This is a genomic window from Acidovorax sp. 94, from assembly GCF_003634645.1.
GTDB classification, from domain to species: Bacteria; Pseudomonadota; Gammaproteobacteria; order Burkholderiales; family Burkholderiaceae_C; genus Acidovorax; species Acidovorax facilis.
In genome coordinates, this window is sequence record NZ_RBJA01000001.1 from 1,685,155 (window position 1) to 1,742,825 (window position 57,671).

45 protein-coding genes and 1 tRNA gene (2 of these 46 only partly in view) are annotated in these 57,671 nt (G+C 64.2%); 10 read left to right on the forward strand and 36 right to left on the reverse strand.

All coding sequences use genetic code 11. From position 1 onward, the window contains the following. Positions 1-1,418: the 5' portion of an exodeoxyribonuclease I gene (sbcB, locus tag C8C94_RS07835; protein ID WP_121420336.1), read on the reverse strand. 31 nt of this gene lie to the left of the window's left edge; the window shows 1,418 of its 1,449 coding nt (coding positions 1-1,418); it begins with the start codon at positions 1,416-1,418; its stop codon lies beyond the left edge, outside the window. A gap of 212 nt (positions 1,419-1,630) precedes the next feature. Between sbcB and C8C94_RS07840 the strand changes: the two genes are divergently transcribed. Then, on the forward strand, positions 1,631-3,004 hold the full coding sequence (locus tag C8C94_RS07840; RefSeq protein ID WP_233573434.1) for a lytic murein transglycosylase: 1,374 nt from the start codon (positions 1,631-1,633) through the stop codon (positions 3,002-3,004). Positions 3,005-3,044: 40 nt separating this feature from the next. On the opposite strand, the gene C8C94_RS07845 is transcribed toward C8C94_RS07840, so the two are convergent. The 4 genes from C8C94_RS07845 to dnaE form a co-directional block, all read right to left on the reverse strand. Beyond that, positions 3,045-4,178 (reverse strand): hypothetical protein, encoded by a 1,134-nt coding sequence (locus C8C94_RS07845; protein ID WP_121420337.1) that lies wholly within the window; start codon positions 4,176-4,178, stop codon positions 3,045-3,047. 277 nt (positions 4,179-4,455) lie between these two features. Next, a complete protein-coding gene (gene clpA, locus C8C94_RS07850) occupies positions 4,456-6,804 on the reverse strand; it encodes an ATP-dependent Clp protease ATP-binding subunit ClpA (protein ID WP_055396695.1) in 2,349 nt (782 codons plus the stop codon). A 57-nt stretch (positions 6,805-6,861) separates the two neighbouring features. Continuing rightward, entirely contained in the window at positions 6,862-7,230 is a 369-nt protein-coding gene (gene clpS, locus C8C94_RS07855) for an ATP-dependent Clp protease adapter ClpS (protein ID WP_055396693.1), read from the reverse strand. A 107-nt stretch (positions 7,231-7,337) separates the two neighbouring features. Next, the gene (dnaE, locus tag C8C94_RS07860; RefSeq protein ID WP_121422766.1) at positions 7,338-10,871 is read right to left on the reverse strand and encodes a DNA polymerase III subunit alpha; all 3,534 of its coding nucleotides are present in this window, start codon (positions 10,869-10,871) and stop codon (positions 7,338-7,340) included. A gap of 184 nt (positions 10,872-11,055) precedes the next feature. Here dnaE and C8C94_RS07865 point away from each other — a divergent pair, with 184 nt between their 5' ends. Further along, positions 11,056-11,853: an outer membrane protein assembly factor BamD gene (locus tag C8C94_RS07865; RefSeq protein ID WP_055396690.1), complete on the forward strand. Its 798-nt coding sequence runs from the start codon at positions 11,056-11,058 to the stop codon at positions 11,851-11,853. Here C8C94_RS07865 and C8C94_RS07870 read toward each other — a convergent pair. Continuing rightward, entirely contained in the window at positions 11,816-13,864 is a 2,049-nt protein-coding gene (locus C8C94_RS07870; protein ID WP_121420338.1) for an ATP-dependent DNA helicase, read from the reverse strand. The two genes, C8C94_RS07865 and C8C94_RS07870, sit on opposite strands and share 38 nt — an antisense overlap. Continuing rightward, complete coding sequence (locus C8C94_RS07875; protein WP_055396751.1) at positions 13,864-14,067, reverse strand: YdcH family protein; 204 nt, start codon at positions 14,065-14,067, stop codon at positions 13,864-13,866. Before C8C94_RS07875 ends, C8C94_RS07870 begins: the two co-directional genes overlap by 1 nt. A gap of 106 nt (positions 14,068-14,173) precedes the next feature. Here C8C94_RS07875 and C8C94_RS07880 point away from each other — a divergent pair, with 106 nt between their 5' ends. Further along, positions 14,174-14,980, forward strand: coding sequence for a PP2C family serine/threonine-protein phosphatase (locus tag C8C94_RS07880; protein ID WP_121420339.1), 807 nt, complete (start codon positions 14,174-14,176; stop codon positions 14,978-14,980). 180 nt (positions 14,981-15,160) lie between these two features. Here C8C94_RS07880 and C8C94_RS07885 read toward each other — a convergent pair whose 3' ends face one another. From C8C94_RS07885 to C8C94_RS07905, 5 genes are all read right to left on the reverse strand, one after another. After that, on the reverse strand, positions 15,161-15,859 hold the full coding sequence (locus C8C94_RS07885) for a hypothetical protein (protein WP_121420340.1): 699 nt from the start codon (positions 15,857-15,859) through the stop codon (positions 15,161-15,163). Beyond that, on the reverse strand, positions 15,856-16,953 hold the full coding sequence (gene zapE, locus C8C94_RS07890) for a cell division protein ZapE (protein ID WP_121420341.1): 1,098 nt from the start codon (positions 16,951-16,953) through the stop codon (positions 15,856-15,858). Before zapE ends, C8C94_RS07885 begins: the two co-directional genes overlap by 4 nt. 81 nt (positions 16,954-17,034) lie before the next feature. Then, entirely contained in the window at positions 17,035-18,462 is a 1,428-nt protein-coding gene (gene lpdA / locus C8C94_RS07895; RefSeq protein WP_121420342.1) for a dihydrolipoyl dehydrogenase, read from the reverse strand. Positions 18,463-18,551: 89 nt separating this feature from the next. Then, positions 18,552-19,826: a 2-oxoglutarate dehydrogenase complex dihydrolipoyllysine-residue succinyltransferase gene (odhB, locus tag C8C94_RS07900; RefSeq protein WP_121420343.1), complete on the reverse strand. Its 1,275-nt coding sequence runs from the start codon at positions 19,824-19,826 to the stop codon at positions 18,552-18,554. A gap of 51 nt (positions 19,827-19,877) precedes the next feature. Next, a complete protein-coding gene (locus C8C94_RS07905) occupies positions 19,878-22,757 on the reverse strand; it encodes a 2-oxoglutarate dehydrogenase E1 component (RefSeq protein WP_055396677.1) in 2,880 nt (959 codons plus the stop codon). A gap of 243 nt (positions 22,758-23,000) precedes the next feature. On the opposite strand from C8C94_RS07905, the gene C8C94_RS07910 reads away from it, so the two are divergent. After that, positions 23,001-24,059, forward strand: a complete 1,059-nt coding sequence (locus C8C94_RS07910) for an AI-2E family transporter (protein ID WP_121422767.1) — start codon at positions 23,001-23,003, stop codon at positions 24,057-24,059. A gap of 129 nt (positions 24,060-24,188) precedes the next feature. Here the strand turns inward: C8C94_RS07910 and C8C94_RS07915 are convergent. The 5 genes from C8C94_RS07915 to tolB form a co-directional block, all read right to left on the reverse strand. Beyond that, positions 24,189-24,264: transfer RNA gene (locus C8C94_RS07915), tRNA-Lys, on the reverse strand. A gap of 44 nt (positions 24,265-24,308) precedes the next feature. Then, positions 24,309-25,130 carry a ThiF family adenylyltransferase gene (locus C8C94_RS07920; RefSeq protein WP_121420344.1) on the reverse strand — a complete coding sequence of 274 codons (822 nt, stop codon included), beginning with the start codon at positions 25,128-25,130 and terminating at the stop codon, positions 24,309-24,311. Then, on the reverse strand, positions 25,130-25,921 hold the full coding sequence (gene ybgF, locus C8C94_RS07925; RefSeq protein ID WP_121420345.1) for a tol-pal system protein YbgF: 792 nt from the start codon (positions 25,919-25,921) through the stop codon (positions 25,130-25,132). The genes C8C94_RS07920 and ybgF overlap by 1 nt, the downstream gene beginning before the upstream one ends. Beyond that, positions 25,921-26,460, reverse strand: a complete 540-nt coding sequence (gene pal, locus C8C94_RS07930) for a peptidoglycan-associated lipoprotein Pal (RefSeq protein ID WP_055393955.1) — start codon at positions 26,458-26,460, stop codon at positions 25,921-25,923. The genes ybgF and pal overlap by 1 nt, the downstream gene beginning before the upstream one ends. 44 nt (positions 26,461-26,504) lie before the next feature. Then, on the reverse strand, positions 26,505-27,824 hold the full coding sequence (tolB, locus tag C8C94_RS07935; RefSeq protein ID WP_055393957.1) for a Tol-Pal system beta propeller repeat protein TolB: 1,320 nt from the start codon (positions 27,822-27,824) through the stop codon (positions 26,505-26,507). 187 nt (positions 27,825-28,011) lie between these two features. Here tolB and msbA point away from each other — a divergent pair, with 187 nt between their 5' ends. After that, entirely contained in the window at positions 28,012-29,817 is a 1,806-nt protein-coding gene (gene msbA, locus C8C94_RS07940; protein ID WP_121420346.1) for a lipid A export permease/ATP-binding protein MsbA, read from the forward strand. A 54-nt stretch (positions 29,818-29,871) separates the two neighbouring features. Here the strand turns inward: msbA and C8C94_RS07945 are convergent, their stop codons facing one another. The 6 genes from C8C94_RS07945 to mltG all read right to left on the reverse strand — a co-directional run bounded on the left by C8C94_RS07945 (position 29,872) and on the right by mltG (position 34,572). Beyond that, on the reverse strand, positions 29,872-30,546 hold the full coding sequence (locus C8C94_RS07945) for an ankyrin repeat domain-containing protein (RefSeq protein WP_055393961.1): 675 nt from the start codon (positions 30,544-30,546) through the stop codon (positions 29,872-29,874). Beyond that, entirely contained in the window at positions 30,543-31,349 is an 807-nt protein-coding gene (locus C8C94_RS07950) for a TatD family hydrolase (RefSeq protein WP_121420347.1), read from the reverse strand. The genes C8C94_RS07945 and C8C94_RS07950 overlap by 4 nt, the downstream gene beginning before the upstream one ends. 154 nt (positions 31,350-31,503) lie before the next feature. Further along, positions 31,504-31,863: a PilZ domain-containing protein gene (locus C8C94_RS07955; RefSeq protein ID WP_010465538.1), complete on the reverse strand. Its 360-nt coding sequence runs from the start codon at positions 31,861-31,863 to the stop codon at positions 31,504-31,506. A 17-nt stretch (positions 31,864-31,880) separates the two neighbouring features. Continuing rightward, complete coding sequence (locus C8C94_RS07960) at positions 31,881-32,891, reverse strand: DNA polymerase III subunit delta' (RefSeq protein WP_121420348.1); 1,011 nt, start codon at positions 32,889-32,891, stop codon at positions 31,881-31,883. Further along, positions 32,888-33,565 carry a dTMP kinase gene (tmk, locus tag C8C94_RS07965; protein WP_121420349.1) on the reverse strand — a complete coding sequence of 226 codons (678 nt, stop codon included), beginning with the start codon at positions 33,563-33,565 and terminating at the stop codon, positions 32,888-32,890. The genes C8C94_RS07960 and tmk overlap by 4 nt, the downstream gene beginning before the upstream one ends. A 20-nt stretch (positions 33,566-33,585) precedes the next feature. Then, a complete protein-coding gene (gene mltG, locus C8C94_RS07970; protein WP_370108275.1) occupies positions 33,586-34,572 on the reverse strand; it encodes an endolytic transglycosylase MltG in 987 nt (328 codons plus the stop codon). 45 nt (positions 34,573-34,617) lie between these two features. Between mltG and C8C94_RS07975 the strand changes: the two genes are divergently transcribed. Further along, positions 34,618-35,526: a folate-binding protein YgfZ gene (locus C8C94_RS07975; protein ID WP_121420351.1), complete on the forward strand. Its 909-nt coding sequence runs from the start codon at positions 34,618-34,620 to the stop codon at positions 35,524-35,526. Between the two features lie 65 nt (positions 35,527-35,591). Here the strand turns inward: C8C94_RS07975 and C8C94_RS07980 are convergent, their stop codons facing one another. The 3 genes from C8C94_RS07980 to C8C94_RS07990 form a co-directional block, all read right to left on the reverse strand. Further along, positions 35,592-36,449 (reverse strand): YbgC/FadM family acyl-CoA thioesterase, encoded by an 858-nt coding sequence (locus C8C94_RS07980; RefSeq protein WP_121420352.1) that lies wholly within the window; start codon positions 36,447-36,449, stop codon positions 35,592-35,594. A gap of 7 nt (positions 36,450-36,456) precedes the next feature. Next, a complete protein-coding gene (locus C8C94_RS07985) occupies positions 36,457-37,377 on the reverse strand; it encodes an alpha/beta hydrolase (protein WP_199731401.1) in 921 nt (306 codons plus the stop codon). A gap of 104 nt (positions 37,378-37,481) precedes the next feature. Continuing rightward, positions 37,482-38,351 (reverse strand): 2-keto-4-pentenoate hydratase, encoded by an 870-nt coding sequence (locus C8C94_RS07990; RefSeq protein WP_055393976.1) that lies wholly within the window; start codon positions 38,349-38,351, stop codon positions 37,482-37,484. Between the two features lie 97 nt (positions 38,352-38,448). On the opposite strand from C8C94_RS07990, the gene C8C94_RS07995 reads away from it, so the two are divergent. Continuing rightward, a complete protein-coding gene (locus C8C94_RS07995) occupies positions 38,449-39,585 on the forward strand; it encodes an iron-containing alcohol dehydrogenase (protein WP_121420354.1) in 1,137 nt (378 codons plus the stop codon). Positions 39,586-39,856: 271 nt separating this feature from the next. Further along, positions 39,857-42,691 (forward strand): EAL domain-containing protein, encoded by a 2,835-nt coding sequence (locus C8C94_RS08000; RefSeq protein WP_121420355.1) that lies wholly within the window; start codon positions 39,857-39,859, stop codon positions 42,689-42,691. A 3-nt stretch (positions 42,692-42,694) separates the two neighbouring features. Here the strand turns inward: C8C94_RS08000 and C8C94_RS08005 are convergent, their stop codons facing one another. The 3 genes from C8C94_RS08005 to C8C94_RS08015 form a co-directional block, all read right to left on the reverse strand. Then, positions 42,695-43,900: a patatin-like phospholipase family protein gene (locus C8C94_RS08005; protein ID WP_121422769.1), complete on the reverse strand. Its 1,206-nt coding sequence runs from the start codon at positions 43,898-43,900 to the stop codon at positions 42,695-42,697. A 44-nt stretch (positions 43,901-43,944) separates the two neighbouring features. Beyond that, complete coding sequence (locus C8C94_RS08010) at positions 43,945-44,772, reverse strand: HDOD domain-containing protein (RefSeq protein ID WP_121420356.1); 828 nt, start codon at positions 44,770-44,772, stop codon at positions 43,945-43,947. Between the two features lie 81 nt (positions 44,773-44,853). Further along, positions 44,854-47,223 carry a Tex family protein gene (locus C8C94_RS08015; protein ID WP_121420357.1) on the reverse strand — a complete coding sequence of 790 codons (2,370 nt, stop codon included), beginning with the start codon at positions 47,221-47,223 and terminating at the stop codon, positions 44,854-44,856. A gap of 167 nt (positions 47,224-47,390) precedes the next feature. Between C8C94_RS08015 and C8C94_RS08020 the strand changes: the two genes are divergently transcribed. Both C8C94_RS08020 and C8C94_RS08025 read left to right on the forward strand, forming a co-directional pair. Then, on the forward strand, positions 47,391-47,801 hold the full coding sequence (locus C8C94_RS08020; protein ID WP_121420358.1) for a hypothetical protein: 411 nt from the start codon (positions 47,391-47,393) through the stop codon (positions 47,799-47,801). A gap of 42 nt (positions 47,802-47,843) precedes the next feature. After that, positions 47,844-48,950, forward strand: coding sequence for a DUF72 domain-containing protein (locus C8C94_RS08025; protein WP_121420359.1), 1,107 nt, complete (start codon positions 47,844-47,846; stop codon positions 48,948-48,950). 616 nt (positions 48,951-49,566) lie between these two features. Here C8C94_RS08025 and C8C94_RS08030 read toward each other — a convergent pair. From C8C94_RS08030 to C8C94_RS08060, 7 genes are all read right to left on the reverse strand, one after another. Further along, complete coding sequence (locus C8C94_RS08030; RefSeq protein ID WP_121419543.1) at positions 49,567-50,685, reverse strand: IS110 family transposase; 1,119 nt, start codon at positions 50,683-50,685, stop codon at positions 49,567-49,569. Between the two features lie 114 nt (positions 50,686-50,799). Beyond that, the gene (locus C8C94_RS08035; RefSeq protein ID WP_121420360.1) at positions 50,800-52,002 is read right to left on the reverse strand and encodes a multidrug effflux MFS transporter; all 1,203 of its coding nucleotides are present in this window, start codon (positions 52,000-52,002) and stop codon (positions 50,800-50,802) included. Positions 52,003-52,101: 99 nt separating this feature from the next. Next, positions 52,102-53,124, reverse strand: coding sequence for a diguanylate cyclase (locus C8C94_RS08040; RefSeq protein WP_121420361.1), 1,023 nt, complete (start codon positions 53,122-53,124; stop codon positions 52,102-52,104). A gap of 133 nt (positions 53,125-53,257) precedes the next feature. Further along, on the reverse strand, positions 53,258-53,815 hold the full coding sequence (locus tag C8C94_RS08045) for a methylated-DNA--[protein]-cysteine S-methyltransferase (RefSeq protein WP_121420362.1): 558 nt from the start codon (positions 53,813-53,815) through the stop codon (positions 53,258-53,260). A gap of 123 nt (positions 53,816-53,938) precedes the next feature. Further along, positions 53,939-54,844, reverse strand: a complete 906-nt coding sequence (locus C8C94_RS08050) for an SDR family oxidoreductase (protein WP_121420363.1) — start codon at positions 54,842-54,844, stop codon at positions 53,939-53,941. Positions 54,845-54,996: 152 nt separating this feature from the next. After that, positions 54,997-55,929 carry a glutathione S-transferase family protein gene (locus tag C8C94_RS08055; protein ID WP_121420364.1) on the reverse strand — a complete coding sequence of 311 codons (933 nt, stop codon included), beginning with the start codon at positions 55,927-55,929 and terminating at the stop codon, positions 54,997-54,999. 210 nt (positions 55,930-56,139) lie between these two features. After that, positions 56,140-57,671 carry the 3' portion of an acyl-CoA dehydrogenase family protein gene (locus tag C8C94_RS08060; RefSeq protein ID WP_121420365.1) on the reverse strand. The gene runs 139 nt beyond the window's last position, so only the last 1,532 of its 1,671 coding nucleotides appear in the window; its start codon lies beyond the right edge, outside the window; it ends in the stop codon at positions 56,140-56,142.

Consider the following 57,671-nt stretch of genomic DNA (forward strand, 5'->3'; position numbering starts at 1 on the left):
TCGTACAAGGCGCCCAGAATGTCCTGCGTCCGCTCATCGTCGGCGGTCTCCGAGAGTTCGTCGATCTCGGTGAACAGCTGCTCCACCGTACGCGCCCCGCCCTGCCCGTCGAACAGGCAGGCAGCGCGGTGAGCCTCCCAGCGTTCCTGCTCCTCGGGCGACAGCGTTTGCTGAAAGTTGCGCGCCCGGTAGCGCCACAGCAGCTCGGCCAGGCGCGGGTCATCAAAGTTCGCACGCGCCTTGGCCAGCTTGTCGCCGCTCAGGGTGCGCAGATCGTTCAGCAGGCGCCGGTCGTTGTTGCCCACAAAACCGCCGTACAGGTCCTGGTCCACATCCGGCGCCGGCTCTTGCGGACGGGCAAACACGGCGGGCCAGATCCCGCTCATGTCGGGCAGTGCGCGCGCCACCTCGGCGTGCTGTGCGGCCTGGGCCAGGTCGATGCCCCAGCGCTGCGCCAGCGCAGGCGTGAGCGTGTTCACATTGCCCACCACCATGGGCGACTTGTTCAGGTGAATGGTCTTGATGGGCAGGCGCGTCACGCCCTCGGGCAACGCGTCGGCCTTGCTGAACATGCGCAGGCGGATGTCATCCACATTCAGCGTGGCCAGCTCGCGCGGGTCGTGGGCCAGGTCCCAGGCGATCAGCTCGTTTTTGTTGGTAGGGTGGCTGGCCAGCGGCCACATCACGGCCAGGCAACCGCGCTCGGTTGGGAACATGCCGGACACATGCAGAAACGGCCGCGCCATGTTGGTGGTGGCGGGCAGGCGCAGCTCGGCGGCCACGCGGTCTTTCTTGTGCAGGCTCAGTGCAAAGTCAAACAGCTTGGTGTTGTGCTGGCGGATCAGCCGCGCCAGCGCAATGGTGGCGCGCACGTCTGACAGCGCATCGTGCGCCGCGTCGTGCTGCAGGCCATTGGCCTTGGAGAGGTGTTCCAGCTTGAAGCTGGGGGTCACGCCGTCTTCTTTCTTTGGCCAGGTGATGCCATCCGGCCGCAGCGCATAGGTCATGCGCACCACGTCCAGCAGGTCCCAGCGGCCGCACTGGTTTTGCCACTCGCGCGCATACGGGTCGATGAGGTTGCGCCAGAACATGAAGCGCGTGATCTCGTCGTCAAACCGGATGGTGTTGTAGCCCACACCAATGGTGCCGGGCTGGGCAAACTCAGACTCAATGCGCGCAGCGAACGTGTGCTCGGGCACGCCCTTTTCCAAGCACAGCTGCGGCGTGATGCCGGTGATGAGGCACGATACCGGGTCGGGCAAGTAGTCGTTGGCAGGCTGGCAATAGAACATCAGCGGCTCGCCGATTTCGTTCAGCTCCGCGTCCGTGCGGATGGCCGCGAACTGCGCAGGCCGATCGCGGCGCGTGTTGGCACCAAAGGTTTCATAGTCGTGCCAGAGGAAGGTGTGGGGGGCCATGGTCGATGGGCAAACAGGGGCTACAGAAGAACAGGGCGAGGGATACCGTGAACTGTAACCTGATTTACAAGCTTTTTAGGCCCCTAGCGCATACTGATAAAGCGCTAGCAGCTATAAAATATATAGCAAATACGAATACCTCATCGGATGCCGCTTCACGCCGTGATACACCTGCAGCGCAGCACCGCCGCTGCAGCGCGGGACAATGGCGCATGCAAAGCACCCACCCAGCCAATCCCTCCGTTTCGCGGCTCCGCCCTTCCCTTTTGTCCTCTTGGTCCCCACGTTCCCTCGCAGCATGTTGGGCAGCCTTGGCTCTGGCGGGCTGCGCCGCAGCGCCTCCCCATCGCCCGGACGCGGTGAAAACACCGCCGTCAGCCAGCGCCCCCCCTGCCACCACCAGCACACCGGCCCAAGATGCCGCAGCATCTACCGGCAGCCCCACCGCTGGCGTGGACCATGCGACAGGCTTTGCCGCATGGCGCGACGCGTTTTCGGCGCAGGCCTTGCAGGCGGGCATCCAGCCCCGCACGGTGCGCGAAGTGCTGGGCCAGGCGCAATGGCAGCCACGTGTGGTGGAGCTTGACCGGGCACAGCCTGAATTCACGCGCACACCCTGGGCCTACCTGGACAGTGCGGCGTCGCCGCAGCGCATTGCCCAAGGCCAGGCCAAGCTGGCCGAATACAGCGCCACGCTGGAAGCCGCCGCCGCCCGCTATGGCGTGCCTGCCACCGTGATCACCGCAATCTGGGGCATGGAGAGCAACTACGGCAGCAATTTCGGGACGTTCCGCACCGTGGACGCGCTGTCCACGCTGGCCTATGAAGGCCGCCGCCGCGCCTGGGCCCAGGCCGAACTGTTGTCCGCGCTGCGCATCGTGGACCAGGGCGACATCGCAGCAGACCGCATGCTCGGCTCCTGGGCCGGCGCCATGGGGCACACGCAGTTCCTGCCCTCGGTGTTTCTGGCCTACGCCGTGGATGCCGATGGCGATGGCCACCGCGACATCTGGGGCAGCATCCCGGACGTGACGGCGTCTACCGCGCATTTCCTGGCGCGTTCGGGCTGGCAGGCGGGCGAACCCTGGGGGGTGGAGGTGCAGTTGCCCGCGTCTTTCGACCACGCCCGCGCAGACCCTTCCGTACGGCAGACCACAGCCCAGTGGGACGCTGAAGGTGTGCGCGGCATCGACGGGCAGGCATTGCCCACCCTGGCCTCCGCGTCCATCGTCACGCCCGCAGGTGCCCGAGGCCCGGCCTTTCTGGTAGGGGGCAATTTCCGGGTCATCCTGCGCTACAACAACTCGGTCAACTACGCGCTGGGGGTGGCGCTGCTGGCGCGCCAGATTGGCGGTGGCGGGCCCGTGGTTGCCGCCTGGCCGCGCGACCTCGCGCCCCTTTCACGCCAGCAATTGCAGGAGCTACAAGAGGCGCTCAACCGCAAGGGATTTGCCGCGGGCACCCCGGACGGCGTGATGGGCCCCGCCACCCGCGCGGGGCTGCGAGGCTACCAGCGCAGCATCGGCGTTGTGGCGGACGGCTATCCCACCGTGGAACTGCTGGAGCGGCTTACGGCGCGCCAGTAGACAGAGCCCCAAGGCCTGCCCAACTGGCCGCCCCACGGAGTCATGGCGTCACCAGCCCGTCCATGCGCACGACCTCGAAGTCGCGGCCCAGCACCTGGCGCAGTTCAGACTTCAGGCGATCGTTGTTCCAGCGTTCGTCCGGCGCCCCGCTCAGGAACCAGTTGGAGCCGTTGTCGGCCACCATCATCCCGTGGGTCTTGAGGGCGGAGAGGATAGCCTGCGCTTCGGCAGAGAAGCCCGGCGGGATCGCATAGCCCGCCTTCAGGCGCACGCGCATGCCCATGGGGGGAAGGTTGGGGCTGGTACTGCTCGATGCCCAGTGGGTCGCGGGCGGCACGTAAGCGCGGCGGGTCTGGCTGACGGTAAAGCGCAGCGCGTGGCGGATGCCACCGGCGCCCAGCGACGCCTCGTCGTACCGCACCAGGCCCGGAAAAATCGGCAGGCCCGCTGCGTCTGCGCTGGTCCATCGTGGCCTGGCGGTGGGACGCACGTTGTTGCTGTCCAGGTGAAAGACAGCACCACCCGACGCACGCCAGCTGCCGTCGGACTGCGGGTAGCTGTTGCCGGTTTCATACAAGCGGTTGTTGTCGCGGTCGATCACGATCACGTGGCGGTCACCCGCGCTGGAAGGACCGCCTTCAATAGGCGCATTGGGCGGAATCGGGTACGGGCCTGCATCACTCTCGTCGCCGTAGTCGGTGAACTGCACCGCCACACGCGGCTGGTTACCTGCCACCACCACATAGGGAATGCCAATAGGCGCGCCTTCCCACAGGCCCGCGCCGAAATCCGGGAACAAACCCCGGGAGAGGCCAATGCTGGCGATGAGGTTGTCAGAGTTGGGATCGATGGGGAGCCCACTGATATCCGCGTTCCAGTCATTGTTGGCAGGGAACGGCAGCGCGCCATTGAGCGGCGCGCCCACACCCAGGGTTGCGCCGCGCACATCGCCATACACATGGCCCCCGGGGGGCGGAGCTGGCGCTGGCGCGCCTGGCGCCGGGGAGCCCGGAGGCGGTGAAACCGGCGCCGCATCACCCCCGCCGCCGCCACAAGCTGCCACCAGGGCACCAAAACTGGCAATGGCGAGGCACCGGCTGATCGCGCCCAGACGTCGCTTGCGAAAGGCATCACCGGGAAGCAACGGGGCGCAAGGTGTGGGGGTCATGGTCATGGGGGCGTCTCCTCAGTCAGCGCGCAGTATGCCGCCCCAAAGGTGCTGGTTCGCCACGGAACTGTGCGAAAACGTTTCAATGATTTTGGGGCACCGGACGGCGTTCGCGCACACCAGTTCGCTGATCCAGCTCGTCAAAGACTGCCTGTGCAGACTTCGCCGCCACCACGCTGTTGACACTGCACTACGGACAAAAAAAAGCCAGCCATCGCAATGATGGCTGGCGTCTGGAGAGTGCCGGTACGTGTCGGCAAAGCGCCAGTGGCGCCAGTGCCCATCAGTCCGCCGTGGCTTCCTCGGGCTCGGCGGGCTCGGACTTGGCCGAGCGTTCCTTCTTGGCCAGCGGCTGGATGTCCAGCAGCACCTCGGAGGTTTCCACGCCCTTGTCGTCGGTCTTCACCTCGATATCGACCGTCAGACGCCCACCGTCCGTCAGGCGACCGAAGAGCAGCTCGTCGGCCAGCGCGCGGCGGATGGTGTCCTGGATCAGACGCTGCATCGGGCGGGCGCCCATGAGCGGATCGAAACCCTTCTTGGCCAAGTGCTTGCGCAGCGTATCGGTAAAGGTAACCTCCACCTTCTTCTCGGCCAGTTGCGTCTCCAGCTGCAGCAGGAACTTGTCCACCACGCGCAGGATGATCTGCTCGTCGAGCGCCTTGAAGTTGACGATGGCATCCAGCCGGTTGCGGAACTCGGGCGTGAAGAGGCGCTTGATGTCGCCCATTTCGTCGCCCGCCTGGCGCGGGTTGGTGAAGCCAATCGTCGCCTTGTTCATGGTCTCGGCGCCCGCATTCGTCGTCATGATGATCAGGACGTTGCGGAAGTCGGCCTTGCGCCCGTTGTTGTCGGTCAGCGTGCCATGGTCCATCACCTGCAGCAGCACGTTGAAGATGTCCGGGTGCGCCTTCTCGATTTCGTCGAGCAGCAGCACAGCGTGCGGCTTCTTGGTGATGGCTTCGGTCAACAGGCCACCCTGGTCGAATCCGACATAGCCCGGAGGCGCACCAATCAGGCGGCTGACCGCATGGCGCTCCATGTACTCCGACATGTCGAAGCGCAAGAGCTCGATGCCCATGATGTAGGCCAGCTGCTTGGCCGCCTCGGTCTTGCCCACGCCTGTGGGGCCGCTGAACAGGAACGAGCCGATGGGCTTGTCGCCCTTGCCCAGACCGGACCGCGCCATCTTGACCGCGCTGGCCAGCACTTCCAGGGCCTTGTCCTGGCCGAACACCACACTCTTCAGGTCGCGTTCCAGCGTCTGGAGCTTGCCACGGTCGTCATTGGACACATTCGCAGGCGGAATACGCGCAATCTTGGCCACGATCTCTTCGATCTCGGCCTTGCCGATGGTCTTCTTGCGCTTGCTCGGCACCATGATGCGCTGTGCAGCACCGGCTTCGTCAATGACGTCAATCGCCTTGTCAGGCAGATGGCGGTCATTGATGTACTTGGCGCTCAGCTCGGCTGCAGCCTGCAGGGCGGCCGCCGCGTACTTCACGCTGTGGTGCTCTTCAAAGCGCGACTTCAGGCCCTTGAGGATGTCGATGGTTTCGGCCACGCTGGGCTCCACCACGTCCACCTTCTGGAAACGGCGCGACAGCGCTGCATCTTTTTCGAAGATGCCACGGTATTCCGTGAAGGTCGTTGCGCCAATGCACTTGAGCTGGCCGCTGGAAAGCGCGGGCTTGAGCAGGTTGGAGGCATCCAGCGTGCCGCCCGACGCGGCACCCGCACCGATCAGCGTATGGATCTCGTCGATGAACAAAATCGCATTGGGCTTGTCCTTCAGCGACTTGAGAACGCCCTTGAGGCGCTGCTCAAAATCACCCCGGTACTTGGTGCCTGCCAGCAATGCGCCCATGTCGAGCGAGTACACCGTGGCCTCGGCCAGGATTTCAGGCACATCGTTCTGGGTAATCCGCCAGGCCAGACCCTCGGCAATCGCCGTCTTGCCCACGCCAGCTTCACCCACCAGCAGTGGGTTGTTCTTGCGGCGGCGGCACAGGATCTGGATCGTGCGCTCCACCTCGTAGTGGCGCCCGATCAGCGGATCGATCTTGCCGTCTTTGGCGGCCTGGTTCAGGTTCTGGGTGAACTGTTCCAGCGGCGAGGCTTTTTCGTTGCGCTCAGAAGAACCACCCTCTTCGCCTTCCGCCTGGTTGTCCGGCTTGGCAGGCTCTGGGGGTTCGCCCTTCTTGATACCGTGGGCAATGAAATTGACCACGTCCAGGCGCGTCACGCCCTGCTGGTGCAGGTAGTACACGGCATGCGAATCCTTCTCGCCAAAGATGGCCACGAGCACATTGGCACCCGTGACTTCCTTCTTGCCATTGCCCGTGGACTGCACGTGCATGATGGCGCGCTGGATCACACGCTGGAATCCCAGCGTGGGCTGCGTGTCCACCTCATCGGTGCCAGCCACCTGGGGCGTGTTGTCTTTGATGAAGTTCGCCAGCGATGAGCGCAGATCATCGATATTGGCCGAACATGCGCGCAGCACCTCCGCTGCGCTGGGGTTATCGAGCAGTGCAAGCAACAGATGCTCCACGGTGATGAACTCGTGGCGCTGCTGACGGGCCTCAACAAAGGCCATGTGCAAGCTGACTTCCAGTTCCTGGGCAATCATGTGAACTCCTTTGTGCTTGCGTGGAAGGGATAACTGTAGATCGGGATCAAAAACCTGTTATTCAACAGGTTCACTGACACATTGGAGTGGGTGGCCCGCCTTGAGGGCGGCGTCAAGCACTTGTTCCACCTTGGTGGCAGCCACATCGCGGGAATAAACACCGCAGACGCCTTTGCCATCGAGATGGATCTTCAACATGATCTGGGTGGCTTGTTCACGGTCCTTGCTGAAAAACTCCTGCAAAACCACGATGACGAACTCCATGGGGGTGTAGTCGTCATTGAGCATGACCACCTGGTACATCTGCGGCGGCTGGGTCTTCTGGGTGCGTCTTTCGAGCACGACCGAACCGCCATCATCCCGCGCGGGCCGGGTCACGGGCAGCGCGGTGGGGGGTGAAGGTGGTTTTGTTGCCATGAAAATCATTCTAGCGATCCGCGCGGCATGCTGCCGTGAGAGAAATCTGACGTTGATCCGGTTTTTTTCAAGCTGTCGCCTTCACGATATTCACCGAATGGTTCCCAACACCCGATTTATTCGTAAACCACGGTGGCCGAACCACTGCCCGCCTGGGCGGTCCAGGCGGCCAGCGCAGCATCGGTGGGATAAAAACGGGCACTCTCCCCCAGTTGCAGCTCCGCCACAGCGGCCGCGTCCTGCGCCACACAGCGCACCCCCATGCGCACACGCAGGCCGTGGAGCAATTCACCCTCGGCAAGCTCCTCTCTGCGCGGCGGAAACTCCTTGACCAGGCGGTGCACATCCGGGCCCTTGTCGCCGACGGTGACATGCAGGTACTTGCCAAAACGGCAACGCGCCCCTGCCAAGTCCCACACCTGTTGCACCTTCACGCGCAGGCCACCGCTGAAATGGTCCAGTTGCAAGCGGCCCATCATCACCACAAACTCATCTTCCTTGAGCTGGTTGCGGTACGTGTTGAGCAAGGCCTCATCGGCAGACGCCTCAATGACGGCAGACTTGTCGTCCAGTTTGAACAGGCCCAATTTGCCCCGCTGTCCATTGATGACCCGGAAATCACTGATGATCCCGGCCAAGACCTGGGGTTCGCGACTATCCAGCAGCTCATCGATCTGGGTGCGCACAAAGCGACGCACCTCGGTGGCCACCTCATCGAACAGATGGCCGGACAGATAGAAACCGACCGCCGTTTTCTCCAGGGTGAGTCGCTCCTTGATCCCCCAGGGAACCGCGTCCACCAGTTCAGGCTCCTGCGTGCTGGAACCATGGGCATCATCGCCCATCATGTCGAACAAGCCACCCTGGTTCACGTTGGCCAGCGTGGCAGCCGCAAAGTCAAAAGCCCGGTCGATCGACGCCACCATCGATGCCCGGTTCATGTTGATGGAATCAAATGCACCCGCCTTGATCAGCGCCTCCACAGTGCGCTTGTTCATGCGCGCCTTGTCCACGCGCAGGCAGAAATCGAAAAGGCTCTTGAAAGGCCCGGTGGTGGCGCCATGGGGCCCTTCGCCACGCCCCTCGCGCGCCGCCACCATGGCCTCGATGGCCTGCTGGCCCGTGCCCTTAACGGCGCCCAAGCCGTAGCGGATGATTTTGTCAGTCACGGGCTCGAACCGGTAGAAGCCACGGTTCACGTCCGGCGGCTCGAAAGAGAGCCCCATTTTTTGCGCGTCTTCGAACAGCACCTTGAGCTTGTCGGTGTCATCCATTTCCACGGTCATGTTGGCGCAGAAGAACTCTGCGGTGAAGTGCACCTTGAGCCAACCCGTGTGGTAAGCCAGCAGAGAGTAAGCAGCCGCGTGCGACTTGTTAAAGCCGTAGCCTGCAAACTTCTCCATCAAATCGAACACCTCGTCAGCCTTCTCCTGGCTGATGTTCTTTTCGGCCGCACCCTTTCGGAAGATCTCCCGGTGCTCGGCCATCTCCTCGGCCTTCTTCTTGCCCATGGCGCGGCGCAGCATGTCGGCGCCGCCCAGGCTGTAGCCCCCCAGAACCTGGGCGGTCTGCATCACCTGCTCCTGGTACACCATGATCCCGTAGGTCTCGGCCAGCACGGGCTCCACCAGCGGATGGGGGTACTCCACCACTTCCTTGCCGTGTTTGCGGTTCACGAAACTCGGGATCAGATCCATGGGACCCGGACGGTACAGCGCGTTCAGTGCAATCAGGTCTTCAAGCCGACTCGGCTTTGCTTCCTTGAGCATGCCCTGCATGCCACGGCTTTCAAACTGGAACACTGCCTCGGTCTTGCCGTCGGAAAACAGCCGGTAGGTGGGGCCATCGTCCAGCGGAATGTTCTCGAAGGCGAAGTTCTCCTGGCCTTTGTGGCGCTTGATGATGAACTCACGCGCAATTTCCAGAATGGTGAGAGTGGCGAGACCCAAGAAGTCGAACTTCACAAGGCCAATAGCTTCCACGTCGTCCTTGTCGTACTGGCTCACAGCCGATTCGCTGCCCGGCTGCTGGTAGAGCGGGCAGAAATCCGTGAGCTTGCCAGGCGCAATCAAAACCCCACCCGCGTGCATACCGATGTTGCGGGTCATGCCTTCGAGTTTTTGCGCCATCTCGATGATGGTCTTGACGTCTTCTTCCTTCTGCACGCGTTCGTACAGCAGCGGCTCCAGCTCCAGTGCGTAGTTGTTCTTGTCGCCTTCCTTTTTCACCTCGGGCGGATAGGCCAGCGTGTACGACATTCCGGGCTTGCCCGGTACCAGCTTGGAGATGCCGTCGCAGAACATGTAGCTCATGTCCATCACCCGGCCCACGTCGCGGATGGCGGCTTTGGCAGCCATGGTCCCGAAGGTGGCAATCTGGCTCACGGCATTCTTGCCGTACTTGTCCTTCACATAGTCGATCACCCGGTCACGATTGGACTGGCAAAAGTCAATGTCGAAGTCAGGCATGGACACCCGCTCGGGATTCAGAAACCGCTCGAACAGCAGGTTGTATTGCAGCGGATCCAGGTCGGTGATCTTGAGGGCATACGCCACTAGCGAACCGGCACCCGATCCCCGTCCCGGCCCCACGGGGCACCCGTTGGCCTTGGCCCACTGAATGAAGTCCCCCACGATGAGGAAGTAGCCCGGAAAACCCATCTTGAGAATGGTTCCGATCTCGAACTCCAGGCGTTCCACATAGCGGGGACGCTGCTGATCGCGGTCGGACTCCTTGGGGAATAGAAGCTTCAGGCGCTCCTCCAGCCCCTCGAACGAGGCAAAACGAAAGAACTCATCGATCGGCATGCCATTGGGAGTGGGAAAGTCCGGCAACTGCGGCTTGCCAAGCACCAGCGTGAGGTTGCAACGCTGGGCAATTTCCACCGTGTTCGCAATGGCCGACGGAACATCAGCGAACAAGGCCTGCATTTCTGCAGACGACTTGAAATACTGGTCGCGCGTGAACTTGCGTACGCGGCGCGGGTTGGCCAGGATCTCCCCCTCTGCAATACAGACGCGCGCCTCGTGGGCCTCATAGTCGTCTGGAGTGGCGAACTGCACAGGATGTGTGGCCACCACGGGCAAGCTCAGGCGCGCCGCCAACTGCGCAGCAGCCACCACGTGGCTGTCATCGTCCACACGGCCCGCACGCTGCAACTCGATGTAAAACCGGTGTGGAAACAGCCCTGCCAGGCGCAAGGCAAGCTCTGCGGCGCCCGACTCATCCCCCTTCAGGAGAGCCTGGCCCACGGGCCCAGCCTGTGCCCCGGCCAGAGCAATCAGCCCTTCCGACAACTCTTCCAGCCAGGCCCAGGTGCACAGCGCCAGGTTCTTGACGACATTGCGCGTCCACGCGCGCGCGAGCAGTTCGGACAGATTGAGGTAGCCCTGGCGGTTCTGCACCAGGACGATCAGGCGTGAGGGGGCTGCGCCCGCTTCGCCTTCCAGAAAAATCTCGGCCCCCAGGATGGGCTTGACGCCCTTACCCCGCGCCTCCTTGTAGAACTTGATCGCGCCAAAAAGGTTGTTGAGATCGGTGATGGCCAGTGCAGGCTGGCCGTCTTTGGCAGCCGCCTTGGCCACCTCATCGATTCGATTGGTACCGTCTACGACGGAGAACTCGGTGTGCAGGCGCAAGTGAACAAACATGGGGGCCATTGTAGAAAGCCCAGCACCTCCACCGAGAGAAAGCTGGCAGCGCAACGCCTCTTGACAGGTGCCACCCCCAGTACAATGCTTTTTCGTGCCCTGGATGCCAGCGGCGCCTGGCCCTCTGGACCGGCCCAGCTATCCTGCACCCCTGTTTCCTTTTTTTTGCTGAAAGCTGCCTGCGATGCTGCGTGCCCCACTGCCCCTCGTTTCTGCCCTGCTGCTTGCTGGTCTGCTGGCAGGTTGCTCCAGCACAACCGAAGACAAAACGGCCAACTGGAGCCCCAATCGCATCCATTCGGAAGCGCAGGACGAAATGAACAGCGGCGCCTACGACAAGGCGGTTCCTCTGCTCGAAAAACTGGAGGGGCGTGCAGCCGGCACCCCGCTGGCGCAGCAGGCCCAGATCGACAAGGCCTACGCGCACTACAAGGCTGGCGAAAAAGCCCAGGCCATTGCAACGCTGGACCGCTTCATGAAGCTCCATCCCGCCAGCCCTGCGCTTGACTATGCGCTGTACCTCAAGGGCTTGGTGAACTTTAACGACAACCTCGGTCTGTTCTCGTTCATCTCGCGCCAGGACCTTTCCGAGCGCGACCAGAAAGCAGCCAAGGACTCCTTTGAGGCCTTCAGTGAGCTGGCCACCCGCTTCCCGGAATCCCGCTACGCACAGGATGCACGCCAGCGCATGACGTACATCGTGAATTCGCTCGCGCAGTACGAAGTGCATGTGGCGCGCTACTACTTCCAGCGGGGCGCGTATGTGGCAGCCATCAGCCGTGCCCAGGTAGCCCTGGCGGACTATCAGGGCGTGCCCGCGCTCGAAGAAGCTCTGTACATCCTCATCCAGTCGTACGACGCACTGGGCATGACGCAGCTGCGCGACGATGCACGCCGCGTGATGGACACTTCGTACCCCCAAAGCGCCTATCTGCGCGGTGGCCTCAAGGAAAAGGCGGAGCCGTGGTGGAAGCTCTGGTAAGCGCCTGAAGAGCAGCTTCAAACTCAGGCTCTGACTCCAGGCGCCGCATCGGGGGCAAGGCCGCCAGCAGGCGCTTGCCATAGCCCATGGTGATAAGGCGGGTGTCACCCACCACCAGAATGCCCTGGTCGGACTCACGCCGGATCAACCGCCCCGCCCCCTGCTTGAGCGCAACGGCTGCCTCGGGCAGTGCGTAAGACTTGAACGCTTTTCCGCCAGATTTCTCAATACGCTGCGTACGCGCCTCCACCAAAGGGTCGCCCGGGGGAGGAAAAGGAAGCTTGTCAATCACAACAAGCTGCAATGCATCCCCAGGCACATCAAAACCTTCCCAGAACGTCGCGGAAGCCACCAGCACACAGCCTTGCTGCCCGTGCTCGCTCCCTTCGCGAAAACGCTCCATCAGCCGCCGTTTGGGCCACTCGCCCTGCACCAGCACCTCCAGGACAGCAGAGCCCGCAAACTGCGCTTTCAACGCATCGCCAATGGTGCGCAAGGCCTTGAGCGTCGTGGTCAGCACCAGGGTGCGGCCACCCAGTTGCGCCGCAGCCTCGCCCACCCAGCGCGCAAGCGCCATGCTGTGCGAAGGATCGGCCGGAGACGGCAGGTGGCGTGGCACATACAGTGCTGCCTGCGCCCCATAGTCAAACGGGCTCGCAACCCGCAGGATCTGCGCGTCTTGCAAACCCGCCCGCTCCGTGAACCAGCTCAGTTGCTCGTCATCGCCCAAGGTGGCCGAGGTGAAGACCCAGGCCCTGCCGGGTCCGGCAGCAGGCTCCCCGGGCCACCCATCGTCACCCACGGGTTCCGCAGGGGCGGCCAGCAGGCGTGTGCGCATGGCCTCGGCAATGTCCAGGGGGGATTCCGTCAAGCGCAGCTGCGGCCCCACATCGACCCAGCGCACCGCATCCGGATTGCCGGGGCCAGAAAAATGGGCCAAGCGCGCCAGCAGTTCAGTCCCGCGCTCATACAGGCGCACAAAGTCGGGCGCTATTTCGCTGACAGTGTCGAGCGCCTCCTGCGCCTGGGCGCAGGCGAGCGCCACGCGGCGCAGGGCAGTCTGCCATTCATCCGGCCTGACGCTCTCCGGCGTTTCATCGGTCCAGCGCAGCTTTGCGCTGCCCCGCATATCTCCCGCCGCCAAGCGCAAATCCCGGGCAGACAGATCCACCTGGCTCGCAAGCCCCGTCCAGTCCGCAAGGCCCCGCGCATGCTGCAGCCCTACTGCCAGCAGGTCCCTGCCAAAATCCATCAGCTGGCCCGTGGACAGCGTAAGCCCCAGAAACTGCACGCCCGTCTCGTTGATCTGGTGCGCCTCATCAAACACCACCACACGTACGGACGGTAAGAGCTCGGCCATGCCCGACTCGCGCACAGCCATATCGGCGAAGAAAAGGTGGTGGTTGATGACCACGATGTCCGCCGCCAAGGCCTCGCGCCGCGCCAAATGCACGTGGCATTCGCGAAAGCGGGGGCACTGCGAGCCCAGGCAGTTCTCACGGGTGGAGGTGACCAGCGGTATCACGGGCGAGCGTTCGTCCAACCCCGTCAGCTCTGCAAGATCGCCCGAGCGCGTGCCATGCGACCAACTCTCGACCTTGGCCAAAACCCGTGCCACTCCAGGCTCACGGGCTGACACATCCTGGCGCGCCAGTTCCATGCGGTACAGGCACAGATAGCTCGCCCTGCCCTTCAGAAGCGCCATGCGCACCGGCAAGCCCAGGGTCTGCGCCAGGCGCGGGAGATCGCGCGCAAACAGCTGGTCCTGCAAGGCCTTGGTGGCGGTGGACAACAGCACCCGTTCGCCGCTCAGGAGTGCCGGGACCAGATAGGAAAAAGTCTTGCCCACCCCCGTGCCTGCCTCCACGACCAGCGCCCCGCCCGTTTCGATGGTGTGCGCCACGGCCATGGCCATTTGCGTTTGGCCTTCGCGCGGCTGGAAATGCGTGTCGGCCCGCGCCAGCACGCCGCCAGGGGCAAACACCTCCTGCACCATCTCTACCAACGCCATCAAGCGGGCTCTTGGGGTTGAAGGTCCCGTTCCAGGCGATCCAGGGCATCACGCAGAGCGAGGCGGCGCTTTTTGAGGCGGCGCAGCGTGAATTCGTCCGCCACGCCGTCGGGGGCGCACCGGTCGATCAGAGCGTCCAGATCAGCATGCTCGATGCGCAGCTCAATGAGTTGGCGTTGGGGGGAATGGAGGCTGGGGTTCAAGGCAAGGGGCTGTGGGATGGCAAAAATGCCACAGGCGGGCGGATAATACGCGCTTGCCCCCGTTTGCGCGATGGCCCTTTGCGTACGCGCCCCCACAATCACCAGCATGACCAAAGCGTTTCGCCTCATCGCGTCCACCGGCATCCACAAGGGTGACCGGGAGTACCAGCAAGACCAGGTGATCCTGATCTCCCACGAGCGGCACAATGGCTGCATACTGGGTGTCATTGCCGATGGCATGGGCGGGCGCAGCGGCGGGCGCAAGGCGTCCGACCAGGTCATGATGACTGCGCGCCAGCTCTTCGAGCGCTATTCGCCCGACACCGACGACCCGGTGGCCATGCTCAAGAGCATGGTGGAAGAAGCTCACATCGTGATCCGGCTCACAGCCATTTCTGCCGAGCAGGAACCGCACAGCACCATTGCAGCCTTTCTTATCAACCCGCGTGGCGACTGCCACTGGGTGCATGCCGGCGATTCACGCATCTACCACTTCCAAGGTGCGCGCATGGTGTTCCGCACCAGCGACCACTCCTATGTCCAGGCTCTCGTGGACCGGGGCGAGCTGACCGAAGCCGAGGCCAACAACCATCCGCACTCGAACATTCTGGTGGGTTGCCTCGGCACTGAAAGCGACCCGCCCATCACCACCCATGTGATCCCCCAGCTGCAGCCTGGCGATGTGCTCATGGCCTGCAGTGATGGGGTGTGGCACTACTTTTCGCCCACCGAACTCGGCTCCGTGGTTGATTCCCTCTCGCCACGGGAAGCCACGGAGTTTCTGATTGAAAAAGCCCGCTCCCGTGCGCGGGGCGGTGGCGACAACCTCTCGCTGGTCATCGTGAAGATGGAGGCGCTGGTGGAAGAAAAGAAGGTCGCTCGCCTGGTACCCGCTGACGCAGGGCGTCCCTGAAGCAGCGCCCCACCCGCTGGTATGTGCATGGGTGGGCAACCGAAAGGGTGAATGGCAGCGCGGCCCTTGAAGAAAGCGGCGCTGACGCGAACCGAGCCTCGGTACCCACCGGCCCATTGCGACTTTTGGGCGCCATGCGCACTTTCAACACCTGGGGCTGCCACCCCTAGTAAACCTGTTTCAGCGTGCCGCCGAACCCGCTGGCAACGGAGCCGCAGGGACCCGCCCCTGGGCTGCGGCCTCTTCCCGTGACTTTTCGACTCGGTCGCGGCGCTCCTGCGCAGCCTGAAGCGTTTGCGCGTGGCGTGCGCGCGCCTCTGCGGCACGCTCGGCATTGCCACTGGTGCGCGCTGCCTGCTCCTGGGCCTGCTTTTGCACCTTAATGCGCTGCTGCTGTGCTCGCAGCTCAGCCTCGTGGTCACGCTGCGATTTCAGGCCCTGGGGGTCTTGCGACGGCTTGCGCACCACAGCGCTTGCAGCACCGCTGCCCGCTGAGGGGCTATCCGGCACGCCGCGCTGCTTTTCTTCAATGGATTTGAGACGCTCCGCCGCTTTTTCCTTGCGCTCGGCATCATTGAGCTCGATCTCCTGCGCACGCAAACGGGCTTCTGCATCGCGCACGCCCGACCGCACACTGCGCAGACAGTCTTCTACGGAAAATCGCTGGTAACAGGCCGATTCGTCCTGTTGTCGCCTGGCCTTGATGCCCTCGCGTTCGGAGCGGATGCGGTCGTGTTCCGCTTTACGATCGGCCGCCTTGGCGGCTGCCTGCTGGCCGTTGGCCTCCGCACCCGCAGCTACCGGCTGCGCCATGGCCGAGGCAGACAACCCCCAGGCAAGCAAGGAAATCGCCACAGAGACGAAGCGTCTGGAGATCATGTCAGCCCCGTATCGACAGTGCGGCGCTCCAGCGCCAGGAACTCCTTGGACTGCATCTCGTTGAGCCGCGAAATCGTTCGCGGAAACTCGTGCGCCAAGGGGCCTTCGGTGTAAAGCTGCTCGGGGGGTACTGCTGCAGACAGGATGAGCTTGACGCGCCTGTCGTACAACACGTCCACGAGCCAGGTAAAACGCCGTGCAGGCGACGCCATGCTCACCGGCATGTAGGGCACATCGGACAGCAGCACAGTGTGGAACTGCGTCGCGATTTCCAGATAGTCGTTCTGCGACCGGGGGCCACCACACAGGGTCTTGAAGTCAAACCACACCACACCACCGGCCTTGCGGCGTGCCCGGATCTCGCGGGCCTCGATGTGCAGCACCGGGTCTTCGTTGTGCACTTCGGCCAGTTGGTCAAACGCCTGGCCCATTTCAGCATCTGCCTCGGGGCCCAGCGGCGTGTGGTACAGCTTCACGTGCTCCAGAGTGCGCCGACGGTAATCGGTACCGTTGTCCACGTTGACCACTTCAAGCTTTTCATTGAGCAGGGCAATCGCTGGGAGAATGCGGTCGCGGTGCAGGCCGTCGGGGTACAGGTCGTCGGGCTTGAAATTCGAAGTGGTCACAAAGCCCACGCCGTTATCGAACAGTGCCGCCAGCAGGCGGTGCAGGATCATGGCGTCGGTAATGTCCGCCACGTGAAACTCGTCAAAACAGATGAGCTTGTAGCGCTTGGCAATGCGCGCGCCCAGCACGTCCAGCGGGTTGACCGTGCCCTGCAGGCCCGCCAGTTCGCGGTGCACTTCGCGCATGAACTCGTGAAAGTGAAGGCGCACCTTGCGCTTCAAGGGAACGGCGTCGAAAAAGCATTCCATCAGAAAGCTCTTGCCCCGCCCCACCCCGCCATACATGTACACGCCGCGCGGCACATCAGGCCGGTTGATCAGCTTCTTGAGTGCGTTGGAACGCTGGGCCTTGTATGCGGCCCAGTCATCAGCGCAACGCTGAAGGGCATCCACTGCGCGCAATTGGGCAGGGTCACTTTGGTAGCCTTTAGCGGCCAACTCGGCCAGGTAAGCCTGTTTAACAGTCACGTGGTGGATGCTCAGAAACTATGATTTTTATAGCTACTAGCGCTTATCAGATAAGTGCTAGAGCCCGATTTGACCCAAAAATCAGAAGTTCAGAGTGCGCTTATCCACGGCCAGGGCCGCTTCCTTGGTGGCTTCGCTCAGGCTGGGGTGTGCGTGGCAGATGCGCGCGATGTCTTCGCTGCTGGCCTTGAACTCCATGGCCACAACAGCTTCGGCAATCAACTCGCTGGCCTGCGGACCCACGATGTGCACGCCCAGAATTTCGTCAGTCTCGGCATCGGCCAGCATCTTGACCATGCCTGTGGTGTCACCCAGCGCCCGTGCACGGCCGTTGGCCAGGAACGGGAAGCTGCCCGCCTTGTACTTGACGCCATCGGCCTTGAGCTGCTGCTCGGTGCGGCCCACCCATGCGATTTCGGGGCTGGTGTAGATCACCCAAGGAATGGTGTTGAAGTTCACGTGGCCATGCTGGCCGGCAATGCGCTCGGCCACGGCAACGCCCTCTTCCTCGGCCTTGTGCGCCAGCATCGGGCCGCGCACCACGTCACCCACCGCCCACACGCCGGGCAGGTTGGTCTTGCAGTCGGCATCGACCACGATGGCACCGCGCTCGTCGAGCTGCAGGCCCACGGCTTCGACGTTCAGGCCAATGGTGTTGGGCACGCGGCCGATGGAGACGATGAGCTTGTCCACGTCCAGCGACTGGGCTTCGCCCTTGGCGTTGGTGTAGGCAATGCTCACGCCCTTCTTGCCGGTCTTGATCTCGCCGACCTTCACGCCCAGCTCGATCTTCAGACCTTGCTTGTCGAAGGCCTTCTTGGCTTCCTTGGCGATCTGCTCGTCCACCGCGCCCAGGAAGGTCGGCAGGCCTTCGAGGATGGTGACTTCGGCACCCAGGCGGCGCCACACCGAGCCCATCTCCAGACCAATCACACCCGAGCCGATGAGGCCCAGCTTCTTGGGCACGGCGCCCACGCGCAGCGCGCCGTCGTTGGACAGCACCAGTTCTTCGTCGAACGGCGTGCCGGGCAGCGCACGGGCATTGGAGCCGGTGGCAATGATGATCTGCTTGCCCGTCAGCGACTCTTCGGCGGCGCCAGCCACCTTGATCTCGTAGCCGCCTTCAGCAGCCTTCACGAACGAGCCGCGGCCATGGAAGAAGCTGACCTTGTTCTTCTTGAACAGGTACAGGATGCCGTCGTTGTTCTGCTTCACGACGGTGTCCTTGCGGGCAATCATCTTGGCCACGTCCATCTTGACGCCCGTGGCGGTGATGCCGTGCTCGGCGAAGTGCTTGTTGGCGTGTTCGAAATGCTCGGACGATTGCAGCAGCGCCTTGGACGGAATGCAGCCCACGTTGGTGCAGGTGCCGCCCGGTGCGGGGCCACCCTTGTCGTTCTTCCACTCGTCGATACAGGCGACGTTGAAGCCCAGCTGGGCTGCGCGGATGGCGGCAATGTAGCCACCGGGGCCACCGCCGATGACGATCACATCAAATTGTTTGCTCATGGGAAATCTCGTTCAGTCTGTTGGAGAAAGACCCACCGGCGGGCACAACCAGAGGTCGGCCACGCGGGTGGGTCCATGCGGTCAGGAGGTTAGATGTCGAACAGCAGGCGCGATGGGTCTTCCAGCGCATCCTTCATCGCCACCAGGCCCAGCACGGCTTCGCGGCCGTCAATGATGCGGTGGTCGTAGGACATGGCCAGGTAGTTCATCGGGCGCACAACGATCTGGCCGTTCTCCACCACAGCGCGGTCCTTGGTGGCGTGCACGCCCAGGATGGCCGACTGGGGCGGGTTGATGATGGGCGTGGACATCATCGAGCCGAAGGTGCCACCGTTGGAAATCGAGAACGTGCCACCGGTCATTTCTTCAATGCCCAGCTTGCCTTCAGCGGCCTTCTTGCCGAATTCGGCGATCTTCTTCTCGATGTCGGCAAAGCTCATCTGGTCGGCATTGCGCAGGATAGGCACCACCAGGCCACGGGGCGAGCCCACGGCGATACCGATGTCGAAGTAGCCGTGGTAAACGATGTCGTTGCCATCGACCGAGGCGTTCAGCACGGGGTACTTCTTCAAGGCGTGCACGGCAGCCTTCACGAAGAAGCTCATGAAGCCGATCTTCACGCCATGCTCCTTGGTGAACGTGTCCTGGAACTTCTTGCGCATGTCCATCACCGGCGCCATGTTCACTTCGTTGAACGTGGTCAGGATGGCGTTGGTCGATTGCGACTGCAGCAGGCGCTCGGCCACGCGGGCGCGCAGGCGGCTCATCGGCACGCGCTGCTCGGGGCGGTCGCCCAGGTCTTCCTTGGCGGCCGGGGCCGACACCTGGGGCAGTGCCTTGGTGGGCACGCCCGTGGGGATGGCGCTTGGGGCAGCCACCGCAGCCTTGGCGGCACCGCCCGCCACAGCGCTGAGCACGTCACCCTTGGTCACGCGGCCATCCTTGCCGCTGCCGGCCACAGCCGATGCGGACAGGTTGTTCTCGGCCAGCAGCTTTGCGGCAGCGGGCATCGCCACGTCGCCCTTGGAGCCGCCAACAGCCGCTGGGGCGGGGGCGGGAGCCGATGCCGTGGCGGCAGCGGGTGCTGCAGCAGCGGCGGCAGGAGCGGCCGCGCCGGCCTTGCCTTCGGTATCGATCTTGGCAATGAGCTGCTCGGCCACCACGGTGGCGCCGTCGCCCTGGATGATTTCAGCCAGCACACCAGCCGACGGGGCCGGCACTTCAAGCACCACCTTGTCGGTTTCGATCTCGATCAGGATCTCATCCACTGCCACAGCCTCACCGGCCTTTTTCTTCCACGTCAGCATGGTGGCCTCGGCCACGGATTCGGACAGCTGGGGGACTTTGACTTCTACGATAGCCATATCAATTCTTTCGGAATGGGGTTTTGTTCTGTTATCGGGTCGCAGCTGGCCTTACTTGGTCAGGACAAAACCCTTGAGCTTGGCAAACGCGCCGTCCACCAGCGCCTTTTGTTGTTCCTGGTGCAGGTGCGAGTAGCCCACGGCAGGTGACGCGGAAGCCGCGCGGCCGGAATAGCCCAGCTTCTGGCCTTCGAGCATGTTCTCGTGGATGTAGTGCTGCACGAAGAACCAGGCGCCCTGGTTCTGCGGCTCGTCCTGGCACCACACCACGTCGGTGGCATTGGGGTAGCGCTTGATTTCAGCGGCAAATGCCTTGTGCGGGAAGGGGTAGAGCTGCTCCACGCGGATGATGGCCACATCGTCGTCTTCGCGCTCGGTGCGCTTCTTCACGAGGTCGTAGTACACCTTGCCGGAGCAGGCGATCACACGCTTGACCTTGGCTGCCTTCTTGACGATGGCTTCATCCTGCTCGGGAATCACCGTCTGGAAGCTGCCCTTGGTGAACTCGGACAGCGGCGAAGTCGCATCCTTGTTACGCAACAGCGACTTGGGCGTCATGATGATCAGCGGCTTGCGCAGATCACGCACCATCTGGCGCCGCAGCACATGGAAGATCTGGCTGGCGGTGGTGGGCTGCACCACCTGCATGTTGGCGTCGGCCGACAGCTGCATGAAGCGTTCCAGGCGGGCGGAGCTGTGCTCAGGGCCCTGGCCTTCGTAGCCGTGTGGCAGCATCAGCGTGATGCCGTTGACGCGGCCCCACTTCACTTCACCCGAAGCGATGAACTGGTCGATCACGACTTGCGCACCGTTGGCAAAGTCGCCGAATTGCGCTTCCCAGATCACCAGGGTGTTGGGGTCGTTGGAGGCGTAGCCGTATTCAAAGCCCAGCACCGCTTCTTCCGACAGGATCGAGTCGATCACAACGAACGGAGCCTGATTCTCGGCCACATTCTGCAGTGGCACATAGGTGCCGATGTCCCACTTCTCGCGCTTTTGGTCATGAATAACCGAGTGGCGGTGCGTGAACGTGCCACGGCCACAGTCTTCGCCCGACAGGCGCACGGGGTAGCCGCTGGCCACCAACGATGCAAATGCCATGTGCTCGCCCATGCCCCAGTCCACGGGGATCTCGCCACGGCCCATCGCAGCGCGGTCGTCATAGACCTTCTTGACCAACTGGTGTGGCGTCACGCTCTCAGGAATGGTCGTGATCTTCTCGGCCAGGCGCTTCCACTCAGCCAGAGGAATGGCCGTGTCGCCAGCGTCCGTCCACTTCTTGCCCAGGAACGGGCTCCAGTCCACGGCGTACTTGCTCTTGAAGTTGGTCAGGACGGGATCGACCGTGTGCTTGCCGGCATCCATGGCGGCACGATAGGCCTTGACCATATCGTCGCCCAGCGACTCACCCAGGCCCTGTGCCGCCAGCTTGTCGGCATAGAGCTTGCGCGTGCCAGGGTGCTGGCCGATCTTCTTGTACATCAGCGGCTGGGTCAGAGCCGGGGTGTCCTGCTCGTTGTGGCCCAGTTTGCGGAAGCAGATGATGTCCACCACCACGTCCTTCTTGAATTCCATGCGGAACTCCAGGGCGAGCTGGGTGGCCAGCACCACGGCTTCGGGGTCATCACCGTTCACGTGCAGCACGGGCGACTCGATCATCTTGACGATGTCGGTGCAATACAGCGTGGAGCGCGTATCACGCGGGTCGGAGGTGGTGAAACCGATCTGGTTGTTGATGATGATGTGCACCGTGCCACCCGTGTAGTAGCCACGGGTCTGGGCCAGCGCCAGGGTTTCCTGGTTCACACCCTGGCCGGCAAAGGCCGCATCACCATGCACCAGCACCGGCAGCACCTGCTTGCCGTGCGGGTCGGCGCGGCGGTCCATGCGGGCACGCACGGACCCTTCGACCACGGGGTTCACGATTTCCAGGTGGGAAGGGTTAAATGCCAGCGACAGGTGGACCGGGCCGCCAGGGGTGGTCACATCCGAGCTGAAGCCCTGGTGGTACTTCACGTCACCGGCAGGCAGGTCTTCGGGAGCGGTGTGGTCGAACTCGGCGAACAGGTCCTTGGGCATCTTGCCCAACGAATTGACCAGCACATTGAGACGACCCCGGTGGGCCATGCCGATCACGATTTCCTGAACGCCCTTTGCACCGGCGGACTGAATCAGCTCGTCCATCGCGGCGATGAAACTTTCACCCCCTTCAAGAGAGAAACGCTTCTGGCCGACGTACTTGGTGTGCAGGAAACGCTCCAGACCTTCGGCGGCCGTCAGGCGGTCCAGGATCTGCTTTTTCTTGTCCACACCAAAGCTGGGCTTGCTGCGGATCTTTTCCAGCTTTTCCTGCCACCAGCGCTTCTGGTTCTGGTCAGTGGCATACATGTACTCGGCGCCGATGGAGCCGCAGTATGTTTCGCGCAGCGCGTTGATCAACTCGCGCAGGGGCATCGACTCTTTGCCGAAGAACGTGTTGCTCGTGTTGAACACCGTTTCCTGGTCAGCGTCGCTGAAACCATAGAAAGAGGGTTCGAGTTCAGGAATGGCGGGGCGCTCGGTGCGCTTGAGGGGATCCAGATCAGCCCAGCGTTGGCCCACGTTGCGGTAGGCAGCGATCAGTTGCTGAACGGCAGTGCGCTTGCGGCCCAGCTCAGAGTCCGCACCCGTTGCCACAACAACCTTGGTGCCGCCCTGTTTGGCGCGCTCGGCAAAAGCGTTGATGACGGGGAGGTGGGGGACGTCTTTGGCATTGCTGCCATCCACCGCAGGCACATGTTGAAGTGCATCAAAGTACTCGCGCCAATTGTCTGGCACGCTACCTGGGTTGGCGAGGTAGTTCTCGTACATCTCTTCGACATAGGGCGCATTGCCGCCGAAGAGGTAAGTGTTGCCTTGGTAGGCTTGATAGACGGACGTCGTATCGCTCATATTCCGCTGACCTCCGCTTTCCTTGGGAAAGCATTAGCTGGTTGAGAAACCTTCCGCGACACGGCTGAACCGATTGGCGGATGCGACTGTGGCTGGGGAAGGGCCTTGGTACGGGCGCCATTGTGCCACCGAATGGCCGACCGCCCTACGGAAATGGTGGGGCCGGTGCTGACACGCTGGCGCAACAAGCGGCTACAAACCTGGCTCGCGTACATTCCGGGTATCTCATTGCCACCTATCCTCATGACGCCACCCACCCCCCAGAACAAAGTCTTTTTGCTGCTGCTGGCCTTTGTCACCATCGCCTTTGGAGCCATCCTTTGGCAGTTCCACGGCGCGGTCTTCTGGGGCGTCATCCTGGCCATCTTGTTCGCCCCCCTGCACCGCAAACTGTTGCGGCGCATGCCCCGGCGGCGCAATCTTGCAGCGCTGTGTACCCTGGGACTATGCCTTATTGTGGTCATCCTTCCCATGACAGCGATCACGGTATCCTTGGCCCAGGAAGCCACGGTAATCTATGAACGGATGCGGTCGGGCCAGCTAAATTTTGGGCTCTACCTACAGCAGGTGATCGCCGCCCTGCCCACCTGGGCCGCCAATTTGTTGGACCGGTTGAATCTCACGACCGTTGGCGAGCTGCAACAAAAGTTCTCTTCCGTCGCTGTCCAGGCCAGTCAGTTTGTTGCCACACAGGCATTAAGTATTGGACAGAACACGCTGCAGTTCATCGTGAGCTTCGGCATCATGCTCTATCTGCTGTTCTTCCTGTTGCGTGACGGATCGAGTCTGGCCTTGCGCATTGGCCAGGCCACCCCGCTGGACGAAACACACAAGCGGCAACTGGTCAGCAAGTTCACTACCGTCATTCGCGCCACGGTCAAAGGCAACATTGTCGTGGCGGCCTCCCAAGGAGCGCTGGGCGGTTTGATTTTCTGGATCCTGGGCATTCAGGGCCCCGTGCTATGGGGGGTTTCCATGGCCTTCCTGTCGCTGCTTCCCGCCGTGGGAGCGGGGCTGATCTGGGTACCGGTGGCAATTTACTTCCTGGCCACGGGTGCGGTCTGGCAAGGCGTGGTGCTGACTGCGTTTGGCGTTGGCGTTATTGGACTCGTTGACAACGTCCTTCGTCCGATTTTGGTGGGCAAGGACACCAAGATGCCAGACTACGTTGTGCTGATATCCACCCTGGGAGGCATGGCGCTCTTTGGGTTGACGGGCTTCGTGATAGGACCAGTTATTGCGGCGCTTTTCATTGCGAGTTGGGACCTGTTTTCACCCAGCGTCAGCACTGAATCCGCGTAGCAAAATGGAGTGATACAACAAACGGGGCCATGAATAACATGGCACTGCAGAACGTGCGGATCACAAAAAAACAAAGGCCTCCGCAAGGAGGCCTTTGTTTACGCCAAAAGACTGGCGCCTGGATTCGGGTGGTAGGACGTACAAGATTCGAACTTGTGACCAACGGATTAAAAGTCCGCTGCTCTACCAACTGAGCTAACGTCCCAACCGGTTGCAATCAATCATGACTGACTGCTGCAAAGCCTTGGATTATAGCGTCGTTTTTTCAGTGTTTTTGGAAGTTGCGGCAAGTTTGTCCAACACCCACCCTGCAGCGCACTGACCAAAGGTCGCCGTCACTGCAACGACCGAACCGTATCCATGGCAGTTCAGAGAACCATCGCCATCCACATTGCAGGACGCATCGGGAGGCGCCACGGCTTCTCTGCTGAAGACGCAGGTCACTCCGATTTTTTTGCCATCACGGGCCGCCCGATGGTGCTTGCGCAAGCGATAGCGCAGTTGCGCCAGCAGAGGATCGTGGGTCGTCAAAGCAAGATCATCCACATCCACTTTGTGCGCATGGCGCTTACCGCCAGCCGCCCCGACCGTGATATGCAGAGCCTTCTGGGCTCGGGCCCAGGCCGCGATGGTCGTCTTGGCTTGCACCTGATCACACGCATCAATCACCGCATCAAAGGACTGAGGAAGCAAACCAGGCCAATTGTCTGCATCCACGAATTCCTCCACGCAGTGGACGCTGCATTGAGGGTGTATTTGCGCAATCCGATCGCGCATTGCAAGAACCTTGGCCTGGCCGACGGTATCGGTAAGCGCATGGATTTGGCGATTGATGTTCGACTCGGACACGTGGTCGAGGTCAATCAACGTGATCTGCCCTACCCCACTGCGCGCCAAGGCTTCAGCGGCCCACGAGCCCACCCCTCCAACACCCACCACCACCACATGCGCCCGGCGGATACGCCGAGCGCCTTGTACGCCGTACAGCCGTTCCAGTCCGCCAAAGCGACGCTCCAGCGCTGCATCTTCAACATTCCCTGCCGGGGCTTGCAAAGGCGCTTCGCCGACCATTACTTCAATCGGGAAAGGCGCTCTTTGGCCGCCACAGCCGCCTCGGACTGCGGGTAGGCGCGCACAAGGTCTTCCAGGGTCTTGCGGGCAGTTCGCGTGTCTTTGAGTTCAATCTGGCAGTTGGCAATGGACAAAGCCGCCTCTGGTGCCCGCGCATGAGCCGGGGCATCAGACAGCATCAGCTTGAAATTACCAATGGCTTCCTTGTAGTCCCGGGTAGCGTATTGGGCATTCCCAAGCCAGAAACGCGCAGACGGTACAAAACCGCTGCGCGGATACTGCCGCACAAAGGCTGCAAATGCTGCCCCAGCTTCTGGAAACTTGCCTGAGCGAAACACGGCCAGTGCGGCTTCAAAGTCCTTTTTCTCAGCAGGATCTGCCTGGAACTCCTGGCCGTCCAAGGTCACCTTCACAGGTTCAAACTGACGCAGGCGCTCGTCTACCCCCTGGGCGATGTCTTTCTGGCGCCGCTGCAAATCGGCAGCATCACGCAACAACTGTTCGTTCTGGCCGCGAAGTGTGGACTGCTCCGCGCGCAGTGTGTCAATCTGACCTTGCAGATCCAACAGACTGCGCCGCAGCTGGGCGTTCTCTTCACTGAGCCTGCGCACTTCCTCTGCGGACCGTTGCTGAGACAGCTGCATGCCATCCACGCGCTGCCGCATTTCGAGAATGGCGCGGCGGGCTTCGCCATCCTCAAAAATTGCGGCATGGCCAGTAGGCAACAAGGCCACGGACAGCATCACTGCCGCCAGCGCCTTGAGCGGGTAGGACAAAGAAATCGTGCGCATCAACGATAGGACAGTTCAGCCCGGCGATTTTGAGCGTGCGCGTCTTCAGAATTGCCTTGGGCTGCTGGTTTTTCCTTGCCAAAGCTCACAGCTTCCATCTGGCTGTCCTGCACGCCGAGCAGAGCCAGCGAACGGCGCACTGCCTCGGCGCGCTTCTGGCCGAGCGCCAGGTTGTACTCACGACCACCTCGGTCGTCCGTGTGGCCTTCAATCATCAGCTTGCGATTGGTGCCGGCCTTGATGAAACGAGAGTGCGCCTCGATCAGCGACTGAAATTCGGGCTTGATCACGTAGCTGTCGTAATCAAAATAAACGATACGGCTCACGCCCACCGGGCCTGCAGCATCGCGGCCCGACTGGCCGAGGTCCACACCAGCAACACCGCTCTGCGCGGTATTGCCAGAGTTGGCGCCAGTATTACCACCCATGGTAGACGTGGCGTTCTTGTCTTCGACCGGCACATCGTCCAGCTTCACGCCAGAGCTGCACCCGGCAACGAGGGCGACAACGGTAAGGGCAAGGGTAAAACGTTTGATCATCCAAAATTCTCCTGAAAACTTGATACTTGAAAGTGCTGATAAGTTCATTGCTTTTGAAACGGGCCCCAATCGGGCTCACGGATATCGCCCGCCTGCCCCGCGAGCCGGGCCTTGATCTTGCCGTCCAGCGTGGTGGTCATGAGCGCTTCACGCCCTTGCTGCTGGGTGGCATAAACGATAAGGCGGCTGTTGGGGGCAAAGCTGGGGTTCTCATCTGCCGTTGTGTCGGTGACCGCATTCACAGTGCCCGCGGACAGGTCCATCACGTGCAGTTTGAAAGCCCCACCGACACGGGAGATGTAGGCCAGCCAGCGGCCATCGGGGCTGACGCTGGGGGAGATGTTGTAGCTGCCGGTAAACGTCACACGTTCCGCGTTGCCGCCAGATGTGGAGACCTTGTAGATCTGCGGCGCGCCGCCACGGTCGCTGACAAAGTAAATGCTGCGGCCGTCACCGGAGAACATGGGCTCCGTGTCGATGCCAGCGCTTTGCATGAGGCGGCGCGGTTCGCCACCGTTGGCGTCGATGGTGTAGAGCTGAGATCCCCCGTCACGGCTGAGCGTCACGGCGAGGGATCGACCATCCGGAGCCCAGGCAGGGGCACTGTTGGACCCCCGGAAATTGGCAATCAAGCGCCTGCGGCCGGAGGCCACATCATGCACATAGACCACCGGCTTGCGCGATTCAAACGACACATAGGCCAGTTGCCCCCCGTTGGGCGACCATGCAGGGGAAATGATGGGCTCCGGGCTCGACAGTGCCGATTGGGCATTCTCTCCGTCAGCGTCTGCCACCCACAGGCTGTACCGGGAGCCTGTCTTGGTGACATAGGCGATACGCGTCGAGAAAATGCCGCGCTCGCCCGTCAGCTTTTCATAGATGAAATCCGCAATGCGGTGCGACACCAGGCGCAGATCGCCTTGGGTGACCACAAAGCTTTGGCCACCAAGGTCCTGCCCCTTCACCACATCCCAAAGGCGAAAGCGCACATCGAAACGCCCATCTGCCAGGCGAGTCACACTGCCAGTGGCCAGGGAGTCCGCACTCTTCTGGCGCCACAGTGCGACATCCGGGCGCGCGGTTTCGTCCAGCACCGCGCCGGAGGCGTCTACCGCGCGGAACTGTCCGCTGCGCTCCAGGTCGGCCTGGACGATGGCCGATATTTTCTGGGGAGACTGCGCCTCGCCCCGGAACGGCGCAATTGCGATTGGCAACTGGGTCAAACCAACACCCGTGACCTCAACGCGAAATTGCGCGAGGGCGGGCAGTGCGGGGGTCGAGATCAGCGCAGCCAGCATGTGGCGGCGCAAGGGATGCGGCAAGGCCGCAGGGGATGGGTGTGTTGGGATTCGATCTGTGGTCATTGGCATCCAGCGGTGGCCGAACAAATGCCGAAAGGCAAACCCGAATGTTACACACAGCGGGGAAACCCCTGTGACAAAACGTGCGACCTCCAAACCTATTCGCACCGATTTCTTGCAGCCCACAACCTGCTGCGCAGAAATATCTCACCGGCACCTTGACCGCCCACAACCGTAGAATCCGGGCCACATGCAAGCCACAGATACGGGCACCGCGCCTCCCAACACTCCCTCCCCGCCCGCTGCAAGCCTGGCCACACGCCTGCGCCGACTGTCTGTCTACTTTGGCAACCAGCGAATGGCCTGGAGCCTTGCCGTTGTTGCCACCCTCGTCGGCGCGATCACCGAGCCGCTGATTCCCGCATTGCTGCAGCCCCTGCTGGACCGGGGCTTCACGCAAGGCACCCTCCAACTGTGGATGGTGCCACTGGCCATCCTGGGCGTGTTTTTTGTGCGGGGCGTTGCCCAGTTCGTCGGCCAGTACGCACTGGCACGCATTGCCAACGAAGGCATGCTGACGCTGCGCCAGTCGCTGTTTGACAGGGTGCTGGCTGCCGAGATGGGCCTGTTCTCGCGCCAGTCGGCCAGCACGCTGTCCAACACCGTGGTGTACGAGGTGCAAACCGGCGCAACCCTGCTCGTACAGGCACTGCTAGGGGTGTCGCGCGACGGATTCACACTGGTGGCGCTGCTGGTGTACCTGCTGTACCTCAACTGGCAGCTCACGCTGATCGTCGCCGTGGTCGTGCCGGGCGTGGCGTGGATCATGAAGACCTTGTCCCGGCGCCTTTACCACCTGACCAAAAGCAGCCAGCAGGCCACCGACGAACTCGCCTATGTGGTGGAAGAAAACGTGCTTGCCCACCGCATGGTCCGGCTGCATGGCGCGCAGCCTGGCCAGGCCGGGCGCTTCGCCGCCTTGAGCCAGAGCCTGCGACGCCTGGCGATCAAGTCCACCATCGCCTCCGCAGCCATGACGCCGCTGACGCAGCTACTCGCCGCTGCTGCGCTCTCCGTAGTGATCTGCATTGCCCTGTGGCAGAGCCGTGGCACCGTGGACGCCAAGGATGTCACCGTCGGCGGCTTCGTGTCATTCATCACGGCCATGCTGATGCTTATTGCGCCCATACGCCGCCTCGCCGATGTCGCCAGCCCGATCACGCGGGGTGTTGCCGCCCTGGAGCGGGGGCTGGCACTGCTGGGAGACACCGGAGCCGAAGCGGGCGGCCAGTTCCGCAAGGACCGCGCCCAGGGGGAGCTGGAACTCAAGCAGGTCACGGTGTCGTTTGGCCCTGACCACGCCCCTGCACTGGACCACATCAGCTTGCGTGTGGAGCCTGGCGAAATCGTCGCACTGGTCGGCCCCTCCGGGGCAGGCAAGACCACGCTGGTCAACCTGTTGCCACGGTTTGTGACGCCCGCTTCGGGTGAAATCCTGGTCGACGGGAACCCGTTGCTAGAGTGGGACCTAGGATCGCTGCGCTCGCAATTCGCCATGGTGAGCCAGGACGTGGTGATGTTCAACGACACCATTGCGGCCAACGTGGCACTGGGACACGCGGTGGATGAGGCACGCGTGCAGGCGTGCCTGGCGGCGGCCAACCTGGCCGAACACGTGGCAGCACTCCCCCAGGGCATGCACACGGTGGTGGGTCACAACGCCACGCAGTTGTCGGGGGGGCAGCGCCAGCGGCTGGCAATTGCGAGGGCGCTGTACAAGGACGCCCCCATCCTGATCCTGGACGAAGCCACCTCGGCGCTGGACACCGAATCCGAACGGCTGGTACAGGACGCCCTTCAGCGCCTGATGCAGGGACGTACCACCTTGGTCATTGCGCACCGCCTGTCCACCATCGAGCATGCCAACCGGGTCATCGTCATGGAGCGTGGGCGCATTGCCGAACAAGGCACACACGCTGAGTTGATGGCGATGGGCGGACTGTACGCACGCCTGCAGGCCCGGCCTGCCTCGGGCGAAACCGCCGCATTGCACTAAACACGCCATTGCGCGCTAACCGGCCCGCGACAACGGCCGATCCCAGCGCTACATCTACCACCGGCCCCGGTTGGGCTGGCGCTTGCGGATGGCTGCGGCGATTTTGTCGGCAGATTCGGTACGACTCACCCGCAAGGCAAAGTCGGCGGCCGTGAGCCCCAGCTGGTTCTTGAGCGTAGGGTCCGCGCCCTCATCCAGCAGCAGCTGAACGGCCTCGTTGGAACCGTATTGCGCCGCCATCATGAGGGGCGTGGTGCCGTTGGGTGATGTGGCGTCGATGTAGGCATGGTTTTCCAGCAGCAACGCGATGATGGCTACATGCTGGCGCGAACCTGCAGAGGCCGCATAGTGCAAGGGCGCCCAGCCTGTCTTGTTCACATCTGCATCGCGTGCCAGCAGCGCCTTGACGGCTTCCAGATTGCCCTTGAGGGCCGCCATCATCAAGGGACTTTCGTCCTGCGCATTGCGGGCTTCCACGTTCACCTGGCTGGATGCCAGCAAGGCTGCAAACGCTTTGGACGACCCATTCTGTAAAGCGATGGTCAGGCCCACCTGCCCTTTCGGGTCGCGCGTATTGGGATCAAAACCCCTCCGCAACAGCGCGGCAATGGCAGCATCGTCATCACGCAGGATGGCGACAAAAAAATCCTCATAGGCTCCGGCCCAGATGCCGGGGGCGGCAAGCCCCAGCGCCAGGGTGGCCAGCGCATTGCGGCGATGGCAAATCATGCGGTCACTCCCTTGAACAGAATGTCGAAGTTGCGGCTGGTGGCGTCGGCCACTTCCTCCAGCGTCAGCCCCTTGGTCTCGGCCACCTGCCGGGCCACATAAGGCACATACGAGGGATTGTTGGTCTTGCCGCGATACGGCACGGGCGCCAGATAGGGGCTGTCGGTTTCGATCAGCGTGCGGTCCAGCGGCACAAAGGCCACTACGTCGCGCAGCTCCTGGGCGCTCTTGAAGGTCACGATGCCCGAGAAAGAAATGTAGTAGCCCAGATCCAGCGCCGCACGCGCCACCTGCATCGACTCGGTAAAGCAGTGGAAGACACCGCCTGCACGGTTTCCGGGGCCGTCTTCGCCCTCTTCGCGCAGGATGGCGAGGGTGTCGTCCGACGCGCTGCGCGTATGGATGACCAAGGGCTTTTCGCACACCCGGGCCGCGCGAATGTGGTTGCGAAAACGGTCGCGCTGCCACTCCAAATCAGCGATGCTGCGCCCGCCTTTGCGGTCTTCCATGCCGTAGTAGTCGAGCCCCGTTTCGCCAATGGCCACTACGCGCGGCAGGGCAGCACGGTCCAGCAGGTCCTGCACCGACGGCTCGGCAATGCCTTCGTTGTCGGGGTGCACCCCCACCGTGCTCCAGAAGTTGTCGTGGGCCATGGCCAGGGCATGTACCCCGTCGAATTCTTCCAGCGTGGTGCAGATGCAAAGAGCCCGGGTGACCTGTGCGTCGGCCATGGCCTGGCGGATGGCGGGCAGCTGGCTCACCAGTTCCGGAAAATTGAGATGGCAGTGCGAATCAGTGAACATGCGGTTTCAAATTAGTCGTTTCTTGGGCGCAACGCGGGCCGTCAAAGGCGGCGCAGCGCTCTGGAGTAAAGATACGCCATTCGCTCCGTCGTCGTGGGCGCCCATAAAAAATGCCGACCAGCCTGCGCAGGTCGGCACGGTGGCGGCGCCAAACTCAGATGGTCTGGGTGGGCCGGTCGGACCCCAGGGATGTGCCCAGCAGCTCCTCGATCTTGGCCTTGAGCTGGCGCGACTTTTCGTCCTTGGGAAACTGGATGCCCACGCCCTGGGTGCGGTTGCCCGCAGCCCGTGCTGGCGTGACCCATGCCACGCGCCCCGCCACCGGATAGCGCTGCGTGTCGTCCGGCAGCGTGAGCAGCACATAGACATCATCGCCCAGCTTGTAGTCCCGCTGGGTGGGGACAAAAATGCCCCCTTCGGCAAAAAAGGGAATGTAGGCCGCGTACAGGGCCCCCTTTTCCTTGATGGCCAGCTGCATGACGCTGGGGCGGGGGGCGGTGGATGGACTGCTCATGGATGGATGGGTGCGGCTCAGTGCTTGGAGTGTAGGGTGTTTCGCGCCTGGGCGACAAGCGCCTCCAGCATGAGGCCAGCATTGAAAGGATGGTCCGCCGTGCGTGCAGCCTTGGCCAGTGCGCGCGACCAGCGGGTCAGAGCACCCAACGGCGGCACCGCCTTGGGCAGGTCTGCGGGTGCAAAGTAGCGCGGCGCGCCGCCTACGCTGGCCGCCAGCAGGTCATGGCAGAGTTTTTGCAGTGCGTCGATCACCTGCGCGGGCGACCAGTCTCCCAAGGCAGTCACATCGCCCTTGGCCACCGCCTGCGGCAAGGCCGACCAGGCTTGTGGACTGCGGCCCGAGCGCGCCAGCGCCAACGCATCGTCGGGCCGCCCGCCTGCGGCTCGCAAAAACGACACAGCGGCATCCGCAGCGATGCCCTGCCCTTGCAGCCACTGCAGCATCTGGTCCTGTGCAGGCCAGACCATGGTGTGGCCCAGGCAGCGGCTGCGGATGGTGGGCAGCAATTGGTGCGCCGCCTCGCTAGCGAGTACAAAGCGCACGTCACCCGGCGGCTCCTCCAGGGTCTTGAGCAAAGCATTGGCCGTGATGTGGTTCATCTGCTCGGCCGGGTACACCAGCACCGCCTTGCCTTTGCCACGCGCCGAGGTGCGCTGCGAGAACTCCACCGCATCGCGCATGGCTTCCACGCGGATCTCGCGGCTGGGCTTGCGCTTCTTGTCGTCGATGTCCGCCTGGGCCTTTTCCGACAAGGGCCAGCCCAGCGCCATCATCTGCACCTCGGGCATCAGCACACACAGATCGGCGTGGGTGCGCACGTCGATGGCGTGGCAACTGCTGCATTGGCCGCACGCGCCCTGCTCTGTGGGCGCATCGCACAGCCAGGCCCGCACCAGCTCCAACCCCAAGGCGTACTGGCCCAGGCCCGATGGCCCCTGCAACAACCACGCGTGGCCGCGCTGGGCCAGCAGGCTGGTGCGCTGCGCGGCAATCCACGGCGCCAATGCCACTGTTGGCTCGCTCATTGCGCCCCCCCCTGGGACGCCACCATGATCGCCAGCCACCCCTTGCGCACAAACACGCTGGTGAGCTGCTGCCACACGCGGTGGCGGTCTTGGGCCGCGTCCAGGCGCGCAAAGCGCTGCGGCGCTGCAGCCGCGCGGTCGGCATAGCCCTGGGCAACGCGGCGGAAGAACTCCACAGGCTGGGCCTCGAAACGGTCGGGCACACGCGCACCGGCCAGGCGTTCTGCAGCCACTTCCGGCGCCAGGTCAAACCACACCGTCAGATCGGGTTCACGCATCAAATCTGCCTCTGGCGCAAGTCCAGTCTGCGCAAAACGCTCCAATATTGATAGCACATCAAGATCAAAGCCGCGCCCCGCGCCCTGGTAGGCAAAGGTGGCATCGGTGAAGCGGTCGCACAGCACCACGTCGCCCCGCGCCAGGGCGGGCTCGATCACATTGCGCAGGTGATCCCGGCGGGCCGCAAAGATCAGTAGGGACTCGGTGAGCGCATCCATCGGGTCGTTGAGGACCATCTCGCGCAGTTTTTCGGCCAGCGGCGTGCCGCCTGGCTCGCGGCTGACGGTGACAGCACGGCCCTGTGCCCGAAAGGCAGTGGCCAGCCCCTCGATGTGCGAGGACTTGCCCGCACCGTCGATGCCTTCAAAGGTGATGAACAGACCGGGTCGTGACATGAAAACCTTGGTGGAAGAATCTACTGCTGGCCGCGTTGGTAGCGGTTGACGGCACGGTTGTGCTCCTCCAGCGACGTGCTGAAGTGGCTGGCGCCATCGCCCTTGGCCACAAAGTACAGGGCGCGTGTGGCGTCCGGCTGCACGGCAGCCAGCAGCGACGCCTTGCCGGGCATGGCAATCGGAGTGGGCGGCAGGCCTGCGCGGGTGTAGGTGTTCCAGGGCGTGTCCGTCTGCAGGTCGCGGCGGCGCAGGTTTCCATCAAACTTCTCGCCCAAGCCGTAGATCACCGTGGGGTCGGTCTGCAGCAGCATGCCCACGCGCAGCCGGTTGGCAAACACGCCCGCAATCTGGCCCCGGTCGCTGGCCCTGCCCGTTTCCTTCTCCACGATGCTGGCCAGAATCAGGGCCTCTTCGGCCGACTTGAGGGGTGTGTCCGCCGCGCGTTGCGCCCAGGCGGCTTCGAGGCGGCGGTCCATGGCATGCATCGCCCGGCGCAACACAGCGATGTCGCTGGAGCCTTTGGCGTAGGTGTAGGTGTCCGGAAAGAAGCGCCCCTCGGGTGGGACACCGGGGCGGCCCAGCTGGGCCATCAGCGCTTCGTCGGTCAGCGTGGCAACGTCGCGCTTGAGCTGATCTTCCTTGGCCAGCGCCTGGCGCACCTGGCGCCAGTTCCAGCCCTCGACCAGGGTGATGGCGCGCAGGCTCTCTTCGCCGCGCACCAGCTTTTGCAGCAGGCTGCGGGGCGTGGTGCCAGGGGGGATTTCATAGTTGCCGGCCTTGATGGCGCGGTCCTGGCCCGAGAAGCGGAACCAGGCGTAGAGCATGCGGGCATCCACACGCGCGCCTGCAGCCACCACATCGCGGGCGACGCCCCGGGGTGTGGTGCCGGGCTCGATGGCCAACTCCAGAGGCTCGCTGCCGGTCACCAGCGGCTGGTGCAGCCACCAAAAAGCCGCACCACCGGATGCGATCAAAACCAACGCGATCAAAGCCAGTAAACGTCGCACAACCCTGCCGTCTGTGTGTATGAAACAGGGCATCATAATTCAGCGATGACTTACCCCCTGAACGGCATTGCCCCCCTGTCCCACCTGGGCGTGATTCGCGTGGAAGGCGAAGACGCCGCCAAGTTTCTGCACGGCCAGCTCACCCAGGATTTCGCCCTGCTGGGCATGGACCAGGCCCGCCTCGCAGCCTTTTTGTCGGCCAAGGGCCGCATGCAGGCCAGCTTCATCGGCTTCAAGCGTAGCGCTACCGAGGTGCTGCTGGTGTGCAGCCGCGACCTGCTGCCCCCCACGCTCAAGCGCCTGTCGATGTTTGTATTGCGCGCCAAGGCCAAGCTGACCGACGCCACCAACGACTTTGCCCTGTACGGTCTGGCCGGAGACACCGTGCCCGACGGCAGCCAGCCCGCCTGGACCAAGGCCGATATCGGCACCGCGTCGGTGGTCCACCTGTACCCCGCCGATGGCCAGCCCCGCGCACTGTGGGTGGCCCCGGCCATTGACCCGGCCCCCGCAGGCCCCGCGCTGGATGCCGCGCTGTGGCTCTGGAGCGAGGTGAAGAGCGGCGTGGCAACCCTGACCACGCCCGTGGTCGAGGCCTTTGTGCCCCAGATGCTGAACTATGAATCCGTGGGTGGCGTGAACTTCAAGAAGGGCTGCTACCCCGGCCAGGAAGTGGTGGCGCGCAGCCAGTTCCGGGGCACGCTCAAGCGCCGTGCCTACATCGCCCATGCGGCAGCCGAAGTGGCGGTGGGAGCCGAAGTGTTCAACACGGCAGACCTGGAACAGCCCTGCGGCACCGTGGTGCAGGTGGCTTCTGCGCCGAGCGGCGGATTCGACACCATCGTGTCGCTGCAGATCAGCGCCGCGCAGGAAGGCAGCCTGCAGGTGGGTGCCACGGACGGCGTAGCGCTGGCCCTGCTGCCGCTGCCCTACGCGCTGCTCGAAGATATTTGAATAGAAATGGGCTCCAGCGCTTATCCATCAAGCGCAAACAGCTCATTTTTTAATAGCAAAATCAACTACAACCGCTGCGCCATCGCAATGTGCGCGATGCCAGCCTCTTCGTAAGGCTCACCCACCACGGAGAAACCGGCGCGGCGGTAAAAGCCCTCAGCGCTGCGCTGGGCGTGCAATTGCACCTCCGTGTCGCCCCGGGCGCGGGCGGCGGCGACCAGCGCATCCAGCAACTGCCGCCCCCACTGCGCACCACGCACCGAGCGGTCCACGGCCATGCGGCCGATGCGGCCCACACCCGGTGACTGCTGCAGCAAGCGGCCTGCAGCAATGGGCATTCCCAGCCGGTTGTAGAGCACGGCATGGCGGGCCGAGATGTCGTGTACATCGGCTTCGATTTCGGCGGGAATGCCCTGCTCGTGCACAAACACCTCCGTGCGCACACGGCCTGCATCGCGGCCCAGCGTGTTCCAGTCGCCCGTGCGCACCTCGGCCATGTCGGCACCGGCCTCAAAGCCCTCGAAGATGGCGCGCAGCGCGGGTGGCACCGGGCGCGAGGTCTGCGTGGCCGGGTCGGCAAACACATAGACCAGTTCGGCCGAGATCAGCAACCGGTCGCCACAGAAAATGCCCGCCGTGAACAGGCACGACGAGTTGCCGATCCGCGCGCAGCGCAGGCCCACGTCCAGCGTGTCATCGAGCCGCGCAGAGGCGTGGTATTCCACCGTGGCCTTCTTCACATACATCTCACCGCCCAGCACATGCATGCTCGCCTCATAGGGCAAACCCAGCGCGCGCCAGTAGTCGCTCATGGCCGTGTCGATGTACATGAGGTAATGCGCGTTGAACACGATCTTTTGCATGTCCACCTCGGCCCAGCGCACGCGCAGGCGGTGAAAACAGCGGAATTCGTTGCGTTGCATGTTGTCTTCACTCCATTCCAAAGGCCAATCGCAGCGCCCGGGCTGCGTCGGCATGGGCCTTGCGCGCCTCGGGGATGGCGCGGCCCATTTTGATGAATTCGTGCGTCACGCCCCGGTAGATGTCCAGGTCCACTTGCACGCCTGCCAGGCGCAGCTTGTCGGCGTAGGCTATGCCTTCGTCCACCAGCGGGTCACACTCCGCCAGACCGATCCAGGCGGGGGCCACACCATCGACATCTGGCGCATGCAGCGGGGCAAAGCGCCAGTCTTCGCGCTCCGCGCGGCTTTGCACGTAGTTGCCGAAGAACCAGCTGATGGCAGGCTCTTCCAGCACCAGGCCGCGCGCGAAGGTGGTGTGCGAAGGCGTGTCCTGGTGCGCTGCACAGCCGGGGTAGATCAGCAGTTGCAGCGCCAGCGGCAGGCCCGCATCCCGCGCCAGGATTGCGTTGACGGCGGCCAGCGTACCGCCTGCACTGTCGCCGCCCACGGCCAGCCGCTGGGTGTCGGCCCCCAGGCGCTCAGCGTTGGCAGCCAGCCACTGCAGCGCATCCCACGCATCGTTGCTGGCCGTGGGAAAGCGGTGCTCCGGCGCCAGCCGGTAGTCCAGCGACACGACCATGCAACCTGCAAGGCGTGCCAGTTCGCGGCACAGGATGTCGTGCGTGGCAACGCTGCCGATGGTGAAGCCCCCGCCATGCGTGTACAGCAGCATGGGCAGGCCCGCGTCGGTGCTCGGCGCATACAGCCGTGCGGCCAGCATGGCGCCGTCGCGGGCCGGGATCTGCAGGTCCTCCACCCGCGCCAGTGCGGCCTTGGGCACCTCCAGCACATCCGCGCCCGCCTGGTAAGCGATGCGTGCCTCCTGCGGCGTGCGCGTGTGCAGCGGTGGGTGCCCCGCGCGGGCCATGCGTTCGAGAACGCTGCGCATCTGGGGGGTGAGACGGGTGTGGTGGATGTGCAGGTCGGTCAACGGTTGGGGTCTCGGCAAGAAAAGAAAACGGCCCGCACGGCGGCGGGCCGCTCATCGGTGGCTTACTTGAAGGTCACGCGCACCGGTGCGGCGCCGGGCAGGCCATCGTAGGTGGCCGTCACCGACAAACCGGCCTTGGGTGGCAGCAGGGGCGAGAATGAGCCCAGGCTGATCAGATCGCCCGGCTGCATGGCCAGGCCTTCTTGCGCCAGCGCGCCCGCCAGCCACACCACGGCATTGAGCGGATGCTCCAGGATGTCGCTGCCCTTGCCACCGCCCAGGCGCGCGCCCGCACCATCGGTCAGCGATACGTTCATGTCGGCCAGCGCCTTCAGCATGGCAAAACGCTCGCCGCGATAGGCTGGCACAGCAATGGGCGTACCCGCCACGCCCAGGCGCGCGCCCACGTTGATGGCCGTCACGCCTGCGCCATTGAGCTTGGGCGGCGCCTGCACCATCAGGTCGGGCAATTCCATGAACGGGATGATCTGGTCCACGGCATCCAGCACGTCCATGGGGGTCTTGGCCTGGTTGATGGCGGCGCTTTTCACGCGCACCAGCATGTCGGCCTCGTACAGGGGGCGGGCACCGAAGGCTGCATCCACCGTGGCGCCGCTGGGCAGCACCATGCCTTCGTAGAGCTTGCCCCACACGGGTTTGTCGGTGTTGAAGCGCTTTTGCACAGCAGGGTTGGTCAGGCCCGCCTTGTAGCCAATCACCTTGCCCATGCGCTGTGCCAGCAATGCGTTGACCTTGCCGCGTGTGCAGGCGCCGTCGGCGTCAGTGAGGTTCTCGGGGTTGGCGGCCGGGGTCTTGGCCACATAGTTGGCCACCAGCTCGGCGGCTTGTGTGTCGGTCAGGCACTGGGCCTGGGCGTTTGTCGCAGAGGCGACGACCACCAGGGCGGCCATCAGGGTTTGCTTCGTTTTCATATGTGTCTCCTCCTTATAAAGTGGGCTTGGAACCTGTATCAAAGGCTGGCGAGCTATCGTAATCGCTGGCACTCCCATTCACACATCTTGTTGCACCATGGCTTTCATCTATTACGTCACCCAGATCCAGTTTGAATTCGGCGCCGTCAAGCTGCTGAAACAAGAGTGCGAGCGTGTGGGCATCACACGTCCGCTGATCGTGACAGACCCTGGCGTGAAGGCCGCAGGCGTGCTGCAAAAGGCGCTGGACGCGCTGCCCGGCATGACCGTGGCCGTGTTTGACCAGACGCCGTCGAACCCCACCGAAGCCGCCGTGCGCGCGGCCGTGGCAATGTACAAGGCCCAGGGCTGCGATGGCCTGATCGCCGTGGGCGGCGGCTCGGCCATCGACTGCGCCAAGGGCATTGCGATTGCCGCCACGCACGAAGGTCCCCTCACCCACTACGCCACCATCGAAGGCGGCTCACCCCGCATCACCGAGCGCGCCGCACCGCTGATCGCCGTGCCCACCACCAGCGGCACGGGCAGCGAGGTGGCGCGAGGCGCCATCATCATCGTGGATGACCACCGCAAGCTGGGCTTTCACTCGTGGCACCTGGTGCCCAAGACGGCCATCTGCGACCCCGAACTCACGCTGGGCCTGCCCCCCATGCTGACAGCCGCCACGGGCATGGACGCGATCGCGCACTGCATGGAAACCTTCATGTCGGCCGCCTTCAACCCACCCGCCGACGGCATTGCACTCGATGGCCTCACGCGCGGCTGGGCGAACATCGAGCAGGCCACCCAAAACGGCAGCGACCGCGACGCGCGCCTGCACATGATGAGCGCCAGCATGCAGGGCGCCATGGCCTTCCAGAAGGGCCTGGGCGCGGTGCATTCGCTCAGCCACAGCCTGGGCGGCGTGAACCCGCGCCTGCACCACGGCACGCTCAACGCCATGTTCCTGCCCGCCGTGGTGCGCTTTAACGCAACGGCGGAATCGGTGCAGAAGGAAAAGCGCCTGGAACGCATGGCACACGCCATGGGCCTGGCCAGCGCGGGCGACATCCCCGAGGCCATCCGCGACATGAACGCCCGCCTTGGCCTGCCCACGGGCTTGGCGGCCATGGGAGTGACCGAAGCCCTGTTCGACGACATCATCAAGGGCGCCATGGCCGACCACTGCCACAAGACCAACCCGCGCATTGCCACGCCCGAGGAATACCGCGACATGCTGGCGCAGTCGCTGTAAGAGCCTGCCCAAAGCGTATTGGTGATCTCCCTGCGGCGGCGCCACAGCACCTGGCGCGCCGCCACCTCCAACGCATGTAGAAGCCTTCCTGCCCTGACCGCTCCTGCGGGATTGCGCTGTCCAAAACCCATCTCAAGCAATTCGCTACGCGCTAGACTCCGACTCGTCAACAATTAATTAACAATTCATTACCCTGGTGGAGAGCCAGGTCAATGTCGTTCTGGCGCTGCCCGGAGACTTTGATCAGGCCCTGGGGGGAGGGCCACTGTCGATGCGCACCGGAAATCTCAGCACCTGGCTCCTGCGGGGCACCTATCCCCGGCTGTATGTGCCTATCGTGCTGATCATCGTGCTGGTCAGCACGGTGCGCTACCACTACCTGGTGGCCACAGAAACCGACGAGGTGCGCCGCCATGCCGCCACCGAACTGCGCCGTGCGGGCGATGCGCTGTTGCCGTCACTGGCGGCCCTGCCCGCCTCGGACCGCCAGGCCCAGGCCACGCTGCTCAGCGAAGGGATTGCCAGCTTCGGGCCGGGCATCCATTCGCTGAAATGGCAGGTGGACAACGAGCCCGCCACCGAAGCCCGGGCGCCCCGCCTGCCCGCCACCGCGCCAGACTGGTTTGCCCAATGGGTGAACATTGCACCGCCCTCGCAGCAGTTCAGCCAGGCGTTGTCCAGCGGCGGGGCCTCCGGGCGCCTGACGGTGACGCTGCAGGCGGCCCCCCTCGTCGGCCAGGTCTGGAGCACGGTGGTGGTGCAGTTGCGCATCTCGGCCCTCAACATTTTCACCATCCTGCTGTTGCTCACCCTGCTGCTGCGGGCCAATGCCCGCATGCTGCGCCGCCTGGCGGAAGCCACCGATGCGTTCCGCCAGGGCCGCCTGGACACGCGCATGGAGGTGACGGGCACGCTCGAATCGCGCGCCATGGCGGCCACCTTCAATGACATGGCGGGCAAGGTCCAGTCGCTGGTGCTGTCGCTGCGCGAAACCCAGCAGCAGCAAAGCGAACAACTTCACTTCACACGCCAGCTGATCGACGCCCTGCCCCTGCCGGTGTTCGTGCGGGATGCGAAGGGTGTCACCCTCGAAGTCAACTGTGCCTGGCAGCGGCTTTTTCATGCCCCTGCCGGTGCTGGCAGCGCTCAGGCCTCGCCACCCGCGTATCCCCAGGAGCTGTCGCCCGAGCGCTCCACCCAGATCGCCCAGGCGCAGGACAACGAGATCCGCGTGCACCCCGCCAACCACCAGCCCCCAAGGGACATGGCCTACTACGAGGCCCCATTCACCACCACCCGGGGCACGCTGGCCGGCACCATTGGCACCCTGGTGGATGTGACCGAACGCAAACGCGCACAGGAGGCCCTGCGCGCCGAGAAGGAACGCGCCGAGGTCACGCTTGCCTCCATCGGCGACGGGGTGATCACCACCGACCCCTCGGGCTGCATCGAAACCATCAACGAGGCCGCACAGCTCATGACCGGCTTCACCGCCGACCAGGCGCTGGGGCGGCAGCTGGACGACGTGTTTCGCCTGTATGAAGAGCTTGCCAGCCGCAACGCCAGTTCTGCGGCCGAGCGGGACACCGTGCCCGGCGCGCTGCAGCCGGTCACGCACGAGGTGCTGATCCACCGCTCGGGCGAACGCTACGCCATCGAGTACACCGCGTCAGCGATCCGCCAGGGCGATGGCACGGCCGCAGGCTGCGTGCTGGTGTTCCGCGACGTGACCGAAACCCGCAACCTGCGCCACCAGATTTCATGGCACGCACGGCACGATCCGCTCACCGGGTTGTACAACCGCGCCGCCCTGGCCGAGCGGCTGACCCATGCCATCTTCGTGGCGCGGCAAAAAGGGCTGCTGCTGGCGGTGTGCATGCTCGACCTGGACCATTTCCAGACCGTGAACGACGCCCACGGCAACCGCGTGGGCGACCGCCTGCTCAAGGAAACCGCGCGGCGCCTGGGCGCCTTCATCACGCCGCAGGACGCCGTGGCGCGCATGGGGGGCGATGAGTTTGTGCTGCTGCTGGGCGAGTTGCCCGACGTGCCCGCCATCGAGGCGCGTGTGGACGTGCTCATGCAGCAGCTGGCCGCCCCCTACGCCATCGACGACCGCGTGCTGCACACCACCGTGAGTGTGGGCGTGGCCGTGTTTCCGCAAGACGACGCCAACCCCGACACCCTGCTGCGCCACGCCGACCAGGCCATGTGCCAGGCCAAGGGCTTCGGCCGCAACCAGATGCATGTGTTCGACGTGCAGCTGGACCACGCCGTGCAGACCCAGCACACGCGCCAGACCCGCGTGGCCCAAGCGCTGCACGCGGGCGAGCTGGTGCTGCACTACCAGCCCAAGGTGAACCTGCGCACCGGCGAAATCCTGGGGCTGGAGGCCCTGCTGCGCTGGCAACACCCCGAGCAAGGCCTGCTGGGCCCGCAGCATGTGCTGCCCCTGATCGAGGATGCCGAGCTGGAGGTGGAAGTGGGCGAATGGGTGCTGCGCCAGGCCCTGGCACAGATGCGGCAGTGGACGGACGCCGGCATGCTGTGGGAGGTGAGCGTGAACATCTCCGCGCCCCACTTTCACCGGGCCAATTTTGTGGAGCGGCTCAAGGACATCCTGCACACCTGCCCCGAGGTGTCGCCCACCCGCCTGGAGCTGGAAATCCTCGAATCTGCAGCCTTGCAAGACATGCAGTACATGCGCCACATGATGCAAAGCTGCCAGGCGCTGGGCGTGCGTTTTGCGCTGGACGACTTCGGCACCGGCTTCTCCTCGCTGTCTTACCTGAAGCGCCTGCCCGCTGAAACCATCAAGATCGACCAGTCGTTCGTGCGCGGCATTCTGGAAGACGGCGACGACCTCACGCTCGTGAGCGCCATCGTCGCGTTGGCCGCCGCCTTTCACCGGCATGTGGTGGCCGAGGGCGTAGAAACCGCCGAGCAATGCGCCAAGCTGCTGGAGCTGGGCTGCGAGCGCGCCCAGGGCTTTGGCATTGCACGGCCCATGCCTGCGCACGAGGTGCTGACCTGGGCCCGGGAGCACGCTGCTCGCCATGCGGCCCGGGCGGTGCAGGAGGCGGCGCGGCGGCCTGCCTCAACCTGAGCACTACAGCGGTTGCACTGCGTTCATGTCGGGCCGCGCCAGCCACGCCTGCCACTCGTCCACCAGCTGCTGGCTGGCCCGCGTAGCCGCAAGCCAGGCCTTGGCGCGCGCGGCGCTGTCGGTGCCGTAGTGGGTGAAATCGTTGCGGTCGGGCAGCTTGGCGTTGGGCAAGGAGCGCACCCAGTCGGGGCTGGGCGACAGCACCACCATGTTGTCCAGCGCCGGGGTGGAACGGTGGCGCCACTTGAGTCCCTTGTCCAGCCAGCCGGGCACCACCTGGTGCTGGAAATGCGGGTACAGCACCAGGCCGGGCGAGGCAGTCGGGCCAGAATCTGAGGGTTTTTGGCCGCCAGCGCTTGTTGGATAAACGCTTCCAGCTATTAATTCAATAGCATTCTGTGATTGCTGGCCGTAGGCGAGGTGCAGGTGGTAGTCGGTGATGCCCCCGTCCCAATACGCTCCACGGGGCGCACCCGGAATGTTGTGCACGGCCTGCAGTACAAACGGGATCGAGCAGCTGGCTTGCAGCGCTGGCATGAAGTTGCCGCCGTGCAGCAGCACCTGCCGCGTGCGGTAGTCCGAGGTGCCAAACGGCAATGCAGCGCACGCAGCACCAACGCTCACACCAACACCATCGGCCGTGGCTGCATCGAACGAGGAGAACACCACCCGCTCCAGCCACGCCCCCATCGCCTTGCGGTGCACCGTGTTCGTCAGAAACGCGCCCAGATAGCCCAGCGGCGTGGCCACGCGGTGCTCGCGCCCCAGCAGGTGCCGCCCGCGCGAGGTGACGATGTGCAGGCGGTAGCGCGGGTGGTTCAGCACCTCGCCGATGCGCCCACCATAGAACGCCTGCAGGTTCTGCCCAAACCGCTCGCTCACATGCGCGGCCGTGGGGCGCTTCTTGCCCGGCGGCAGGTCGTAGTGCTGGTGGATGTAGTCGTGCTCCAGCCGCTCGAAAGCCGCCACCGATTGCTGCAGGCAGGCCGTGGCCATGCGCCAGGCGCCGATCGAGGCGCCCACCAGATGCACCGGCTGGCTGGACTGGGGCAGCCACTCCCCAAAGATAAAACGGTCCAGCGGACCCAGGATCAGGCCCTTGGGGCCCCCTGCCGCCGCAGGGATCACGCCCACATCGCCGGGCTGCAGCCCGTGGTTTTCAAGGCGTTGGCGGGCGCGGGGGCCGGCATGGATGCGCAGGGCTTTCATGGGCGGCATTTTCGCAAAGCCGCAAGGCGGCTCAAAACCAGCTCTCACACCACGTAATCAGCAGCCTCAGGCTTCGCAGTCCAGTCGATAGGGTCTTGCTGCAGCACCATGTCGATGTCCAGCCCCAGGGCCAAGCCCACTTCGCCAGGGAACGACACGGCCAGTTCCTTTTCGCCCAGTTCTGCCTCGCGCGCTCGGGCGCGCCAGGACGCAAGGTGGATCACGCCCGCGAGGGGCTCGTAGGCATTGTTGTCAAACGGCGCGCTCTGGTGGTGCAGGGCATCCACCACCACCTCGGGCAAACGCCAGCGGCGCGCCAGCCCGGCCGTCACATGGCCATAGCAGTAGCCAAAGATGCGTTGCTCGATCTTGCCGCGCCGCAGGTCAAACGGGGCCACCAGTGTGTTGACCGACTGGGCTTTGTCCGGGTCGGCCAGGTGGATCACCAGCTCGCCCAGCGCGTGCAGCAGGCCGGTGGTGTACGCAGCGGTCTGGTTCTGGTGCACGATGCCCGCCAGCGACCGTGCCAGCTTGGCCGTGTTGAGGCTGTAGCGCCAGAACTGCTGCATGTGCACGCCGGGCACCGAGCGCGACGCGGTGCCCAGCGGTGCCGACGTGACCAGTGCGCGAACCTGGGCAATACCCAGCAGTGCCAGTGCCTCGGGGATGCCGGCAATCTGGCGCGGTACCTGGAAGGTGTGGGAATTGGCCAGCTCCAGCAGCCGCCCGGCCAGGGCCGGATCGGTGCCGAAAAGCTGGTTCAGACGCCGCAGGCTGGGCTCTTCATGCGCCAGCTCGCTCATCAGCAATGCCACCGTGCGCGGAAGGCTGGGCAGAGCTACGGGTTGGGCCAGCAGTGCGTTCAGCTCCATGGGGTCAGGCACCAGAGTTGGGGTTGCTGGCGATTATGGCCCCCAACCTGCCGCAAACCCAGGCCATCCCGCCGCAATCCGTCAACGGCCCTTGGCCTGTTGCAACTTGGCAAATGCCGACGCCATGGCCGACTGTTGCACGGGCTCGGGCGCGCGGCGCTGGGGTTGTGCATAGCCGCGGCCAGCCCCCTCAAAGCGGTTGTCGCGGGGTGCACCCCGGTCGCCGCCCTGGCGCGGTGGCGCATCGCCCAGCTTCATCGACAGGCCGATGCGCTTGCGCTCCACGTCCACCTCCATGACTTTGACCTTGACGATGTCGCCGGTCTTGACCACTTCGCGCGCATCGTTCACAAACTTGTGCGCGAGCTGGCTCACATGCACCAGGCCATCCTGGTGCACGCCCAGGTCGATGAAGGCGCCGAACTGGGCCACGTTGCTCACCGTGCCTTCCAGGATCATGCCTTCCTTCAGGTCCTTGATGTCTTCCACGCCATCGTTGAAGCGCGCCACCTTGAAGTCCGGACGCGGGTCGCGGCCCGGCTTTTCCAGCTCGGCCAGGATGTCCTTGACGGTGATCACACCGAATTTTTCGTTGGCAAACAGCTCGGGCTTCAAGGTCTTGAGCATGTCGGCGCGGCCCATGATCTCGGCCACGGGCTTGCCCGTCTTCTCCATGATCTGCTCGACCACGGGATAGGTCTCGGGGTGCACGCCGGTCATATCGAGGGGGTTGTCGCCCCCCCGGATGCGCAAGAAGCCCGCGCTCTGCTCAAACGTCTTGGCGCCCAGGCCTGCCACGTCCATGAGCTGCTTGCGGCTCTTGAACGCGCCATTGGCCTCACGCCAGCGCACCACCGCCTTGGCCACGCTGCCCGACAGGCCCGACACACGGCTGAGCAAGGGCACGCTGGCCGTGTTCAGGTCCACACCCACGGAGTTCACGCAGTCTTCCACCACCGTGCCCAACGTGCGCGCCAGCTCGCTCTGGTTCACGTCGTGCTGGTACTGGCCCACGCCAATGCTCTTGGGGTCGATCTTGACCAGCTCGGCCAGCGGGTCCTGCAGGCGGCGCGCGATGCTGGCAGCGCCGCGCAGGCTCACGTCCACATCGGGCATCTCTTGCGAAGCGTATTCGCTGGCGCTGTAGACCGAAGCACCGGCCTCGCTCACCACCACCTTTTCAATCACGCGGTCCACCTTGGCCGCCAGCTTGATCAGGTCGGCCGCCAGCTTGTCGGTCTCGCGGCTGGCCGTGCCGTTGCCAATCGCAATCAGGTTCACGCCGTGCTTCTCGGCCAGCTTGGCAAGGGTGTGCAGCGAGCCTTCCCAGTCGCGGCGTGGCTCGTGCGGGTACACCGTGGCCGTCTCCACCAGCTTGCCGGTGGCATCCACCACGGCCACCTTCACACCGGTGCGGATGCCGGGGTCCAGCCCCATCACCACACGCGGGCCCGCAGGGGCGGCCAGCAGCAGGTCGCGCAGGTTGTCGGCAAACACCTTGATCGCCACCTTCTCGGCGTCGTCGCGCAGGCGGGCAAACAGGTCGCGCTCGGTGGAGAGGCTGAGCTTCACACGCCACGTCCAGGCCACGCTCTTGCGGATCAGGTCGTCGGCCTTGCGGCCTGCGTGGCTCCAGCCCAGGTGCAGGGCGATCTTGCCTTCGGCAATGCTGGGCTTGCCCGGTTCTGGCTCCACGGGCAGCACCAGTTTGGCTTCAAGAATTTCGAGGCCACGGCCCCGGAACACCGCCAATGCGCGGTGCGACGGCACGCGGCCGATGGGCTCGTCGTATTCAAAGTAGTCGCGAAACTTGGAAACCTCGGGGTCGTTCTCGTTCTTGGACTCGACCTTCTTGCTGCGCAGCAGCCCCTCGGCCCACAGCCATTCGCGCAGGTTTTGCACCAGTGCCGGGTCTTCGGCCCAGCGTTCGGAAAGGATGTCACGCACGCCGTCCAGCACTGCGGGCACGGTCGAAAAGTCCGCGCCCGTCTTGCCATCGTCCAGCACCTCGGGCGGCTTCGTGAAGGCGGCAGCCTCCACGGCGGGGTCCAGCGTGGGGTCGGCAAAGAGCTTGTCAGCCAGCGGCTCGATGCCGAACTCGCGGGCCATCTGGCCCTTGGTGCGGCGCTTTTGCTTGAACGGCAGGTAGATGTCTTCCAGCTCCTGCTTCGTTGGAGCTGCGGCAATGGCAGCACGCAGCGCATCGGTCAGCTTGCCCTGCTCGTCAATGCTCTTGAGCACCGCAGCGCGGCGGTCGTCCAGCTCGCGCAGGTAAGACAGGCGGGCTTCCAGCTCACGCAGCTGGATATCGTCCAGCCCACCGGTGACTTCCTTGCGGTAGCGCGCGATAAAGGGCACCGTGGCCCCGCCGTCCAGCAGCTCCACCGCTGCGCGCACCTGTTGTTCACTAACCCTGATTTCTGCGGCCAACTGCCGGATGATCTGCTGCATGTGTGGGCAAACTCTCTGAGACTCGGTCAAACAAACGAACAAACAAAAACGCGAAGCGCGGGAGTTTGCCACAGGCACTATTGGTAACAACCCAGGGGAACAACCGGCCTTGCCATGAGGGCGGGGTGGGCTGTCTAGAATGCTCCAGCCTTCAAGACCGCCCCTTCATGCAGCCCCTGCCCTTCCCCATCCGCACAGAATGCCCGCCTGGTGCCTGTGTCTGCGACCGGGATGCCCTGCTGCAATCCCCCGATGCCGTGCTGGAGGCACGCATCCTGCAGCTCACCCAGGCTGAAGAAAAGAAGTTGCTGCAGCGGCTGGAGAACATCACCAGCCTGAGCGACCTGCGGCGTTTGCAGGAGCGCATGGAGCAGCAGCTGGGCCTGCGGCTGACCATTGCCCCCAGCCCCAACGAAGTGCGCACCCTGCGCGGCATCACCATCCTGGTCCACGAGCAGCGCGGCCTGTGCCGCAAGACACGCCAAGCGATTCCGGCAGCCATCAAGAAGGGCATGGACCAGCGGCCGGAGATCACGTACGAGCTGCTGAACGAGGGCGGGTTGTTCTCGGGGTTGTGACCCCGCGCATCCGTCTCTTTGCCCACCCGCCCTGCCCGCCGCATGCAAGACGACCTGTTCGGCAGCCCCGAAGCCCCAACACCTCCTGTGCCTTCGCGGCATTCCACCCGGCCGACCAAAGCCGATGCGCCCGAAGCCGCAGAACATGCCGCGCCGCCTGCCCCGCGCAAGCGCTCCAGCCAGGTAACCGCTATGGCGCACGACGATGCGCTCACCGCCCTGGCCGCCGCCTTGCCCCGGCAGTTGCGCCTGGGCACCTCCAGCTGGACCTACCCCGGCTGGAAAGGCCTGGTGTGGGAGGGCGAACATTCCGACACGCAACTGTCCAAGCAAGGCCTGGCGGTGTATGCCCAGCATCCGCTGATGCGCACCGTCAGCATTGACCGCAGCTTCTACCGGCCGCTCACCGTGAGTCAGTACGAGCGTTATGCGTCGCAGGTGCCCGATGACTTCCGGTTTGTGGTGAAGGCACCGAGTGTGGTGACCGATGCCCTGGTGCGCAGCGAAGACGGCCGGGGCCGCCAGGCCAACCCGGCGTTTTTGAGCCCCGAACTGGCCCGCAGCGAGTGTGTGGAGCCTGCCCTGCAAGGCCTGGGGCACAAGCTGGGTGCGCTGGTGTTCCAGCTCAGCCCGCTGCCGCTGGCGCAGCTGGACCGCCTGCCGCTGCTGCTGGACCGCCTGCGCACCATGCTGCTCGCCCTGCCAGCCCTCGCGCCCACAGCGCCCGATGGGGTGATTGCGGTGGAAGTGCGTGACCCCGAATGGCTGACCCCCGACTTTGCCGCCGTGCTGCGCGATGCCGGTGCCACCTACTGCCTGGGCCTGCATGCCAAGATGCCGCCACTGCAGCAACAGCTGCCCATGCTGCGCGCGCTGTGGCCCGGCCCCCTGGTGTGCCGCTGGAACCTGAACCCCGTGCATGGCCCCTATGGCTATGAAGAGGCGGAGCGCCTGTACGCCCCCTACGACCGCCTGCACCACCCCGACCTGCCCACCCGGGCGGAGCTGGCCAGCGTGATTGCGGGCATCACGCGCCGGGGGCAGAACGCTTTGGTGACCATCAGCAACCATGCCGAGGGCTGCGCGCCGCTGACGGTGCGCGGTGTGGCCGACGAAGTGGCCGCGGTGCTGACGGCAGCGCCCCGCTGATGTGCACGCGCAGCAGCGACGTCCCAGCGGGTGAGTCTGAGCGCGGTGTGAGCCGGATGCGATGTACCGCTCTGGAAGGCGAAATACTCACATATTCATAGCTGCTAGCGCTTATCCATCAAGCGCTAGATGCACTTTTTATTCAAATTTTCTGCAAGCGCTTGTGGCATGGGTCAGGAGCCTGTCGGACTTGGAGCGTCGATAGCGAAAATCGGCCCCAGCGAGGACAGTTTTTGCCGGATTTGCAGCCCCATAGCCCGGCTATGGGGCAAAAAGACGGTAAAAAATGGACCGCTGCGGTCAATTTGCAGCCGACGATTTCCAAGTCCGACAGGCTCCTCATATGGTCGCCATTGTCAATACTGTCAGTGCCTCATTTGGTGTGCTCTCAGGATCAATCGGGTGATGCGACACGAGCGTTAGCAGCGACGATGAATCAGACTCATATCCGCGGATTGGTTACCAGCACTTCATCGATTCGTCGTGGGCCTGCCTCGCTCTAGCGTCGGGGATCTGCCTTGCGGTGCCCTGGTAGGAGTCTCGAGGGTTGCCCTATCGTGGCCCGTATCGCATCGCCAGATCGATCCTGCTGCTTGCTTGTCCTGCCTCTTTTCTTTCAGATGGTTTGGCCTTGCTCGCGCTGCGCCTGCATGCCGATGGCCCAGATGAAGCCTGCCAACTCTCTTGCGACGGCGATGCAGGCTTTGTTGGCCTGCAAGCCACGTGCACTCAACGCCGCGAAGCGCTGTGTCAGTCGCAACTGCGCTGTCCATGCCATCCTTCGTATCGGCTCGGACAGATCTTGTTGCCTGATCTGCGCTTGTTTGCCGATGCGCGCCTTGAAGCGGTAGTTCCAGGCAGCTTCGGTCAGCAGCCGCCGGGCGTGTGCGTTGCCTGTCTTGGTGATGCTGCCCCGGCTCGTGCGCTGACCACTGGAGTGCTCCGCGGGAACCAGGCCGAGATACCCCATGAGCTTGCGGGGATGCGCAAAGCGCCCCAGATCTCCAATCTCTGCCACCAGACCAATCGCCGTGATCGCGGCAATACCACGCAGCGCCTGCAGCGCAGCCACCACGGGCTCAAAGCGCCAGCCAGTGATCGAGGCCTGTAGCGCCTTCGTCAGCCGGTCCACACGGTCATCTGCTGCCGTCACGGCTTGCCAGTATTCGGTAAATGCCGTCTGCGTGGCGCCAGCACCGAAGTTCAGTGTTCCCAGCCAGCGGTAGTAGGCGCCGCACCACGAAGTTTTGCCGGTGTAGCGCACGTCGTGGCGCAGCAAGAACCCCTTGAGTTGGTGGCGGGCCTGCACGCGAGTGTTGACCGCGTCTTCGCGCGCCCGCGACAGGTCGCGGATCGCTTCGTCCTCTGGGTCGGGGATCCACACGGCGCTCAACTGGCCAGCGCGAGAGCACTCGGCCAATTGAACGCAGTCGCGCCCGTCGGTCTTGATCCTGTCTCCCGGGCGGCGCGGGATCTGCGAGGGGGCAATGATCTCGCACAGGTAACCCTTGCTTTGCAAGGCGCGCTGAAGGCCAAAGCCGGTAGGCCCGGCCTCGTACACGATGTGCAGCTGATCGGCGTTGCCGACCTTGGTCAACACCTTGAACAGCTTGTTCACATCGTGCGTGACCTTGCCTATCAGGCGCCCAGGCATGCGCCCGGGCTCGGCCGCTGCGATGCTGATGCTGTCTTTGTGGACGTCCAATCCCACGTGAATCTTGCTACTCTCTTGCATGGTCGGTCTCCTTGTTGCTGACGACGCAAGTCACAGCATGTAGCTCTACGTCCTTGGACGCAACCTACGATGTGGGAGACCGGCCGCCTAGTCGAGGGGCGGCGACCATGATGTCTAGGCATGCACCATCACCCCGCGCCTGCCGCCCAGCGTGATCCACGCCAGCGCCACGCCCACCAGCGCCCCGGTGGCCATGCCAATCACCATGGGCAAGGGCTTGCCGGTGGCAAACAGGCCGACCACGCCCATGGCCAGGGCGCCCGTCAGCATCTGCAGCGTGCCCAGCAGGGCCGATGCCGTGCCGGCGATGGCGCCGTGTTTCTCCAGCGCCAGCACCGAGGTGGTGGGGATCACCAGCCCCATGAGCGCGCTGGCCACAAAGTACAAACCGATCAGCACGGCCAGGTCATCGCCGCCCAGCAGGTAGTAAAGCAGCAACGACGCCATGACCGCGCCCGAGGCCGTGGCCGCCGCCTTCACCACCCGCACCATGCCAAAGCGCTCACCCAGCGTGGCGGTGAACTGGGAGGCGCCGATGAACGCTGCCGCGTTGACCCCAAAGGCCAGGCTGTACTGCGTGGGCGTCAGCCCGTAGTGGTTGATGAGCACAAACGGCGAGCCCGCCAGGTACACAAAAAACCCGGCCATGGCACAGCCGCCAATGAACACCAGGCCCAGGTAGTGCCAGTCGCGCAGCAGCAGCGCGTAGGCGCGCAGGGCGCCGCCCAGGCTGCTTTCCACGCGGTCGGACGCGGGGCGTGTCTCCTGCAGGCTGCCGTACACCAGCGCCAGCCCCGCCACGGCGGCCACGGCTACCACCCAGAAGACGCCGCGCCAGCCCGTGAGCGCAATCACCCCGCTGCCCGCCAGCGGCGCCAGGATGGGCGACACGCTGAACACCAGGATCAGCAGCGACATCAGCCGCGCTGCATCGGTGCCCGTGTGCAGGTCGCGCACCACGGCACGCGGTATGGCCATGCCCGCCGCCGCACCCAGGCCCTGCAAAAAGCGCAGGGCCACCAGGGTTTCGATGTCACTGGCCAGCGCACACCCCACGCTGGCCACCGTGAACAGGCCCAGGCCAAAGTACAGCGGCGGCTTGCGCCCCACCATGTCGGAGATAGGGCCGTAAAACAGCTGGCCAGCCCCCAGCGCCAGGAAAAACGCCGTCAGGCTCCACTGCACAGCGCCCACCGACGCCCCCAGGCTGGCGCCAATATCGGGCAGCGCGGGCAGGTACATGTCGATGGCAAAGGGGCCGATGGCCGAGAGCAGACCCAGGATGAGGGCCATTTTGAGGAAGCGGGAAAAATGCATAGCCGCCCATTGTCACCATTTCGGTGCACACCACTCGGGTAAACCCTGAATGAACGGCCAACAGCGCTAGCTGCGCACGGCAGGTACTGCGCCCACCCTTCAGTCCGGAGCCAGTTCGATGCGGTTGCGCCCGGCCTGCTTGGCGCGATACATGGCGCGGTCGGCGCGGCGCACCAATTCTTCGGGGGCCTGGTCACGCTGGGGCACCAGGCTGGCCACGCCAAAGCTGACGGTCACGATGCCGAAAGGCGCGCCCTCATGCGGCAAGGCCAGCGCCTGGATGGCCTGCTGGATCTGGCGGGCCACTTCCATGGCAGCCTGCGCGTCCGACGCCGGCAGCAGCACCACAAACTCCTCGCCACCAAAACGCGCCGCCAGATCACCCTCGCGGCGCCCGCCGGTTTGCGCCAGGGTCAGGGCCAGCGCCTGCAGGCAGGCATCGCCCGCCAGGTGACCATAGTGGTCGTTGAAGTGCTTGAACACGTCCACGTCCAGCATGATCAGCGAGAGCGGCGTCTGCGCCCGCTGGGCGCGGGCCCATTCGTGCGCCAGGGTCTGGTCAAAATGGCGGCGGTTGGCAATGCCGGTGAGCCCATCGGTGTTACTAATCAGTTGCAGCCGCTGGTTGGCCTGCGCCAGGGCCTGGGTGCGCTCTTCCACCAGCGCCTCCAGCTCCAGGTTGCGCTGCTGCAGGCGGCCTACCGGGTACACCTCGCCGTCACGCGCCAGGCCGTAGGGGATGGAAATGCTGCTGTGGGCAATCTTCCAGTCGCCCTCCTCATGGCGAAACACCAGCACCAGCCGCGCGGTCTCGCGGGCAAACAGTGCGTCAGGAATGGGCAGCCGGATGTGGAAAAACGCCGTGACGGCCACCACGTCATCGCTCAACTCCTGGGGGAAGAGGTCCACCACGTCAATGCCGATGCGGCCGGGCACCTGGGCAAAGTCCTGCAAGGTGACGTCAACCCAATCGCTACGGCTCTTGACCAGCTGGTCGCTGCTGCCCGCAAAGCCGCTGAAGTTGTCGCTGAAACGGGTGACCAGCCTTGCATCCCGTGCGGCATACATCTCGATGTATTCGTCGAACAGCAGTCGGATCAATCGCTGGCGTTCTGGGGACATGGGTGGGTTCCTTGGCGGAAGGGGGGCACAAGCTGCGCGCGTCAGGCCGTGGGCTCCACAGCCGATCGCTCCTATCAATGTAGCACCGCAAGCGCCTCCTGTGCGGGGTGTGTGAGGCCACTGCGCTCCGGGCCTACCCGAACAGTGGCAGGGTGCCACCCGGGCACGCGCCTTCAATCTGCAGCATGCGCAGCTTGGTCAGCGCGCCGCCTCCGGCCGAAAAGCCGCCCGGCCGGTCACCCGCCGCCAGCACCCGGTGGCACGGCACCACGGGCGCAAACGGGTTCAGGCCCAGCGCCTGCCCCACGGCGCGCGACAGGCCCTTGCTGCCGATCTGTTCGGCCACCTCGCCATAGGTGCGCGTGCGGCCCGGCGGTATGGCCCGGGCAATGGCATACACCTGCTGGTGAAACGGCGAAATGCCGGACATGTCGAGCGGCACCTCGCACAGGTCGCGGGGTTGCCCCGCCAGCAGCGCCTGGATGCCTTCGATGGCGCTGCGCACGGGGGCGGGGGGCTCCCCAGACTGCGCGCAGTGTGAATGGCTGCGCAGCAAACGCGCCCGGGTCGCCTCGGCATCCGCCTCGGGCAATTGCACGGCCACGATGCCGCCCGGACACCAGGCAATGCCGCAGGTGCCGATGGCGGTGTCGAACAGCGCATGGCCGTGGCCAGGGGCGGCATCAGGCACAGTGCGGGCCCCTCCTTGCAGGTTGAATTTTCACTACTTTTTTTATAGCTACTAGCGCTTACCGAATAAGCGCTAGAGGCGAATTTCTCTCATATTTTCGGCATTCAACCTGCACCTGCGCCATCAATCGGCCCGCAGCGCCGCGCGCAGTTGCGCGCCCAGCTCGGGCTTGGCGGCAAACGGGTCGGTGGGGTTGCGGATCATCATCACGTCTTCCATGCGCGTCTGCACCGAGGCCAGTGCCTTGGGGTGGCTGTAGATGTAGAACTGGCCTTGAGCCGCTGCGTCGAACACTTTTTGCGCTACCTCGGCGGCAGTCACCTTGCCGCTGCCCACGGCCTTGTCGCTCATGGCCTGGCCGATGAGCTGGCTCTTGGTGGGCTTGTCGGCGGGCAGGTCGCCGGGGCGGTTGCGGTGGCTTTGGTTGATACCGGTGGGCACGAAGAACGGGCACAGCACGCTGGCGCCGATCTGGTCGGTGACGAGCGACAAGTCCTGGTACAGCGTCTCCGACAGGCTCACCACGGCATGCTTGCTCACGTTGTAGATGCCCATGTTGGGCGCATTGAGCAGGCCCGCCATGCTGGCGGTGTTGATGATGTGGCCGCGCCAGGCCGGGTCGGCCTTGGCCGCTGCCAGCATCATGGGCGTGAACAGGCGCACACCGTGCACCACGCCCCACAGGTTCACGCCCAGCACCCATTCCCAGTCCTTGACGGAGTTCTCCCACACCAGCCCGCCCGCGCCCACACCCGCGTTGTTGAACACCAGGTGCGGCGCGCCAAAGCGCTGCTGCACATCGGCGGCCAGCTGCTCCATCTGCGCAGCGTTCGATACATCCACCTTGCGGGCCAGCACCTGGCTGCCTGCGGCCTGCATCTCGGCAGCGGCGGCGTCCAGCGCGTCCTGCTGCACATCCACCAGCACCAGGTTCATGCCGAGGCGGGCACCGATGCGCGCGCATTCCAGGCCAAAGCCCGAGCCTGCGCCGGTGAGGACGGCGGTTTTGCCGGAAAAGTTGTCGATCATGGTTTTTGTCTCCTTGAGTCCGTAACAATTTAGAGCGTTGGGTTGAAACTGGCGGGGCCCACGCCGGGGACGCCGAGCAAGGGCCGCCCCGCAGCGAGGGCGTCGTCCCCCTTCCCGGCGAAGCCGAGAGAAGGGGGAAGCGGCACAGCCGCTCAGGGGGATGGTCTTAGAACATACCCAATGCGCGGGAAGTGCACATGCACCGTGCCCGCGCGCGGGTCGGTACGCCGCAGCGTGTAGCGGGTGCGGGTGGCAGCAATCAGCTCGCCCTCGGTGGGCTCCGTGCCAAAGCTCTCGGCGGAAATCGTGACCTGGCTGCCCAGCGGGATGCCGTGTTCGTCCTGGAACACGTCGTCCATCAGGGGCAAAGGGTCTATGCCCGCAGCCACCGTAATGGCGTCCTGAGCGCTGAACTTTTCCATACGACCATGGCCCAGCGCTGCGATGCGGTCCATCCACTCCAGCACGGCGGGGGTGGCCGCGAAAATGTCGGCCATCACCGGACCAAACTGACGCGTGAACCACAGCGGGTGGTAGGCAGCAAAGTCAGCCAGGCAGGGCTCGGCGCCGAACAGGAAGTCGTGCTCCTCGGCCATGTGGGCGATGCGGCGCAGGTACGAGCGGTAGGCAGCCGTCGCGTCGGCCGGTCGCAGGCGCTGCATGCCTGCGGTCATCTCGCGGCGGTCTTCGCTAAACACCTGCGCGGCAGCGGGCGGCAGGTTGGCAAACATCACGGCTGCGCCCTTGGGCTGCAGGTTGTAGGCCATGGCGGCCCAGAACAGCGTGCTATCCGCCCACTGTGCAAACACACGCGCCACGCCCTTGAGGTGCGGCGGGTACAGCACCGGCTCGGGCTGTTCATGCTCCAGCACGTCGCAGATGAGGGCCGAGTCGCAATAGATGTCGGCGCCGATCTGCAAGAACGGCGTCTTGCGATAGCCACCCGTCAGCGCCACCACATCGGGCTTGGGCATGACGCTGGGGATGATGACGGACTTCCAGGCCAGTTGTTTGAAGCCGAGCACCGCACGAATCTTTTCGGAAAACGGGGACGAGGGGTAGTGGTGCAGGATGAGGTGGGACATGGGGTTCTCCTCGAAAGACTGATCAGTTATCTGAAGCGATTGAATTCGGTAACAGCGGCCGGGCTTGTCTCGGCCGAGACCAGCGCCCCCGCGCAAGGGCCGCCAAGCCGCGTATGCGGCGCTTCGCTTGTGGGCGCTGGGGGCGTCCCCCTCCCGACTCACGCAGTGAGTCGAGAGAGGGGGAAGGCGCGAAGCGACTCAGGGGGTGCTTCATGTCGGCAGCGCGCGGGCCAAGATGGCGTCAAGGTTGACACCCGTACCCAGCGTGCCAAAGCTGTAGCCCCAGTCGCCAGAAAGGCGCGAGTCGCAAAACGCGCGGAACACGGCGCCGGGCGCACTGCGCAGCAGCAGCGCCGCCTGCACTGCCAGGGCCACATCTTGCGCAAGGCGGCGGGCCTCGGCCTCGGTGGTCATGGCGTCCACGCGCAGGGGCAAGGCACCTGCCAGACGGTCCAGCGCGGGGTGGGCGCCGCGTGCAGGGGCCAGTTCGGCGTCGAGCGCGGCGGCGGCATCGGCGCGGCGCACGGCGCGCATCAGATCCAGCGCCATGATGTTGCCCGCGCCTTCCCAGATGGAGTTGAGCGGCATCTCGCGGTAGATGCGGGCCATCACGCCCTCGCCGCCCTCTTCCACATAGCCGTTGCCGCCCAGGCATTCCATGGCCTCCTGCGCAAACACGCTGCCGCGTTTGCACACCCAGAACTTGGCCACGGGCGTGAGCAGGCGGGCCATCACGGCCTCGTGTTCACTCTTGTCCTTGTGGTCAAAGGCACTCGCAAGCCTTATGGACAGTGCGGTAGCCGCTTCACTTTCAAGAGCAAGATCGGCCAGCACATTGCGCATCAGCGGTTGCTCGAAGAGCTTCTTGCCAAAGGCCGAGCGCTGGCGCGTGTGGTGCAGAGCGATGCTGAGCGCCTGGCGCATGAGGCCGCTGGTGCCTAAAGCGCAATCGAGCCGCGTCATGGTGCCCATCTCCAGGATCTGCGCCACGCCACGGCCTTCCTCGCCCACGCGCCAGGCCAAGGCGTTGATAAATTCGACCTCGGAGCTGGCATTGGCGTGGTTGCCCAACTTGTCTTTCAGGCGCTGGATGCGGATGGTATTGACCGCACCCCCACCACCATCGGGCAGCACGCGCGGCAAGAAGAAGCAGGTAAGCCCGCCGGGTGCCTGCGCCAGGATCAGGAAGGCGTCGCACATGGGGGCCGAGAAGAACCATTTGTGGCCGGTGATGCGGTAGCGTGCGCCCCAGGCGTCTTCACCATCGTGCACAGCCTGTGTGGTGTTGGCGCGCACGTCCGATCCGCCCTGCTTCTCGGTCATGCCCATGCCCATGGTGAGCGCGGATTTTTGCGAGAACAGCGCGAGGCGCGGGTCGTACTGCGTGCTCGCCAAACCCTTGCTCCAGTCCGCCCATACCGCTGAATTGCCTCGCAATGCCGGGGTCACGGCGTAGCTCATCGACACGGGGCACAGCACCGAGGGCTCCGCTTCGGTGAACAGCATGAAGCCTGCGGCCCGCTCGGTATGCGCGTGGCCCGTGTCCTGGCGCGACCACGGCGTGGCGTGCAGGCCGTGGCGCAGCGCAGTGCCGATGAGCGCGTGGTAGCTGGGGTGGAACTCCACCACATCGGTGCGATGGCCGAAGCGGTCGTGGGTGCGCAGTTGGGGTTTGTAGGTGTTGGCGAGCCGAGCATGGGTCTGCATTTCGGCCGATCCCATCTCCGCGCCCAGCGCCGCGA

Bases quoted from the DNA above. Each gene is read 5' to 3' on its own strand.
- C8C94_RS07840 (WP_233573434.1), top strand. From the start codon at position 1,631: ATGCAAAGCACCCACCCAGCCAATCCCTCCGTTTCGCGGCTCCGCCCT.
- C8C94_RS07845 (WP_121420337.1), bottom strand. From the start codon at position 4,178: ATGACCATGACCCCCACACCTTGCGCCCCGTTGCTTCCCGGTGATGCC.
- clpA (WP_055396695.1), bottom strand. From the start codon at position 6,804: ATGATTGCCCAGGAACTGGAAGTCAGCTTGCACATGGCCTTTGTTGAG.
- clpS (WP_055396693.1), bottom strand. From the start codon at position 7,230: ATGATTTTCATGGCAACAAAACCACCTTCACCCCCCACCGCGCTGCCC.
- dnaE (WP_121422766.1), bottom strand. From the start codon at position 10,871: ATGTTTGTTCACTTGCGCCTGCACACCGAGTTCTCCGTCGTAGACGGT.
- C8C94_RS07865 (WP_055396690.1), top strand. From the start codon at position 11,056: ATGCTGCGTGCCCCACTGCCCCTCGTTTCTGCCCTGCTGCTTGCTGGT.
- C8C94_RS07870 (WP_121420338.1), bottom strand. From the start codon at position 13,864: ATGGCGTTGGTAGAGATGGTGCAGGAGGTGTTTGCCCCTGGCGGCGTG.
- C8C94_RS07880 (WP_121420339.1), top strand. From the start codon at position 14,174: ATGACCAAAGCGTTTCGCCTCATCGCGTCCACCGGCATCCACAAGGGT.
- C8C94_RS07885 (WP_121420340.1), bottom strand. From the start codon at position 15,859: ATGATCTCCAGACGCTTCGTCTCTGTGGCGATTTCCTTGCTTGCCTGG.
- lpdA (WP_121420342.1), bottom strand. From the start codon at position 18,462: ATGAGCAAACAATTTGATGTGATCGTCATCGGCGGTGGCCCCGGTGGC.
- odhB (WP_121420343.1), bottom strand. From the start codon at position 19,826: ATGGCTATCGTAGAAGTCAAAGTCCCCCAGCTGTCCGAATCCGTGGCC.
- C8C94_RS07905 (WP_055396677.1), bottom strand. From the start codon at position 22,757: ATGAGCGATACGACGTCCGTCTATCAAGCCTACCAAGGCAACACTTAC.
- C8C94_RS07910 (WP_121422767.1), top strand. From the start codon at position 23,001: ATGACGCCACCCACCCCCCAGAACAAAGTCTTTTTGCTGCTGCTGGCC.
- C8C94_RS07920 (WP_121420344.1), bottom strand. From the start codon at position 25,130: ATGGTCGGCGAAGCGCCTTTGCAAGCCCCGGCAGGGAATGTTGAAGAT.
- ybgF (WP_121420345.1), bottom strand. From the start codon at position 25,921: ATGCGCACGATTTCTTTGTCCTACCCGCTCAAGGCGCTGGCGGCAGTG.
- pal (WP_055393955.1), bottom strand. From the start codon at position 26,460: ATGATCAAACGTTTTACCCTTGCCCTTACCGTTGTCGCCCTCGTTGCC.
- tolB (WP_055393957.1), bottom strand. From the start codon at position 27,824: ATGACCACAGATCGAATCCCAACACACCCATCCCCTGCGGCCTTGCCG.
- msbA (WP_121420346.1), top strand. From the start codon at position 28,012: ATGCAAGCCACAGATACGGGCACCGCGCCTCCCAACACTCCCTCCCCG.
- C8C94_RS07945 (WP_055393961.1), bottom strand. From the start codon at position 30,546: ATGATTTGCCATCGCCGCAATGCGCTGGCCACCCTGGCGCTGGGGCTT.
- C8C94_RS07950 (WP_121420347.1), bottom strand. From the start codon at position 31,349: ATGTTCACTGATTCGCACTGCCATCTCAATTTTCCGGAACTGGTGAGC.
- C8C94_RS07955 (WP_010465538.1), bottom strand. From the start codon at position 31,863: ATGAGCAGTCCATCCACCGCCCCCCGCCCCAGCGTCATGCAGCTGGCC.
- C8C94_RS07960 (WP_121420348.1), bottom strand. From the start codon at position 32,891: ATGAGCGAGCCAACAGTGGCATTGGCGCCGTGGATTGCCGCGCAGCGC.
- tmk (WP_121420349.1), bottom strand. From the start codon at position 33,565: ATGTCACGACCCGGTCTGTTCATCACCTTTGAAGGCATCGACGGTGCG.
- C8C94_RS07975 (WP_121420351.1), top strand. From the start codon at position 34,618: ATGACTTACCCCCTGAACGGCATTGCCCCCCTGTCCCACCTGGGCGTG.
- C8C94_RS07980 (WP_121420352.1), bottom strand. From the start codon at position 36,449: ATGCAACGCAACGAATTCCGCTGTTTTCACCGCCTGCGCGTGCGCTGG.
- C8C94_RS07985 (WP_199731401.1), bottom strand. From the start codon at position 37,377: ATGCGCAGCGTTCTCGAACGCATGGCCCGCGCGGGGCACCCACCGCTG.
- C8C94_RS07990 (WP_055393976.1), bottom strand. From the start codon at position 38,351: ATGAAAACGAAGCAAACCCTGATGGCCGCCCTGGTGGTCGTCGCCTCT.
- C8C94_RS07995 (WP_121420354.1), top strand. From the start codon at position 38,449: ATGGCTTTCATCTATTACGTCACCCAGATCCAGTTTGAATTCGGCGCC.
- C8C94_RS08000 (WP_121420355.1), top strand. From the start codon at position 39,857: ATGCGCACCGGAAATCTCAGCACCTGGCTCCTGCGGGGCACCTATCCC.
- C8C94_RS08005 (WP_121422769.1), bottom strand. From the start codon at position 43,900: ATGAAAGCCCTGCGCATCCATGCCGGCCCCCGCGCCCGCCAACGCCTT.
- C8C94_RS08010 (WP_121420356.1), bottom strand. From the start codon at position 44,772: ATGGAGCTGAACGCACTGCTGGCCCAACCCGTAGCTCTGCCCAGCCTT.
- C8C94_RS08015 (WP_121420357.1), bottom strand. From the start codon at position 47,223: ATGCAGCAGATCATCCGGCAGTTGGCCGCAGAAATCAGGGTTAGTGAA.
- C8C94_RS08020 (WP_121420358.1), top strand. From the start codon at position 47,391: ATGCAGCCCCTGCCCTTCCCCATCCGCACAGAATGCCCGCCTGGTGCC.
- C8C94_RS08025 (WP_121420359.1), top strand. From the start codon at position 47,844: ATGCAAGACGACCTGTTCGGCAGCCCCGAAGCCCCAACACCTCCTGTG.
- C8C94_RS08030 (WP_121419543.1), bottom strand. From the start codon at position 50,685: ATGCAAGAGAGTAGCAAGATTCACGTGGGATTGGACGTCCACAAAGAC.
- C8C94_RS08035 (WP_121420360.1), bottom strand. From the start codon at position 52,002: ATGCATTTTTCCCGCTTCCTCAAAATGGCCCTCATCCTGGGTCTGCTC.
- C8C94_RS08040 (WP_121420361.1), bottom strand. From the start codon at position 53,124: ATGTCCCCAGAACGCCAGCGATTGATCCGACTGCTGTTCGACGAATAC.
- C8C94_RS08050 (WP_121420363.1), bottom strand. From the start codon at position 54,844: ATGATCGACAACTTTTCCGGCAAAACCGCCGTCCTCACCGGCGCAGGC.
- C8C94_RS08055 (WP_121420364.1), bottom strand. From the start codon at position 55,929: ATGTCCCACCTCATCCTGCACCACTACCCCTCGTCCCCGTTTTCCGAA.